We start from the raw sequence: 57,671 nt of genomic DNA on the forward strand, positions 1-57,671 counted from the left end.
CACCGGTGGCGGACCGCTCGACGAGCAGGGTCCGCAGCCCCTCCGAGGCCCCGTACACGGCCGCGCCGAGCCCGGCCGGTCCGCCGCCGATGACGACCAGGTCGTAGAAGTCCTGGTCCGGCGTGGTCGCCAGCCCCACCCGGCGTGCCAGCTCCGGATCCTCCGGCTCGACCAGCGGCGTACCGTCCGGGGTGACGACGAGCGGCAGCCGCTGCCCGTCCGCACCGGCCGCGGCGAGCAGCCGCCGCCCCTCCGGCTCGTCGGACGAGTACCAGCGGTACGGCACCTGGTTACGCGCCAGGAACTCCCGGACGCCCGACGACCGCGCCGACCACCGGTGCCCGACGACCTTCGTGGTGTCCACGCGGGTGCGGTCGGCGGCCCGCCAGGCCTGGAGCAGGTCGTCGAGGACGGGGTACAGCTTCTCCTCGGGCGGGTCCCACGGCTTCAGCAGATAGTGGTCGAGGTCGATGACGTTGATCGCGTCGATCGCCGCGTTCGTGTCCGCGTACGCGGTGAGCAGCACCCGCCGGGCGCCCGGATACACGTCCAGTGCCTGTTCCAGGAACTCGATGCCGTTCATCTGAGGCATCCGGTAGTCGGCCAGGATCACCGCCACCTGGTCCCCGCGCAGCTTCAGCTCCCGCAGCGCCTCCAGCGCCGCCTGCCCCGATTCCGCCCGCACGATCCGGTAGGTCTCGCCGTACCTGCGCCGCAGATCCCGGGCCACCGCACGGGAGACCCCCGGATCGTCATCCACCGTGAGGATCACGTTCCGCGCCGGACCGACAGCCTGAGTCATACGCCTCCACCCCGAGCCAATGGGCCCATCGTATGTTCGACCCTCCTGGTTCGCCCGGTTTCCGTAGATCCGCAGGCCCGGGGCCTCATCGCCGGAAGGCGAGGGTGGTGAAGACTGTGTCCTGTCAGCCGTGACACGACACAGAGAGGTGGCCGATGACGACGGGCCCGATCACCGCCGCAGTGGACGGTACGTCCGAGAGTCTCGCCGCGCTGGCCTGGGCCGGCCGGGAGGCCGTACGCCGGGGACTGGCGCTGCGGGTGGTGCACGCGTGGCAGTGGCAGCCGCACGAGGCGATCACCGTGGACCGGGACGGACAGACGCGGTGGGCCCGGGAGGCGCTCGCCGAGGCGGCCCGGACCGTGACGGAGCGGCACCCTGACCTGGCGGTGACGACGGAGCTGCTGGAGGGCCCGCCGGTCGGCTCGCTGGTCGCCGCCGCGGAGCACGCCGAGACGCTGGTGCTCGGCTCGCGCGGGCACGGCGCGGTGGTCGGCTTTCTGCTCGGCTCCGTCGGGCAGCAGGTGATCGTCGAGTCGCCGCGCCCCGTCGTGCTGGTCCGCGCCGAGGACGGCCCCAGCGGCGAGGCCGCCGGGCGCGAGGTCGTCGTCGGCCAGCAGGGCACGCCGCAGGACAGCGCGGACGCCCTGCGGTTCGCGTTCGAGACCGCCGCGGCCCGGGGCGCCGCCCTGCGCGCGGTCCGGGCCTGGACCCTGCCGCCGCTGTACGCGTACAGCCCGGGCTCGCTGAAGCTCCTCGACGAGGCCGGCGGCCTGGAACCGTACGAGAAGAACGCCCTGGCCGCCGCGCTGGAGCCGTGGCGGGAGCGGTTCCCGGACGTGCGGGTCACCCAGCATGTCGAGATGGGCAGCGCCGGGCAGGTGCTGCTGTCCGTGGCGCGGCGCGCCCAGCTGATGGTGGTCGGGCGCCGCGCCCACCGTACGGCCGTCGGCGCCCGTATCGGCTCGGTGGCCCACGGAGTCCTGCACCACGCGCACTGCCCGGTGGCCGTGGTCCCGCACGAGTGACCCGGCGCCGGAGGCGCTCACATGGCGGTGACGTCGTCCGCCGGCGGCGGCAGCAGGGCCAGTGTCCTCGGCAGGACGTTGTCGATGTAGTCCTTCACCGCCGTGTCCAGGCCGATGTCGTGCTGCGCCCGCTCGGACAGGTACCAGCGGTGTTCGAGGAGCTGGTGGTAGATCTCCGCCGCGTCCACCGAGCCGCGCAGCTCCAGGGGCACGGCCCGCACGGTCGGGCGGAACACCTCCCGCACCCAGCGGTGCGCGAGCACCTCCGGGCGGGCGCCGAGGGGGTCGCCCGGGGCGTAGTCGTCCTGGGTGGCCATCCAGCTCTCCAGGTCGTTCAGGAGCCGCCGGGCCTGGTTCTCCTCGGTGTCGAGGCCGGTCAGCCGCAGCAGCTGCCGCTGGTGGTGACCCGCGTCCACGACCTTGGGCACGAAGGTGACCGTGTCACCGTTGCCGGAGTGCTCGATCTGCATCTCGGCGACGTCGAAGCCCAGTTCGTTGAGACGGCGGATCCGGCGCTCGATGTAGTGGTACTTGCCGGCCGGGTACACCGACGTACGCGTCAGCTCCTGCCACAGGTTCCGGTAGCGCGCGCAGATCTCGTTGCCGAAGTCGATCGGGTCCACCGAGGGGTGCAGCGCCCCGGACGCCTCCAGGTCCAGCAGTTCGCCACTGATGTTGACCCGGGCGAGATCGAGGTCGTACTCGCGCTGCCCGCCGCTCAGCCGAGGGTGCAGATCCCCGGTCTCGGCGTCCACGAGATACGCGGCGTACGCCCCCGCGTCCCGCCGGAACAGCGTGTTGGACAGCGAGCAGTCGCCCCACGCGAACCCCGCGAGGTGCAGCCGCACCAGCAGGACCGCCAGGGCGTCCATCAGGCGGTGCATGGTGGCCGGGCGCATGGTCGTCTCGAACATCGAGCGGTACGGCATCGAGCCGCCCAGGTGCCGGGTGATCAGTACGGACTCCAGCGGATCGCCGGCGTCGTCGGTGCGGCCGGTGACCACGCCGAGGGCGTCCACGGCGGGGATGTCGAGCCGGTCCAGGTCGCGCAGGAGCTCGTACTCGCGCAGGGCGGGCCGCTCGGCGAGTTCCTTGACGGCCACGACCTCGTCGCCCGCGCGGGCGTAGCGCACCACGTGGCGGGAGATACCGCGGGGGAGCGGCACGAGATGGTGCTCGGGCCACTCCTCCAGCGGCAGGTGCCACGGCAGTTCGAGCAGCAGCGCGGGGTGTTCCGGGTTGGTGGCGCTGATCTGCAGTGCCATGGGTCCTCTGCCTTCGTCTCACGGTCGTGCGGTGTGCTCGCGGGCGGGCGGTCTCCGCTTTCGCCTGGAGCATCTCCGCATTCGGAGGACCGTTTCGTCAACAGCGGCCCGACCCGTGGTCAGACGGGCGCCGCCGCCGGTTCCTCCTTCGGCCGGCTGAGGGCGGACCGGACGTTCCACGCGCCCACGCCGAGGCACAGCAGACCGGTCGCGCCCGGGTACAGCCACACGCTCTTGTCCCGCTCGACGGCCGTGGTCGACGACTCGTCGTCCACATAGACGGCCACCGGCCCGGTGGGCTTCGTCGCGAACGTGGTGTCCACCTCCACCTCGGGGAGGTCGAACGAGCGGTCGTCGGCCGTGAAGGAGCCGTCGCACTGCCACTCGTCGTCGCCGCGCGACTCGGACACCTCGCACCGCGTGGCGGTGAACTGCCGTGACACGCCGGTCAGCCGGGTCTCCAGACGGCCCCATACGCGCCATTGACGGTCCCCCTGTTCTTCGGATCTCCGTCAGGGACGGGCCCGGCGGAACACGTCGTCGGCGTCGTCCCAGCCGGAGGTGTCTTCCGGCGCGGACCTGCGGACCGCCCGTGCCGAGGTCGCGTACATGGCCTCGATCTCCGCCTCGTACCGCCGCACGATGGTGTCCCGGCGCAGCTTCATCGACGGTGTCAGCATGCCGTTGGCGAGGTCGAAGGGCTCGGACAGGATGCGGAAGACACGGATCGACTCCGAGCGCGACACCGTGCTGTTGGCCCCGGCGATCGCCCGCAGCACCTCCTGCCGCAGCGCGTTCTCCTCCCGCGCCTCCCGGCCCAGCAACTCACCCGGGGCGGACAACGAACCCCGCCAGTGCGCGAGGAACTCCGGATCCAGAGTGATCAGGGCGCCCACACAGGGCCGGTTGTCGCCCACGACCACCGCCTGGTGGATCAGCGGATGCATCCGCAACTGCTCCTCCAGCGGCGCGGGCGCAACGCCCTTGCCGCCGCTGGTGATGATGATCTCCTTCTTGCGACCGGTGATCGACAGATACCCCTCCGAGTCCAGCCGCCCGAGGTCCCCCGTGGCCAGCCAGCCGTCCTGGAGCGTGGCCCGGGTGCCCGACTCGTCGTTGACGTACCCCTGGAACACCGACGGCCCGCTCACCAGGATCTCCCCGTCCCGCGCCACCCGGATCTCCGTGCCCGGCAGCGGACGGCCCACGGTGCCGAACTTCTCCCGGCCCACCGGCTGGGCGGTGATGCCGCCGGCGGTCTCGGTGAGGCCGTACCCGTCGTGGATGAGGATGCCGATGCCGGCGTAGAAGAGCGTGAGGTCGCGGTTGAGGGGCGAGCCGCCGGAACAGCCGCCGCGCACCCGGCCGCCGAGGGCCGCGCGCAGCTTGCGGTACACCGTCTTCTCGTAGAAGGCGTGTTGGAGCCGCAGGTCCATGGCGGGGCCGGGCCCGGTGTCCAGCCGGTGCCGCTCGACGGCGAGGGCGTAGTCCTGCGCGGTGCGCACCGCCCGCTCGAACAGCGGGCCCCGGCCCGACTGCTGGGCCTTGCGCAGGAAGTTCTTGTAGATCTTCTCGAAGACGTACGGGACGCCGAAGAGGAATGTGGGCCGGAAGGACCGCAGCGCGGCGGAGAGCGCCTTCTCGGTCAGCTCCGGCTCGTGCGCGAGGAGCAGCCCGCCGCGCAGGCACATCCCCTGGATCATGAGGCCGTAGACATGCGAGAACGGCAGGAAGGCGAGGATCGCGGGCTGTTCACCGGGCGCCGCCGCGGTGTGCCGCCACCCGGCGAGCAGGACGTCGCAGGGGCTGGCGAGGCTGCGATGGGAGAGCGCGCAGCCCCTGGGGCGGCCGGTGGTGCCCGATGTGTACGCGATCACCGCGGTGGAGTCCGGCATGACGATGCGGCGCAGCGAGTCCACCGTCGCGTCGGGCACGTCCCGGCCCGCCTCCACGAGCTGCGGCAGGGAGTCCGTGTCCAACTGCCAGACGTGCTGGAGCAACGGCAGCTTGGCGCACACCGAGCCGACCGTCATCACGCCCTGCTCGTCCTCCACCACCACGCCCACACAGGCCGCGTCCCGCAGGATCCACTCGACCTGGTCGCGCGACGACGTCGGATAGATCGGCACGATCTCGGCGCCCACCGACCACAGCGCGACACCGAGCACCGTCCACTCGACACGGGTCCGCGCCATCACCGCCACCCGGTTGCCCGGCCGGATCCCGGACGCGATCAACCCCTTGGCCAGGTCGGCCACTTCGTCGCGCACCTCGGCCGCGCTCACCCGTGTCCAGGTGCCCGGGGCGGCGGGGTCGCGGCGCGCGATCTGCGGCAGCGCGGGATCCCGGAGCGCCGTCTCGAACAGCGCGTCGGCCAGCCCGCCGGTCATGACCGGATCCGTCGGTGGAGCGATGCCGAAGTTGCCCATGCGACGCTCCAGAACCTTCCCTGCACGTGACCTCGCCGATGGTGCGGTAACCGGCGGTGATCGAACGTAGCGCACCGAGCCGGGGCCCGCGCGGGGATTCGGACAAGTCGCCGCCGCACATCCGCCCAGTGGGCGGTGAACGTGATGTGCGGCACGTGGCGGACCCCCTTCGCGGGCCCCTTCCGGGAATCGTCGCTGCACACGGCTTGATCACGTCTGACCGGCGGTAATACCCCGAATCGGGGGGTACGACGGGTGTGGCACTGTGGTCGCGCGAACGCGGGAGGTGTCCCGCCGATGTGGAGAGGTGGACGGTGCGCGAGCCCAACGTGATCGGGGACTGGCAGGAGTACGACGGCGACCTGGCCGGCCTGCGCGTGCGTGTCCACGGCGTGGAGTGCGCGGAGCCCCCACGGGGACGCGACGACGCCGCCGAGGGCCTGACGTACTTCCGCTTCCATGTGACGGTGGAGAACCGCGGCGCCGACCGCGTCGGCCTCCACCTGGAGGACGGCCAGCTCGACATCCGCACCGGCCCCGACGGCGAGAGCGCCTTCCTCGACTGGCGCAACTCCCGGTTCATCGAGGGCTTCGACCTCTACCCCCTGCGCCGCGCCACCGCCGTCCTGTACGCCGCGGCCACCGAGGCCCACCTCGCCCAGTTCGACATCCAGGTCCAACTGCGCGCCGACGAGGAGTGGGCCGAACGGTATCTGTGGTCCGGCGGCATCGGCGTGGACGAGGACCTCCTCGACCCGGCGGGCGGACCCGGCCGCGAGGACATCGCCGGCCAGATCAGCGCGTTCCTGCACGAGGAGGCGGAGCGCGGCACGAGCTGAGCGGCGTGTCACGACTCACCGGCTCCCGGCGGCCGTGCGGTCGCGGATCACCAGCCGCTTCAGCAGCGGCCAGGCCAGCAGCACGGCGATGATCACGTACACGGTCACCGCGAACGGCGTGTTCACCATGCCCCGGACGCTGCCGTCGCTGATCTGCAAAGCCCGCCGCAACTGCTGCTCGGCGTTCGGGCCGAGGATGACGCCGATGACGGCGGGCAGCACCGGCAGACCGTAGCGGCGCATACCGAAGCCGATCAGGCCGATGATCAGCAGGATCACCAGGTCGATCACCTCGCCGCCGACCGCGTACGCGCCGACCGCCGCGAAGAAGAGGATCCCCGCGTAGAGATACGGCCGCGGAATGCGCAGCAGCTTCGCCCACAGCGGGGCCAGCGGCAGGTTGAGCGCGAGCAGCAGCACCATGCCGACGAAGAGCGAGGCGATCAGGCCCCACACCAGGTCGGGTTCGCGTTCGAAGAGCAGGGGGCCCGGCTGGATGCCGTACTGCTGGAAGGCGGCCAGCATGACCGCCGCGACCGCCGTGGTGGGCAGGCCGAGCGTCAGCATGGAGACGAGGGTGCCCGCCGCCGAGGCCGACGCCGCCGACTCGGGGCCCGCCACCCCCTCGATGGCGCCCTTGCCCCACTCGTCCTTGTGCTTCGACAGCCGTTTCTCGGTGACGTACGACAGGAAGGTGGGTATCTCGGCGCCGCCCGCCGGGATCGCGCCGAACGGGAACCCGATGAACGGGCCCCGCACCCATGACTTCCAGGTCCGCCGCACATCGCCCCGGCCCAGCCACGGCCGGCCCACCGGGATCGGCTCGGGCGCACCGCGCCGCAGATGGGCGGCGACCCACAGCGCCTCGCCGATGGCGAAGAGACCGACCGCGACGATCACTACGTCGACACCGTCGGCGAGCTGGAGGGAACCGAAGGTCAGACGCTGCTGGCCGGTCATCTGGTCCAGGCCCACCAGGCCGATCGTCAGACCGATCAACAAGGAGGCGAGCCCCCGGATACGGGACGAGCCCAGCACGGACGTCACCGCGATGAACGCCAGCACCATGATCGCGAAGTAGTCCGGCGCACCGATGTCCACGGCCAGTTCGGCGACCGTCGGCGCGAGCAGCACCAGCAGGATCGTGCCGACCATGCCGCCCGCGAAGTGCCCGATGGCGGCGGCCGCCAGCGCCTGCGCGCCCCGCCCCGCCTTGGCCATCGGATGGCCTTCCATGGCCGCGACCACGGCCGCGCTCTCACCGGGCGTGTTGAGGAGGATCGAGGTGGTGGAACCGCCGAACATCGCTCCGTAGTAGATGCCCGCGAACATGATGAACGCGCCGACGGGGTTCAGCCCGTACGTCACCGGCAGCAGCAGCGCGACCGCCATGGCGGGACCGATGCCCGGCAGCACACCGATGGCCGTGCCCAGCAGGACACCGATCGCGGCCCACAGGATGTTGATCGGGGTCAGGGCCGTACCGAAGCCGTCGAGGAGGGAGCTCAGGGCGTCCATGTCAGAGCACTCCCATCAGCGGGCCGCCGGGGAGCGGCACCCCGAGCAGGTTGTTGAACACGGCGTACGTGGCCAGGGAGAGGACGGCCGCGATGAGCGGGTCGCGGTCGAGGCGCCGGCTGCCGAGCGCGAAGGCGGCGCCCCAGAAGAGCAGCGCCCCCGCGACGGGGAAGCCGAGCGGTTCGATCAGGACGGCCGCGCCGAGGAACACCCCGGCGAGCAGCAGTACCGTGCGCCAGTCGGCGGGCTCGGACAGGTCGATGTCCTCGCCGCCCTCGGCCTGGCCCCGGCCGCCGCGCAGCACGTCCACGGCGAGCAGCGCGGCTATCAGCAGCAGCCCGGCGCCCACCACGATCGGCACGGTCTTCGGGCCGACGGGACCGCGCTGGGCGATGTCGACGTCCATGGTGAGCGCGTCGGTCAGCACCAGGACGCCGAGGGCCATCAGCAGGACACATACGCCGAGTTCGGAGTGGTCGCGCAGCCAGGAGCGGCGCTCGGCCGCGGGCGCCGGGGGAGTGCCGGTGGTTTCCGTCGTCACAGTCCGAGCTCCTTCAGCACCGACACCACGCGCTTGTCCTGGGCGTCCAGGAACGCGCCGAACTCGTCGCCGGTGAGGAAGGCGTCGTCCCAGCCGTTCTGCTTCATCGACTGCCGCCACTCCGGCGAGTCGTGCAGCTCCTCGACCAGCCGGGTGAGCTTGTCCCGCTCGGCCTCGGTGAGGCCGGGCGGGGCGACGATGCCGCGCCAGTTGGTGAAGTTCACGTCGTAACCCGCCTCCTGGAGGGTCGGCGCGTCCAGCCCGTCGACCCGCTCCGGGCCGGTGACCGCGAGCAGCCGCAGCTCACCCGCCTTGATCTGGTCCAGGTACTCGCCGACCCCGGACACCCCGAAGGCGACCTTGTTGCCGAGGATCGAGGCGAGCAGCTCCCCGCCGCCGTCGAAGGGGACGTAGTTGACGTCCTTCGGCGCGATCCCCGCCGCCTGCGCCATCAGCATCGGCGCCAGATGGTCGGGCCCGCCCGGCGCCGATCCGCCGCCCACCGGCAGCTTGCCGGGGTTCTCCTTCCACGCCCCGATGAGATCGTCGATCGTCCGGTACGGGGAGTCCTTGGCGACCACCACGACGTCCTGCTCCTCGGTGAGGCGGGCTATCGGGGTGGTGTCGGCGAGGGTCTTCGGCGCGTCGTTGGAGCGGACGGCACCCACCACGCCGAGCCCCATCGACATGGCCAGCTTGCCGTTGCCGTGCTCGCTCACCAGCCGGCTCAGACCGACCGTTCCGCCGGCGCCGGGCAGGTTGAACACCTCGATGTTGTGGGTGAGCCCGGCGTCCTCTGCGTTCTTCGCGGCGGTGCGGGCCGTGATGTCGTAGCCGCCGCCGGGTGTGTTCGGAACCATGAAGCGCAGCCCCGGGATCTGCGTGCCGGCCTCACTGCCGCCGCCGGTCGTCAGCAGCGGTGGGCCCACGAGCACGAGCACGGCGGCCCCGAGCAGGGCGAGGACGGCCCGCCGTCGGGGAGTGCGCGGATGCACGAATGCCACCACCTGTCGATTGTGTCGAGTCACGCCGAGGGGGAGAAGTGACCTGGGACACATCGTGCCCACGCGGGGCGGGCCTGCCGCACTTGCGGAAGCAACGGTGGTTGTGGTCGTTGTGGTCACGGGCCCTGTCACCTTATGAGCACGTCCCTCACACGTCTCTTTCCCTGACCGCATGTGAGCGCCATGATTGTGCGACCCACCGCACAAGCCGACGTCCGAGCCGCCTGACGTCGGGTCGGTACGAGAGATGAGTCCGTCGTGGTCGCCGAGTTCCGCCGCCATACCCTCGCGGGCGAGATGCTGGTGCTCCAGCTCGCCATCGTCGTGGTGGTGCTGCTGGCGGTCGCCGCGGTCTCGCTCACCCAGTCCGCCGCGACCTTCAACCGGGTCGAGGGCCGCCGTGTCACCGCGCTCGCCGAACAGCTCGCCGCCAACCCCCTCGTACGCGACCGGCTGGCGCGGCCCGTGGCGCACGAGGCGCTTGCACCCCTGGTGAACTCCACCCAGACCCAGTCCGGAGTGACCTCGGTCACCGTCGCCGACGCCGACGGCCGGATCGTCAGCTCCACCGACCCCACCGTGATCGGCGACCTGATGCCGACCGGCGAGGGCGCCGCCCCGGGCCGCGGCTGGTCCGGCTCGCTGACCCTCGACGACAGCCGCGAACTCGTCGCCCAGGTGCCCGTCCTCGGCGAGACGGAGGCGAACCTCGGCCGGCTCCTGGGCACGGTGATGATCGGCGAGGCCTCCCCGACCGTGTGGCAGCGCCTCAGCGGCGCCTCCTCCTACCTCCTCGCCTACCTCGGCGTCGCCAGCGGCCTCGGCCTCGTCGGCTCCTGGCTGCTGGCCCGCCGCGTCAAGCGGCAGACCCTCGGCCTGGAGCCCCACGAGATCGCCGGCCTCGCCGAACACCGCGAGGCCATGCTGTACGGCATCGCCGAGGGCGTCATCGCCCTGGACCCGCAGCACCGGCTCACCCTCGTCAACGAGATGGGCCGCCGCTTGCTCGACCTGCCGGCCGACTGCGTCGGCAAGAGCCTCGCCGACCTGGGCATCGAGGGACGGCTGTGCGACGTCCTGGTCGGCGCACAGGAACCGGCGGGGACGCGGGAGGGGGGCGCGGGCGCGCCTGAGGGCGAGGGGGTGGGCGACTCGCGTGACGGGGAGGGGGCGACCGGCCTCGGTGATCGCGACGGGGCGGCCGGATTCCGTGACGGGGAGGGCGCGGCCGGATTCCGTGACGGGGAGGGCACGGCGGGTTTCCGTGAAGGGGAAAGCACGGCGGGCTTGCGTGGTCGGGTGGGCGAGGCGGGCTCGGGCGGCTGGGAGGGTGCGGTCGGTTCGCGTGGTCGGGTGGGTGCGGCGGGCTCGCGCGACTGGGGAGGCGCGGTCGGCTCGGGCGACTGGGAGGGTGCGGTCGGCTCGGGCGATCGGGACGGCGCGGTCGGCTCGGGTGATCGGGTGGGTGCGGTCGGTTCGCATAATGGGGAGGGCGCGGTCGGCTCGCGTGATGGGGAGGGTGCCGCCCGCTCCCGTGACGCCTCCGCCGACCGGCGCGACGAGGTCGTCATCCGCCGGGGCCGGGTGCTGGTGATGAACCGGATGACCGTCACCAAGGACGGCCGCCACCTCGGCTCGGTCACCACCCTGCGGGACCGCACCGAGCTGGCCCGCCTCGAACGGGAGATCGGCTCCTTCCGCAGCTCCTCCGAGCTGCTGCGCGCCCAGGCCCACGAGTTCGCCAACCAGCTGCACACCATCTCCGGGCTCATCCAGATCGGCGAGCAGGACGAGGTCGTCCACTACATCCACGCGCTGAGCCGCCGCCGCCACTCCCTCGACGTCACCCTCGGCCGCCGTGTCCGTGACACCACCGTCGCCGCCCTGCTCATGGCGAAGACCTCGCTCGCCGCGGAACGCCGGGTCACCCTGCGAATCTCGGACGGCACCGCGCTCGACCGGCTGGCCCCGGCGGACGCGGCCGACGTGGCCACCGTGGTCGGCAACCTCGTCGACAACGCCGTGGACGCGGCCGCCGCCACGGCCGCGCCCGACGACCACGAAGCGTGGGGCGGGACCGAGGGCCGCGCGGCCTGGGTCGAGGTGGAACTGCGGCAGGACGCCTCCGGCGTGGAGATCGTCGTCCGTGACTCGGGCCCCGGCGTGGCCCCCGAACTCGCCCGCGAGGTCTTCTCCCACGGCTTCACCACCAAGGCCGCGCGGGAAGGCGAACGCGGGATCGGCCTGGCCCTCACCCGCCTGGTCTGCGAACGGCACGGCGGTGAGATCTCGGTGACCAACACCCCCGACGGGGCCATGTTCACCGCCCGCATGACCGTCAGCCACCTCACCGACGCGGTGGCGGAAGGAGCGACACCATGACCGGCACGAGCAGGGCGCCCGGCACGATCGACGTGCTCGTGGTCGACGACGACTTCATGGTGGCCCGGGTCCACCGCACCTTCGTCGAACGCGTCGAGCCGTTCCGGGTCGTCGGCGTCGCCAGCACCGGCGAACAGGCCGTCGCGGCCGTCGACGAGCTGCGCCCCGACCTGGTCCTGCTGGACCTCTACCTCCCCGACGGCTTCGGCCTCGACGTCATACCCCGGCTGCGCACCGCGGGCCATGACTGCGACGTCATGGTCATCAGCGCCGCCCGGGAGGCCGACTCCGTGCGCGGCGCGGTCCGCCACGGCGTCGTCGACTACCTCCTCAAGCCGTTCGAGTTCGAGGAACTGCGCTCCCGGCTCCAGAGGTACGCCGCCCAGCGCGGCCGCCTGCTCACCACCGTCGTACGCGGCCAGGCCGACGTCGACCGCGTCCTGGCCGGAGCCGCCGTACCCACGTCGGCGGCCGGCGCCCTGCCCAAGGGCATGAGCGTCGAGACCGCCGAACTGATCGAAGGCACCCTCCGCAGCGCCGCCGGCACCCTCTCCGCCACCGAGTGCGCGACTCTCACCGGCATCTCCCGCGTCAGCGCCCGCCGCTACCTGGAGTACTTCCACGGCATCGGCAGCGCGGACGTCACCCTCCGCTACGGCGTGGCCGGGCGGCCCGAGCGACGGTACAACTGGAGGGTGTGACGGTCCGAGGCGGAAGTGGGCGCCGGGGGGCCGTGTCGCGCCTCCTCGGTCGGTACGCGTTCCAGGACCCCGCCCGCGAAGACGTCGTACAGCGGGAGCGTCTCGAGGTGGACGTACCCGATGTGGCAGTCGCAGACGGCCAGCGGACACGGGCGGGGGGCCAGCGCCGCGCGGAAGGAACCGTCGTAGAGGTTGCCCAGTTCGGCCTTGACGAAGTGGCACCGCCGTACCGTGCCCTCCCCGTCGACCGACACGACCGAGGACCCGGTACGGCAGGCCCGGCCCGCCGAGCGGTGCGGATGGCGGCTGAAGGGGAACAAGGGGTCCAACTCGCTCCACAGCGCCGCCTCTTCGTCGCTGTAGGTGTGCCCGTCCGCGGCGTTCACCCACAGATACACCTGCTCCGGCAGCTCCCCGCGCAGACGGCGGGCGTGCTCCAGATGCTCGGGAAGACCGACGATCCCCACACTGAAGCGGATGCCCGCCCCGGTCAGCCGGCGGGTCTTGTCGAGGAACCGCTCGTACGGCGTCTGCCCGGGGTGGTACGTGCACCACAGGGCCACCGTGTCCGGGTCGGCCTCCGTCAGCCACTCCGTGCGGCAGCTGAGGTTGGTCTGGATCGCCACCCGGTCGATGTGCGGCTCGTGGGAGAGGTCGACCAGCGCACGCCGGTACCAGGAGCGCACCAGCCCCTCGCCCCACGGCGTGAACAGCACCGAGAGCCGGTCGCCGGTCTGCGCCCGCGCCCAGGTGGTGAAGCGGTCCAACGCCGCCCGGTCGGCCCGCAGCCGATCCGTCGAGTCGCGGCGCTTGGCGAACGGGCAGTAGGGGCAGTCGTAGTCGCAGGAGGCGAGCGGGCCCCGGTACAGGATCGTCAGGTCCATGGCCGCGTTCACTTCAGCTCGTAGCCGGCCATCGCGGCCCGTACGGCGGGGGAGAAGAACCCGGGCCCGATGGCGTCCGAGTGGGCCAGCCCCTCGACGGAGAGCCTCAGGATCCCGGCGCCCGCGCTGACGTTTGCGTCGGCCAGCCAGCCGCGCGCCGCCAGCCGCTCCAGCTCCGCGGGGAAGTCCCCGTACGGCTCGGAACCGAACCGCCGCCGGTAGTCCGCCACCGGCATCCCCCGCGACTGAAGCAGGGATTGGAGCAGGTGGCGGCGGCGCGCCTCGTCCTCGTCGACGGTGCGGCCGTGCACGGCCCGTCCGAAGTCCTCGGTGGCCGTGTAGTCGTCGATGATCCGGCGGATCTGCCCCATATCGACCGCGTAGTCGAAGGAGTAGTGCAGCGTCGAGGTGTACGAACGGGCGCCGCAGCCCAGGCCGATCATGCCGTCGGTCTGGCAGGCGTAGTCGTCCGGGCCCTGCGGCGGGGCGTCAGCGCGGCGGAACATCCGCATGGAGACCTGCTCGTAGCCGTGCGCGAGCAGATGGTCGCGGCCCTCGCGGTAGCGCCGCAGCCGTGCCTCGTCCCAGTCGCGGTCCGCGACGGCCGGATCGGCGTGGCGGCCCAGACCCGTCAAAGGCCGTACGTACAGCGGATAGAGATAGATCTCCTCCGGCCGCCAGGCGAGCGCCGCGTCCAGGGAGAGCCGCCAACTGGCCGCCGTCTGCCCGTCGATGCCGTAGATCAGGTCGATGTTGAGGACCGGGATGTCCGTGTCACGGATGCGGGACAGCGCCGCCTCCACAGCGGACCGCCGCTGAGGGCGTACGGCCGCACGCGCCTCCTCCTCGACGAAGCTCTGCACGCCGAGGCTGAGCCGCGTGGTGCCCCGCTCGGCCAGGACAGCCAGCCGGTCGGCCGTCGCCGTGGCGGGGGAGGCCTCGACCGACAGCGGGATCGCCCGCAGGTCCGCGCCCAGGTGCCGCTCCGCGATGTCGCACAGCCGCTCCAGCTCGGCGGCCTCCAGATAGGTCGGCGTGCCACCGCCGAACGCGGCGTTCGCGAACCGCGGCGGCTCCGCGTCCCCCAGTGCCTCCCGCACCGCGATCGCCTGCCGCTCCAGGGCGTCAAGGTAGCGGCCGGTCAGCCCGTCCGGCGCCCCGATCCGGGTGAAGAGATTGCAGAACCCGCAGCGCACCTCGCAGAACGGTATGTGCGCGTACAGCGACAGGGCCTGCCGGGACTCCCCGGCCCACAGGTCCGCGAGCGGCGGGTTGCCGGGCAGCTTCCGGTACGCCGTCTTGTGCGGGTAGGCGTACACGTAGTGCTGATACGGGCGACCCGTTGTCTCGGTCACGGTCATGCGGACGGCTCCAGGAAGAAGTGGCTGTAGGGGACGGTCCACACGGCCTCGTGGCCGAGGCGGTGCCCGGTGTACCCGTCCTCGCCGTACGTGGTCCCGTGGTCGGAGCAGACGACGGCGAAGCAGCGGCGGCGCGAACTCATCGCGGCGAAGAGCCGCCCGACGTACCGGTCGATGTACTCCAGGGCCGCCGCGTGAGTGACCGGGCTGTCGCCCGCCTCACGGGTGGCGCCCGGCAGGTGGAACCAGTTGGGCTGGTGCAGCGCCGAGGCGTTGAGGAAGAGGAACAGCCGCCGCTCGGCGGGCAGTTCGGCCACGATCCGCTCGGCGCGGGCCACCTGGGACTCGAAGGACGTCGGCGACGCCACGGAGAACTCCGGCTCCCAGTGGCTCTCCTGGAACAGCCCCGGCAGGACGCTCCCGAGCGCCCCCCGCTTGTTGAAGAAGCCGACACCGCCGATGCACACCGTGTGATAACCGCGCTCGGCGAGCGCCGACATCAGGTCGGGGCTGTCGAAGACGAAGGTGCGCCCGGCGGTCGTCTCACTCCCGGCGAACCGGCCCGCGAAGAGACGCGGATGCGGCCCCGGGGCCGCCGGGGTCGGCAGGAAGCCCGCGAACATCGCCTGGTGCGAGGCGTAGGTGAAGCTGCCGGGCGCGTGCCGCTTCTCCCAGGCGCCGCCCGGCAGATGGGCCACCAGATTGGGCAGTCGGCCCTCCTCCGCGAGCCGGACGGCCACGTCGTACCGCAGGGTGTCGAGGGTGAGCAGCAGCAGGTCGTCGCGGCCCACCACTTCATTCATGTCGGGTGCCTCGGGTGCCTCCGGCCCGGTGGCGTCCGGCGGTCGGTGGCCCGGGTCAGAAGGGTGCATGGTGGTCTTTCCTTGCCTGGGGGTGGGGCGACGGCGCCGGTAGTGTCGCGCTCCGCACCGCCGCGAGCTGCGCCGCGTAGGTGTCCAGGCCCTCCGCAGGGCCGCCCGGCAGCCCGGTCAGCCGGGGCAGCAGGTCGCCGAAGGCGTTGACCTCGCCGACGGCGAACCGGCGCCAGCCGATCGCCGGCAGCAGGTCCACACCGACGCACAGCGTGCCCGGGAAGCAGGCGGCGGCCCGCTCGCAGATGCCGAGGGCCTGCCGCCAGCGGTCGCCCGCCGTGTCGACGACCGACGCCAGATCGCCCCGCGTCCCGCCGAGATGAAGGTTGGTCATGGGGAAACGGCTGGTGCGCACGACGGCGTGCGTGGCCCGGCCCGCCACGACCAGGACGCGCAGATCGGCGGATCTGCCGTGCGCGGACGCCTTCGGTAGCCAACGCTCGATGTGCAGTCCGTCGGCCGCGAGGGCGTCGACGATGCCGGCGATCTCCCGCTCGTCCGTGTAGCGCCGCACCCGCAGGGAGTTGTGCAGCCGACCGTCTGCCCCGACCTCCACCGAGGTCGTGGCCCTGATCCGCCCGCTCGCCGACGACTCCACGGCCAGCACACCCGACGCGGAGGAGCCGTGGGCCGGCTTCACGAAGACCCGCGGCATGCCGTGCTCCCGCATCGCCGCCCGTACGTCGTCCCAGCCCCGCACCGGGAGCGCGTCGCCCGACGTGGGCGACGGCGGCACCGGAACCCCCGCCGCGGCGAGCCGGGAGTGGCACAGCCGCTTGTCGAAGAGCACCGCCAGCTCCGCCGGATCGTCCAGCCGCACCCCGCCGCGCAACGACCCCACGGCGGCCAGGAAACGGGCGTACCAGGTGGCCGACCCCTCCACCCGCGTCGGATCGTCGACGCCCCGCAGCAGCCGGTCCACCTCGGCGTCCTCACCCGGCGAGTCCAGCCGTACGACCTCGTCGGCGGCGAACTCATGGCCGCCGTCACACAGCACGTCCCGCCACTCGACGACCCGCGGCGTGCCGGCCCCGGCCGCCTCGGCCGCCGCGACGAACAGCCCGACCCGCCGGTTCTCCCCGTTCCCGACGACCACCCACCGGTACGGACCGGACCCCGCACCCACCGCACTCGCTGTACCGGTCCCACCGGACACACCGATCCCCGTCACCTCGAACCCCCCGTTCCCCCGCGCCTACGAACTCACTCGCCGACCGCGACGAACCGCCAGACCGTGCCGTCGTCGTCCTCGTCCGAATCGGCGTCGTCGGCGTCGACGTCGACCTGCACTCCCTCGGCCTCCAGGGAGTCCCGGAGGCGGTCGCGTATCGCCGGGCTGAGGTAGTTGTGGTGCAGGTCCAGTGTGGTGAGGTGGGTGAGCGGCTGGCCGGTGAGCAGCGCGGTCGCCCCGTCGTCGGTGAGGACGCCCATCGACACGTCGAGGACGTCGAGGCGGGCCACCACGGGGGCGGCGGCCAGCGCCGCACAGACGTCGTCCTGCATCTCGCTGTTGCGCAGCGCCAGATGCTTGAGAGCCGGCAGCCGGGTGCCCGCGAGGATCGCCGCCAGGTCGGTGATCTCGGCGTCACCGCCGTACTCCGAGGTGCCCAGCCACAGGTCCAGGTGGACGAGGGCCGGCAGGTCGCTCTCCGCCACACCGCGGACCGCGGCGCCGGGGATGCCGCCGGTCTCCACCGTCAGCTTCCGCAGCCGCTCATGGCGCACCGCCGGGAAGACGAGTCCGTTGCCGCCGCGCACCCCGAACTCCTCCAGCTCGGTGAAGGTGTTCAGCAGCGGGCCCACATCGCCCTGGTTGATCCAGGAGATCTCGCACTCCTCCATCACGATGTCGCCGAGGAACAGGGCGCGCAGCGCGGGCAGCCGGTCCTTCGCCGCGACCAGGGCCTTGATCACCTCCTCGGGGCCGTTGTCGTACGTGTCGCTCCAGGACCCCACGACCAGCGCCCGCACCTCGGCGGTGTCGACGGCGGCGAGGAACCGGGCGAACGCGTCCTCCCACGCCTCCTCGCTGCTGTACGAGTCCACGGTGATGCGCCACGCCACCGACCCGGGAGCGGGCAGGTGCCCGGCGCCCTCCGGGCCCTTCACCGAATCGGGGAACTCGCGGACCGGCAGGTCGTGGAACTCCTGCAGATGGCTCCCGATGGTCATGTGTGCCCCGCCCCTTCGTTCCATGTCCATGAGCGGGAGCCGTGTCCAGACACGGTCCGCCCGTCGCGCACCCGGAGCACACACAGCGCCGCCGGGTAGGGGAGTTCTACCAAGCCCCACTGACATCGCGTGCGGCGGACCCCTGTCCTGTGGACGAACAGCCGTGCGCGGGCCGATTGTCAGTGGCTGCCTCTACGGTTTTTCGTGGCACAGCGAGTGCCCGACGGGAGGGAGACCCATGTACCGGCAAGGAGACGTCCTCATCGCGCCGCTGGCAAAGAGCGCGGTACCCGACACGGCACGTGACGCCGTGTCGGAACCGCGCGACGAGCGCGGAAGGCTCGTCCTCGCCCTCGGCGAGGTCACCGGCCACGCCCACGCCGTGGTCGGCCCCGGCCGCCTCATCCGGGAGGCGAGCGTCTTCGGGCCGATGCTGCTGCACGTGCCCGACGGCGCCCGCGTCGTCCACGAGGAGCACGCGGCCATCTCCCTGCCCAAGGGCTGGTACCGGGTCGTACGGCAGCGGGAGTACGTACCGGGCTCGGTGCGGATCGTCGCCGACTGAGACCGCGGGGGGCCGTGGGACGAGGCGATCGCGTGCCGCCACCGGGGGAGGGCGCGCGGACGCGGGGGAGGGCGGCTGTGGCGTACGGCGGCCGCCGGGACAGGCATCGAGATCCAGGAGGAACGGCGTGACGGAACAGGCGAGTTGGCGGGCGGTGGCGGCGGCCACGGGTGAGGGCGACCGGGCGCGGACCGAAGCGGGCGTACGACTCGCCTACCGGCAGGCGGGACCGCGGGAGCCCGAGCGGATCGTGTGGGCCCGCTCACCCCTGGAGGCGGTACGCCTGCTGTCGGGTGCGCCGGCGCAGGACGGCGAGGCGCTGCCGGCGACCGGGGCGAGCGTTCGCGACGCCGTCCGCAACAGACCCGTCGCGGCCGAACGCGCCCGGCTGCACACCCTGCTGGGCCCCACGGGCTGGAGCGACCACTGGCGTGCGACGGGCGCAGACCTGTGGGAGACCACCCGCCCGCTCGTCGACCGCGTCCGCACCGGCATCGTCGAGGCCCTGGCCCCCGCAGACCGCCAGGAGGAGACCCGAATCCGGCTCCTCCTCCTGGACGCGGTCCTCGGCCAGCACGACGCGGCCTGGCTGTGCCCCTTCGACGACACCACCGGCCTCGAAGGACTGACCGAGGTGGTCCGCACGGCCGGCTGGTGGTGGCCGTACGAGAACATCGCGGTCGTCGCCGAGCGGCCCACCGAGCTCCACCGGGACGAGGCCGGCCGCCTGGACCGCGGCGACGGCCCCGCGCTCGCCCACTCCGACGGCTTCGCCCTGCACGCCTGGCGCGGCCTCCCCGTCCCCGGCGAATTCCTCGACCGGCTGGGCACGCTGACACCCGAGGACATCCGCACGGAGGAGAACGCGGAGCTGCGCCGCGTGATGCTGGAGTACTACGGCTACGACCGCTACCTGGAGGAGTCCGGGGCGAAGCCGGTGCACCGCGACAAGACGGGCGTGCTGTGGCGGACAGCCCTGCCCGGCGACGAGGACGTGGTGATGGTGGAGGTCGTCAACTCCACCCCGGAGCCGGACGGCACGAGCCGTACGTACTGGCTGCGGGTGCCGCCCACGACGGTGACCGCCCGCGAGGGAGTGGCCTGGACGTTCGGCCTGAGCGCCGAGGCGTACGAGCCGCTGCGGCAGACCTGAGCGTCACCGCCCTCGCGGGTCATTCGAACCGTGAGGTGTCGCCCGCGCCCTTGCGGATGATCTCGGCCTCACCGCTGGAGAAGTCGATGACGGTCGTCGGTTCCGTGCCGCAGTCCCCGGAGTCCACCACCGCGTCGACCAGGTAGTCCAGGCGCTCCTTGATCTCCCAGCCCTGGGTCAGCGGCTCCTCCTCGTCGGGCAGCAGCAGGGTGCTGGAGACGAGGGGCTCGCCGAGCTCCGCGAGCAGGGCCTGCGCCACCCGGTGGTCGGGGATGCGCACCCCGACGGTCTTCTTCTTGGGGTGCAGGAGCTTGCGGGGCACCTCCCTCGTCGCGGGGAGGATGAAGGTGTAACTGCCGGGCGTCGACGCCTTCACGGCGCGGAACACGTCGTTGTCGACATGCACGAACTGGCCCAGCTGCGCGAAGTTCTCGCACACCAGGGTGAAGTGGTGACGGTCGTCGAGCTGCCGGATCGAACGGATCCGCTCGATGCCGTCACGACTGCCCAGCTGGCACCCCAGCGCGAAGCAGGAGTCCGTCGGATACGCGATGAGCCCGCCCTGCCGGACACTGTCGGCCACCTGACCGATGGCACGCGGCTGGGGATTCTCGGGATGCACGTCGAAGTACTTGGCCATTGACCGAGCTTATGCCTTCAAGAGTCCCACGCCTCGTCATGGGGCCGCAGGCCCCTGAAAGGGGCGCGGGGAACTGCGCGACCAGCCACGACCAACCCGCGGCCGGACAACGGTCGCACAGTCCCCCACCCCTCAGCGGAGCGTTACGCGCCACTCTCCCGCAGCATGTCCTCGCGCTCGACGAGCTTCACCCGCGCGCGGCCCTGCGACTCGCCCAGCGCCTTCTCGGCCGCGTCGAGCTTGTACCAGCCCTCCCACGTGGTGAAGCGGACGTTCCGCTCAGTGAAGAAGGCGTCGACGGCCTCCGGCGCGGGCGCGGAGGGCTCGTGCAGCCGGCCGTTCGCGAAGTCGGCCAGCAGGTTGGAGACGGTCTCGTTGGCGTCGCCCTTGGTGTGGCCGATGAGACCCACCGGGCCACGCCGGATCCAGCCGGTGACGTACGTCGACTGCAGGTGCGCGCCGGTCTCCTCGATGACCCGGCCGCCCTCGTCGGGGACGGTGCCCGAGTCGACGTCCCAGGGCAGCTTGGGCAGCCTGTCCGACAGGTAGCCGACCGCGCGGTAGATCCCGGTGATGTCCCAGTCCTTGAACTCACCGGTGCCCTTGACGTTGCCGGTGCCGTCGAGGGCCGTGCGCTCGGTGCGCAGGCCGACGACCTTGCCGTCCTCGCCGAGGATCTCGGTGGGCGACTCGAAGAAGTGCAGGAACAGCTTGTGCGGGCGGTCGCCGGTGTCGCGGATCGCCCAGTTCTCCAGGGTCTTGGCGACCATGTCGGCCTGCTTGTTGCCGCGCCGGGTCGCGATCGAGCCCTCGTCGTAGTCGATGTCCTCGGGGTCGACGATGACCTCGATGTCGGGGGAGTGGTCCAGCTCCCGCAGCTCCATCGGCGAGAACTTCGCCTGCGCCGGGCCGCGGCGGCCGAAGACGTGGACCTCCAGCGCCTTGTTGGCCTTCAGACCGTCGTAGACGTTCGCCGGGATCTCGGTCGGCAGCAGCTCGTCGGCCGTCTTGGCGAGGATGCGGGCCACGTCGAGCGCGACGTTGCCCACCCCGAGCACGGCGACCTTCTCGGCCTCCAGGGGCCAGGTGCGCGGGACGTCCGGGTGACCGTCGTACCAGGAGACGAAGTCGGCGGCGCCGTACGAGCCGTCGAGGTCGACGCCCGGGATGTCGAGCGCCCGGTCGGCCGTCGCGCCCGTGGAGAAGACCACGGCGTCGTAGAACGCCCGCAGGTCGTCCAGGTTGATGTCCGTCGGGTAGTCGACGTTGCCGAAGAGACGGATCTGTGGCTTGTCGAGAACCTGGTGCAGGGCCGTGATGATGCCCTTGATGCGGGGGTGGTCGGGGGCCACGCCGTAACGGATCAGTCCGAACGGCGCGGGCATCCGCTCGAAGAGGTCGATGGACACACCGGGCTCGGTGGCCACGTCGGACTTCAGCAGCGCGTCGGCGGCGTAGATCCCGGCGGGTCCGGCTCCGACAATGGCTACCCGCAGAGGGCGGGGCATGTTCAGGTTCCCTTCGAGTGGAGACAAGCGACTCGTCGGCAACCCTAAACTAAGGCAACCCTTACCAGGTACGCGGGTCGGGTCTATGACCTCATAAGGCGATCTTATGCCATGCGGGCGCATGGGCGGACGGTGGGGAAGGGGCCCTGATCCGTCGTGGACACCGGCGTCGGCGCGATGGGTTTGCCCGGGCGGCGAACGGCAACGCGGTTCCCATGAGCCGAACGAACAAGGACCCCCGAGAGAACACCGCGCCCGCCGAGACGGCCGCGGCCAAGGCCCGCCGGACCACCGACCGGGCGACGGCCCCGGCCACCGAGTCCGCGAAGACGGCCGCCATCAAGATGGACGACACGGCGACGGTCACCAAGGCCGGCGCCGGACGCGCGGCCGACACGACGAAGCGCGCGGTCGACAGTACGAGCAGTGCCGTGCACAGCGCGGTCAAGGGCGTCGAGGCGGGTCGCCAGGCGGTCGTCCAGGCCTCCGGCCAGGTCGCCGCCACCGCGAAGACGGCTGTGACCGTCCTCGCCCACCGCAAGTTCGTCGCCGCCGGCGTGGGCGCGGGCCTGACCGCGCTGACCGCAGCCTCCTACGTGGCCGGCCGCCGCGCCGAACGCCATGTGCACGGCCCGCTCACCCGCCTCACGGGCGGACGCATCTGACCCGCCCACCGCGTCCTCGGAGCTGACCCGCCCACCGTGCCGTCGGAGCAGTCGCGCGGGAAGCGCCACGACCGGCCGCTTCCCGCGCGACTTCAGGGGCGGCGCCGCCGGACCTACCAGCGGCTCTCCACCTGCTCCTTGATGCGCCGGTCGTACAGCTCCCGGATCGCCGTGAGCGTCTCCTCGGACAGTGCGGGCAGCGCGGCGGCGGCCGCGTTGGCGCGGGCCTGCTCGGGGTTGCGGGCCCCGGGGATCACGGTCGTGACACCCGCCAGCTGGATGATCCAGCGCAACGCCAGCTGGGCCGGGGTGAAGCCCTCGGGCGCGAGCGCGGCGAACTCGACGGCCGCCTCGACGCCCGTCCCGTAGTCGACACCGGAGAACGTCTCGCCCTGGTCGAAGGACTCACCGTGCCGGTTGTAGGTGCGGTGGTCGTTCTCCGCGAAGACCGTGTCCTTGGTGTACCTGCCCGACAGCAGGCCCGAGGCCAGCGGCACGCGGGCGATGATCGCGACGCCCGCCTGCTCGGCGGCCGGGAGGACGTCGAGAAGCGGCTTCATACGGAACGGGTTGAGGATGATCTGCACGCTCGCCACGTTCGGCCGGGCGATCGCCGTCAGCGCCTCGGCGCAGGTCTCCACGCTGACGCCGTACGCGGCGACGCGCTCCTCCTCGACGAGGGTGTCGAGGGCGTCGAACACCTCGTCCGAGGAGTAGACGGGCGTGGGCGGGCAGTGCAGCTGGACCAGGTCGAGGCGGTCGACGCCCAGGTTGCGGCGGGACCGGTCGTTCCAGTCCCGGAAGTTGTCGAGGACGTAGTTCTCGGGGATCTGGTCCACGCGACGGCCCATCTTCGTCGCGACGAACACATCGAGTTCGGGCCTGCCGCGCAGGAACGTGGCGATGGTCTGTTCGCTGCGGCCGTCCCCGTACACGTCGGCCGTGTCGAAGAAGGTCACCCCCGACTCGACCGCCGCCTCCAGCACCGCCAGGGCTTCCTTCTCGTCGACGTCTCCCCAGTCGGCACCCAGCTGCCACGTGCCGAGACCGACCACGGACGCCTGCTGACCCGACCTACCGAATGCGCGTTCTTCCATGCCGTCAGTCTGTCATCCGCCCCGTACGGACACGGCAGCGACGGGAAGCCACTGCTCCGGCCCGCCGTGCCCGGCGGTGGCCGAGGTCAGTGCGGGAAGGCGCGGGGCTGGCGCTGCCGGGGCAGTTCGTCCCGGAACTCCTCGATGACCGAGCTGATCTGCCGGGTGAGTTCGGTCTTCTCCAGCCGGTCGAGGTAGAGATTGCGGGCGGCGAGACCGACCGCGTCCACACAGAAGTACAGGGCCATCAGCGGGTTGATGAACAGTTCGCCGTTCCGGGTCCGCTCGGTGAACCGGACATCGCCGAACTCGCCGCGCACGGCGGCCGCGACCGAGCCGTTGACGATGCTCGGGTGGCTCGGAGTGCACCGCTGGGCGTGGGCAACCGCGTCCAGGTAGAGCGCCCCCTCGCGGCTGTCGCGCGGCAGTGAGAAGGCACCGAGGTAGGCGCCGTCACGCTCCAGCGCGGCCAGGTTCTCCAGGACCAGCGAGTGGTTGACCCGTGGTAGGCGTCCACACCGAAGCCGAGGCAGGCCACCAGCCGGTGCGGGACCTCGTCGAGGCCCGCGACGGCGCCCAGACTCGCCATGTCCTCCTCCGGCGTGCCCAGCCCGTGCTCGTCCCCGCGCATCAGGATGTCGGTGCCGCCGTCCACCAGGACCACGGCGTCCACCCCGCCGAGATGGTCCAGGAGCGCGCGGTAGGCGGCCCGTAGGGGCGTCACCCCCGTACGGGAGAGCGCGTACACCGTGTCGGGCAGCCCGTGCAGGGCCAGCCACCGGGCGAGGGTCTGCTCGGGGAAGTAGTCGCCCCGGAACACGGTGTCCGGGCCGATGGCCGCCACGTCCGGCTCCAGCCACACGTCCGAGTCCAGGCCGTACAGATCGGCGAAGGAGAGGTTCGCGAGATGGACCTCCTTGCCCGCCGCCCGCAGGGCGAGGGCCAGCGGAAGACCGGCGTAGATGTCGAAGCCGCCACCGGCGCCGGCGACGAGTATCCGCCGCGCGTCGCTCAGTCGCGTGAAGAACGCGGGTTGCTGGAGGGAGAACACCGGCGAAAGCTAGCAGGGCGGTGGGCGGGGCGCGCGTGATTGACCGATGCCGCCGATGTCGCGCAACGGCTGCCCCAGGTGTGCCACGACCTCGAATTCCCCGGCGTACGACGGTGACGCGGGGCCGGGGAGCCGGTTACCGTACCGGGCAGTAACCGGACCGCACGCAGGAGGCCCTCATGCCGCAGCTCGAAGTCGCCGGCGCCGCACTGACGTACGACGACGAGGGCCCCCGTGACGGCGGCGGGGTGCCCCTGGTGTTCGTCCACGGCTGGACCGCGAACCGGCACCGCTGGGACCACCAGGTGGCGCACTTCGCCGAGCGGCGGCGGGTGATCCGGCTCGACCTGCGCGGGCACGGCGAGAGCGGCGGCGCCGGCGTGCGGACGATAGCGGAGCTGGCCGAGGACATCCTCGCCCTGGTCGACCATCTGGAGATCGAGCGGTTCGTCCTCGTCGGTCACTCCATGGGCGGCATGATCTCCCAGACCATCACCCTCGCCCACCCCGAGCGGGTGGAGCGCCTGGTGCTCGTCAACTCGATCGGCCGCATGACCTACAGCCGCGGCCGGGGCTTGCTCATGGCCGCCTCCACCCGCGTCCCCTTCAAGCTGTTCGTCGCCGCCAACATCCAGCGCGCCTTCGCCCCCGGCTACCCCCGCGAGCAGATCCGCGAGTACGTCCGCGCCTCCGCGGCCATCCCGCGCGAGGTCGTCATGCCCCTCTACGGGGCCATGCGCGACTTCGACGTCCTCGACCGCCTGGGCGAGATCCGCACCCCCACCCTCCTCGTCCACGGCTACCACGACATCCAGTTGCCCGTCTCCCAGATGCTCCGCATGGCCAAGGCCTGTCCGGACGCCGAGGTCCGCATCCTCGACGCCGGACACGAACTCCCGGTGGAGAAGCCGGCCGAACTGACCGCCACACTCGACCGCTTCCTCAGCGGCGCCCGCGCCTGACGCCCGGACCGGATGCGGTCAGGTCGCCTCGCGTGAGCGCGGCCTGTCCCGGTCGAGCGGACCGCCGAGGGACCGGAGCCGGCCGAGCACGGCGCCGACCACCGCCCGGGTCCTCGACAGCCGGCCGATGTCCGCGGCGAGCGACAGGGCCGCACCCGTCCAGGCGAAGCCGAAGGCCCAGACGGACAGCCACTCGCACAGATACAAGGGGGTGATCAGCCAGTCGTCGCCCACCTCGGTCGCCGCCGCGGCCACGGCGAGCGCCATGAAGACGAGGATCAGCACACCGGCCGCCTTGTAGGGACGCCGTACGTACGACCGTTCCTCGAAGCCCGGGGCCCAGGACATGAGGAGACAGAAGAAGGCCATCGCGGTCAGCAGGGCGATGGCGAAGATCTGATGGAACACGGAGATCGTCTGCTGGCCCGCGTCGCCGCCGGAGCCCGGCGCGGTCGGGAAGAGGGCGACGCCCAGCGCGCAGCACCCGGCGATCGTGCCCATGACGTCGTTGACCGTGTCGAAGCGGTAGACGATCAGGAAGATCCCGAGCGCGCACAGGGCGCCGACGAAGATGTCGCGGGTGCTGGTGTAGTACGCGCCGCTCATGGAACCGGGCCAGGCGTCCTCCCCGGTCCGGCCGCCGAGCCGCGCCGCGATCCAGTTGCCGGCCGGCAGCGCCAGGGGCAGCAGGACACCGATGATCCCGACGCCCAGGCGCAGCCGCATGACCGTCCGCGCGTCCTGGTCCCGCTGTCCGGCCGCCACCCTGTCCCGCAGGGGCATACGGGGGACGGCCCCGTCCGTTGCGCTCACGAGCGCCTCCTCACCGAAACGCGCGAGGCGAAGGCGTGCCCGCCACCGGTCGATGTCCGCAAAAGGTCGAACGCAAACTCGAACAGCGGCCGGTGAGTTGGACGTGTCAGCCCGTCAACTGCTCTTCAGCCGCCGCGAGTACCTCCGTGACCCGCAGACCGAACGCGGCGTCGCACGGATGCGGTCGGCCAGTACGCGCGGCGGCCAACAGGGCGTCCCCCGCCCGGATGAGAGCCGGTACGGCGCCTTCGTCGGACGCCGGCAGTACGGTCGTCCCGGTCCGGCCGCGCAGCTCCGCCGTGGCGCCGGAGGCCGCGGGCGGGGCGGTGAGGCTGAGCGTGAGCGTGCTGGACGCGCCACCGGTGTGCAGGAGCACCAGATGGACCGTGTCCTTGGGCCCGCGCACGGCGGCGGCCACCTTCTCGACATCCCCGAGGACCGGCAGCAGCACGGACAGGGCGTGCGGGCCGACATCCCAGAGGGCGCCCTTCTCCCGCCGCCACGGCGACGCCGCGAACGGGCTGTCGCCGGCCTCGTCGAACAGGGAACCGAGCCACTCCGCACGCCCGGTGAACCATCCCCCGGCAGCGGCCTGTTCGGTGACCCACGCCTCGATCGCGGTTTGGAAACGGGCCGTGAAGAAGACCACGGAGGCGACACCGGCCTCCTCGACCGCCGCCACCACGGCCCGCCCGTCCTCGACGGTCATCGACAGGGGCTTGTCGAGCAGCAGATGGCAGCCCGCCCGGGCGGCACGCGCAGCGAGCGGTGCCTGAACGGCCGGCGGCAGGGCCACGGCGACCGCGTCCACATCGGCGAACAGGGCGTCGACGTCCTCGTACACGGGCAGCCCGCCGTGCCGGTCGGCCAGCTCCTTGGCCGCCTCCGGCCGCCTGCCCCACACCCCGACGAGGTCCAGCTCTTCGTGCGCGCTGAGCGCGGGGGCGTAGGCCATCTCGGCCCACGGTCCTGTTCCGAGCAGTCCGATACGCATGTTCCGGTCTCTCCTAGTGCGTTGTGGGCCGTGCCCTCGAGGCAGGCCCGCGCTGACCTTCAGGGCAGCGCCTGTTCGGTCCAGATGGTCTTGCCGGTGGGGGAGTAGCGGGTGCCCCAGCGCTGGGTGAGCTGGGCGATGAGGTAAAGGCCGCGACCGCCCTCGTCGGTCGTGGCGGCGTACCGCAGATGGGGGGAGGTGTGACTGCTGTCCGTGACCTCGCAGATCAGATGGCGGTCGTGGATGAGGCGGACACAGATGGGCCCGGTGCCGTACCGGATCGCGTTGGTGACCAGTTCGCTGAGGATCAGTTCCGTGGTGAACTCCAGCTCCTCCAGGCCCCATTCGCCCAGCTTCCTGGTGGCGTCGGCGCGGGCCCGGCCGACGGCGGCCGGGTCGGCGGGCACCTCCCACTCGACGACACGGCCGGCGTCCAGCGCACGGGTGCGGGCGACGATCAGCGCGATGTCGTCGCTCGCCCGGGTCGGCGGCAGGGCGTCGAGAACGGCCCGGCAGGTGCCCTGCGGTGAGCTGTCCGCACCGGCCAGGGCGGCGCGCAGCAGCTCCAGCCCGTCGTCGATGTCCCGCTCCCGGTCCTCGACCAGCCCGTCGGTGTACAGCACCAGCCGGCTGCCCTCGTCCAGTTCGAGCTCGGCCGTCTCGAACGGCAGACCGCCGAGCCCCAGCGGCGGACCGGCCGGCACCTCGGGGAACTCGACGCTGCCGTCGGGCCGGGCCACCGCTAGCGGCGGATGCCCGGCCCGGGCGACGGTGCAGCGCCGCGAGACCGGGTCGTAGATCGCGTACAGACAGGTCGCCCCGGTGATCGGGGCCGTGCCGTCCAGCACCGCCTCGTCCTGGTCGATACGGCTGACCATCTCGTCGAGCAGCCCGAGGATCTCGTCCGGCGGCAGATCCAGCGCGGTGAAGTTGTGGACCGCGGTGCGCAGCCGCCCCATCGTGGCCGCGGCGTGCAGCCCGTGGCCCACCACATCACCCACGACGACCGCGACCCGGGTGCCGGACAGGGGCAGCACGTCGAACCAGTCCCCGCCGACGCCCGCCTGCGCGGGCAGATACCGGTAGGCGACCTCCAGGGCGCTCTGGTCGGGAAGGTTGCGCGGGAGCAGGCTGCGCTGCAGGGTCACGGCCATCGTGTGCTCGCGCGTGAAGCGGCGCGCGTTGTCGATGGCGACCGCCGCGCGGGCCACGAGCTCCTCGGCGAGGGCGAGTTCCTCCTGGTCGAACGGCTCGGGCTTCTCCGAGCGCCAGAAGTTGGCGACGCCCATCACCAGCGGGCCCACCCGCAGTGGCACCGTGATCAGCGAGTGGATGCCGTACTCGACGACCTGCGCGGACCGTTCGAGGTCCTGTGCCTGCCAGTCGGGCGCCCGGCTGAGGTCGTCCACGAGGATCGAGCTGCCGCTGTCGATGCTGAGGGCCGGCGGCGAGGAGGGGACGAGGTCGATCTTGTCGCCCACCGAGTACAGAGGCGCGTCCTCGCGGATCCCGCTGAACGCCGTACGGCGCAGGACGGTGACCGTCTCCGGCTCGTCGCCGCTGAGCGCGGCCGGGGCCAGGTCCACGGTGACGAAGTCCGCGAACCGGGGGACCGCCACCTCCGCCAGCTCCTCGGCGGTGCGCGTCACGTCCAGGCCGGTGCCGACGCCCATCCCGGCGTCGTAGAGCAGCTTCAGGCGCTCCCGCGCGGACTCCGCCCGGCCGGAGAGGGCGCGCAGTTCGGTGGAGTCACGGAGCGTGGCGACGCTGCCGGTGGGCTCGCCCTGGAGATCGGTGGGCCGCTGGTTGACCGCGAGCAGCCGGTCGCCCACCAGATGCACCTCGTCGTTGGCGACGCGCCCCGAGGCCAGCAGGTCGGCCATGTGCGCTTCGAGGCCCAGGGCGAGGACATCCTGTCCCTGCGCGTCCGCGGGCAGATCGAGCAGACGGTGTGCCTCGTCGTTGGCGAGCAGCAGCCGGCCTCCGCCGCCGACGATGATCACGCCCTCGCGTACGGCGTGCAGTACGGCGTCGTGGTGCTCGTACATGCGGGTCATCTCGGACGGGCCGAGGCCATGGGTCTGGCGCATGAGCCGCTTGCTGACGAGCGCCGTGCCAGCGAGGGCGAGGGCGAGGGCCGCCGCAGCGGCGGCCAGCAGCAGGGGCATCTGCTCGTCCGCCACCCCGCCCACGTTCTCGGTGGTGATTCCGGCCGAGACCAGGCCCACGACCGTGCCGTCGGGCGCCTTGATCGGCACCACGGCCTGGACCAGCGGCCCGAGTGTGCCGTTGATCTCCTCGGTGAAGGACTCACCCTCCAGCGCCGGTTCGAGGCTGCCCACGAACTTCTTGCCGATGCGGTCCTCTTTGGGATGGGTGTAGCGGATCCCGTCGGTGCTCATCACGACGATGAAGTCCATCTTGGACTGGACCCGTGCCGCCTCGGCCCTCGGCTGGAGCACCGCCGTCGGATCGGGGCTGCTCAGCGCCTCCCGGGTGCCCGGCGCGTTGGCGAACGTCTCGGCCACGGCGAGCGAACGGTTGTGTGCTTCCTGGGAGCTGTCGTGCCGTACCTGCAGCACCAGCGCCACCACGGCCGACACGACCAGGACCAGCACGATCAACACTTGCAGCAGGAACACCTGCCCGGCGACACTGCGTCCGCTCACCGCCGGTCGCAGGCCCGAGAGCGGGAGCCACCGGCTTGCCCGCCCCTGTCTCGCGCCGTTGTCGGAACCATGGGCCGACCGCCGGGCGCGGTCGTCCCGGCCCTGCCCGCGCTGATCTTGGGGACGGGGGGTCGATTGAGAGCGAGATCGACCCAGGAGACGGACCATGTGCCCATGTCTACACTGCCCTGCGCCCGGAGGCGAGAGGGGGTCACGCACTGTGACAGCCGGTGCCACCGGCCGTACGGCCGAGAAAGTGTCCGACCGTGCTGTGACCGCCCACGACGTGACGCTTCCTATGAGGTTCCTATGAATTCCCGAGGCGATTGAACACGGCGGCCTCCAGCTCCGTATAAGGCCGGGGTTTTCCATGCCCGGACCGACCGCGACGTCGTAGGAGTATCCGTGGGACGCACCATCAGACGCAGGCGCCCGACCGGAGCACGCCGCGCGACCTCTGCCGCGATCGCCCTGATCCTGGGCGGAGGCGGGCTCGTGGCCGTCAACGTCTACGCGTCGGCCACCGAGGACGGCTCGGCCGGCGAGGCTCCTCAGCAGGTCAACTCCGGCGCCGCGACGATCGACTGCCCGGACGTCGGCAACGAACTCACGGAAGTACCCGACGAGGCCCGGGCGGAGGTCGACGGGGAACTCGCCGCCCTGGACCAGCAGACAGCCGAGGCCTACCGGCGCCTGCAGAACTCCGCGCGGGCCCAGCAGCAGACAGCGGCTTCGCCGACAACGCGATCATGAACCCGCTGAAGGAGAAGCGGGCCGCGACGATCGAGCGGATCGCGATCGCCATCGACCGCGTGGGGGACCGTCCCGAGGGGCTCGACTCCCTCGCCGCCTGTACGTCGCGTCCCGCCGAGGGCGCCGGAGACGAGAACGCCGACCAGAACGGCGGGGACCAGAACGACGGCGGCGATGGTCAGGACCCGGGCGATCAGGGTCAGCAGGGCAACGGCGGTCAGGCCGGCAACGGCCCGGTGGCCGCGGACTTCGCCGACATCACCTCCGTCCAGCCCGACGCGCGCAACGGCGGCCGGAAGCAGAGCGGCTCCGGCGGCAGTTTCACCACCGCCTGCGGAGTGAACGCGAACGGCCTGTTCAACTCCGACAACGTCATCGTCGCGCCCGGCGTCAGCAACGGCGCCCACTACTTCCACGACTACGTCGGCAACCAGTCCAACGACGCGTTCGCGAGCGACGAGGACCTCGCGGGCGCCGACACGAGTTGCGAGAACCCGGGCGACAAGTCCTCGTACTTCTGGCCCGTGATCCGCCTCCAGAACGGCGCCGCCGAGCAGGACGCCAACTCGCCCGGCGACGGCATCGAGGGCAACGCCGGTGAGATCGTGACGCCGAAGGAGGTCACCATGACCTTCGTGGGCAGCCCGAAGAGCGACGTCGTGGAGATGCCGAAGCTGCTGCGCGTCATCACCGGCGACGCGAAGGCCTTCATCAACGGCAATGCCAACGCCAACGCCTCCTGGAGCTGCACGGGCTTCGAGGACCGGCAGCTGAAGGACAAGTACCCGCTCTGCCCCGCCGGCAGCGACGTCGTACGCACCTTCGAGTTCCAGAGCTGCTGGGACGGCCGCAACATCGACAGCGCCAACCACCGCACCCACGTGGCCTTCGCCGCCGCCGACGGCAGCTGCGGCAACGGCTTCAAGGCCATCCCCCAGCTGGTCCAGCGCATCGTCTACGACATCGACGCGCCGAGCCTTCAGGACGGCGGCCGCACCACCCCGCTCTTCGCGGTGGACTCCTTCCCCGAGCAGCTGCACAAGCCCGTCACCGACCACGGCGACTTCATCAACGTCTTCGACGAGGACCTGATGGGGGAGATGGTCGACTGCATCAACGGCGACCGCGAGTGCGACGCGGCGGACGCCGGTGGCGAGGCCGATCAGGGTGACGACCAGAACCAGAACCAGAAGCAGGATCAGAACCAGAACCAGGATCAGAACCCGGACGAGAACGGGGCCAAGCCCACCGAGACCGCCCAGGAACCCGGCGGCGCGGACGGCACGGCGAACGAGGGCGGCGACAAGGCGCCCGAGGTCCTCGCCTCACCGAAGGCGACCCAACGGGACAACCCCGCCGCGGAGAACCAGAACGGCGACAACGGCGGAGACAAGGGCAGCGACCAGAACGGTGACAACGGTGCCGCCGTCGTCACCCCCGCACAGACACCCGCCGCGAACGTCCCGTCGGCCGCCGGTCAGCCAGGAGCGCAGGGGTCCGGGTCGGGGACGGGCAACCTCGCCGAGACCGGGGCCGAGTTGTGGCCGGCCGTGATCGGCGGTGCGGCCGTGCTCGCCGGCATCGTGCTCCTGCGCCGGGTCAGGCGCGACGCCGTGTGACCTTTCCGGTGAGGGTCGGCGACTTTGGCGACTGTTGTGCGTCCACAGGCTACGACCGGTGCTTCGGCTCCTCCGTCCCGGCGATGGTCCCAGCGGTGGTCACGAATGGAAGTCGATCTCTCCGAGCGCCCTGGAATCGCCTGTCGCGGCAGCTACTTTCGGCCGTACACTGCCAATTTCGTAAGCATGCGGGTGGAGTTGACGGGGGGATCCGTGATGTCCGGGGATCAGTACGGAGTAAGAGACCAGGACGGCTGGAGCCATGGCTTCGTCGCGCCACCGATGCCGTCGGCACCGCCGCCCGCTCCGGCGGACGTCTGGCGGGCCGTCGGGGTGGGCCTGCTGAACCTCAGCGGCCTCGGACTCGGCTACGCCCTGGTGCGCCGCCCGCTGCTGACCGTGGTGTGCTGGGTGGCCACCGGCATCCTGCTCTTCACCGTCCTGCCGGCCGACCCTGACGGCGTGTCGGGCACCACCCTCACCGTCTACGGCCTGTTCCTCGTCCTCGTGGGCCTGCACGGCGCCCTGCTGGGCCTGCGCCGCCGCCTGGTCTGGCCCGGGCAGTCGCCGCTGGCGATCGTGCTCGGCGTCGTACTCCTCGGCGTACCGGTCGTGGGCGGCCTGCTGTACGAGAGCGCGCGGAAGGAAGCGGTCCAGGAGATGCTCCTCGACCGGCTGCAGAAGGCCGACGACCTCGTCGAGAAGGCCTCCGGGGAGTCCTTCTCCACCACCCAGTCCGAGTACCGCAGGGCGCTGACGGCCTACGACGACCTCAGCACCGACCACCCCGACTCCCGGGCGGCCGAGCAGGTCCCGGACCGGCTGAAGACCTTCTACGCGACGGTCGGCGCCTCCTACGAGGAGCAGAAGTACTGCGACGCGGTCGCGCCCCTCGAATACCTGCGTACCGTCCCGCAGACCGTGAGCAAGCAGGACCTCGGCTCGCTGGCCACCTGGCCCGACGACCGGCTCGCCACCTCCCTGTACGAGTGCGCCTCCGACAGCCTGACGGCCAACACGGCCGGCTGGCAGGACCAGTTCAGCGACCTCCTCACCACGTTCCCCGAGTCGGACCCGGCGGCCAAGGTCGAGCCCGACGTCAAGGCGGCCGTCGACAAGGCGGTCAAGGCCGTCGGCGGCGACGACCCGTGCACCGCCGTGGACCAGCTGGAGACGCTCGGCTCCCAGGTCAAGGCACTGCCGGGGGAGAAGGCCGGCGTGGCCGACGCCCTCGCCGCCGACGCCGGACGGGCCGAGGACTCCGCTTCCTCGGGCGTCTACACCTGCGGCGTGGACCAGTACAACGACGGCGACTTCGCCGAGTCGGTGACCTCGATGAACGACTTCGTCAAGGCCAACAAGAACCACAAGAACGCGCCGCGCGCGAAGAAGATAGCGATCGCCGCCGAGATCGCCCAGGAGGTTCCGGCGGCGGGCAAGAAGCTGCCCACCACCCGGTCCGGTGGCAGCATCTCCGTCACGGTCAAGAACGACAGCCCGGACGAGATCCAGGTCATGTACACCGGCCCCGTCACCGGCACCTTCACCCTGAAGGGCTGTGGCACCTGCACCAGCTACGACTGGAGCAGCACGCTGGTCACCGGTTTCAAGCCGTGCAGCGGCAACGACAACTACCCGCAGCGCACGATCAGTCTGCCCGTCGGCACCACGTACTTCCTGCACAAGCCGAAGGGCGGCAGCGCGTCCAGCGCCGCCTCGGACACCGCCAAGCTGGAGTCGGGCTACATCTACACAGAGTGCGCCTACGTGACCTCGGGCTACGGACTGGACTCCTGACGCCCGCATGACGGTGAGCGGTCGGCCGGCGGGGGCGGCTTCAGCCCCTGCGGCCCTCCACCCACGCGGCGACGTCGTCGAGGTCCTTGGCGATGGCCCTGCGCACGGCGCGGGCGCCGACCGGGCCGAGGACCCTGGCGAGCAGACCGGCGACACCGCCGGTCGGCTCGGCCGAGAACGTCATCAGGATCGTGGTGGTCGTGGGCCCGTCGGCCCGCAGCACCCACTCCGAGACATAGCGGGAGCCGTGCGACTCGGCCTGCACCACATAGCGTTCGGGCGGCCGGCTCGCGGTCACCCACATCTCCTCGGTGGCGTCCTTGCCGAACATCCGCCGGGTCTCCCGCCATCGGGTGCCGACCCCGAAGCCGCCGTCCGTGAGGACCTCCGCCTTCGTCACACCGCTGAGCATCCGTTCCATACCGCCGAGGTCCGTCAGGGCCTCCCACACCCGCCCCTGAGAGGCGGTCACCCGCCGCTCGACGACGACACTTCTGCTGGTCATGGCACCCATGAAACCACCGGGCACCGACAGCCGCCCCACGACGGCCGCCGCCCGGGCCTGGCGCCAGGTTGCGTAGACAGGGTGCGTAGTTCTACGGACGACCACGCGGGAGGCGTTCTGAGAGGGTCGGATCATCAGGTGCCGGCGCCCCCGCCGGGCAGGTTCCCTTCTCACCGCCGCACCCCACCCACCACGACCTGAGGAGAAGCCGATGACCGAAAGCCCCGAGGGTGCCCCGGCCCAGCCGCAGCCGCAGCCGCAGCCGCAGCCGCAGCCGCAGCCGCAGAACCAGCCACAGCCGCAGGACCAGCCGTCCGCGTCCCCGGCCTGGCAGCCACCGAGACAGCCCGGCCCCGAGAGCGCGCCGCAGCCGTCGGCGGCCCCGCATCCGCAACTGGCACTGCCCCCGGCGCCGCCCCACTCGCAGACCCCCACCCAGGCGGCCCCGACCGCCTACCCGTACCCCAACCCGCAGTCCCCGGGCGTCCCGGCCGGCTACGGCCCTCCGGTCGCCCCGATACCCACCCAGGCCAATCCGTACGGGCAGCCGCCCGGCGGCTGGCCACCCGCCGCGGCCCCGCCCTCGACGGGCGCCGGCGGCCGCGCGGTGCTGTGGCTCCTGGTGGGCGCGGCGGTCGCCTCCGCGGCGTGGGCCGGCGGCGTGTTCCTCCTCGGCAAGGACGACACGGAGGCGGACCTGCGCGGCTACCGGGCCAAGTCCAACCTCTGCTCCTCGGTGGACTACTCGTCCTTCGAGAACGAGTACCCGGAGGAGGACTCCTCGCCCGTGAACCAGTCCCTGGAGCACGAGGCCCTCGACCAGAGCTACTGCAGCATCTCCCTCAAGAAATCCTCGTCCTCGACCCTCTCCGACGCGTACTTCTCGGTCGAGGTGGGCCTCCACAAGAAGACCGACCCCGGACCCGAGTTCACCGCCCTGTGGTCCGAGTACGACCAGCGGTACGAGGACTACGACGTGGAGAAGGTCTCCGGCTTCGGCGACGAGGCGTATCTCGTCACCGAGGACACCACGTCCGGCTCCGACTCCAGCGGCAGCCGGGCCGCGACCCTGGCGGTGCGCGACGGCTGGATGACGTACGAGATGAGCTGGAGCGGCTACGCCTCCACCTACGACGACGTGACGCTGCCGGAGGTGGACGACGTGGCGGAGTGGCTGAAGAGCGACTCCAACGCGACGCTCGACAACCTGAGGACGTCGGACGGGATCTAGTCGGACGGGATCCAGGCGCCGTTTCGGACGGACGGACGGAGGCGGGGCGCGAGCGCCCGCCTCCACCCCTCCCGCACCCGGCGAATCACTTGTCCGATGCCTTGGCGTACTCCGTCGCCATCGCACCGGCGAAGTCGTACACCACGCACTGCTCGTCGCCCAGGACCCACGCGTCGTGCCCCGGCGGGCACATGAAGACGTCGCCCGGTCCGACCTCGCCCTCACCGCCGTCGTCCATGCGGATGTGCATACGTCCCTGCACGACGTAGCCGTTGTGGTGGATCTCGCAGCTCTCCGTGCCCGCGATGGGGGCGACGGACTCCGACCAGCGCCAGCCCGGTTCGAAGGTGGCCACGGCGAAGTCCAGGCCTGTGAGGTGAACGGCTTCGAGATGACCCCGGGGGAAATCCCGCCGCTCGTCCGGCTTGTCGACCGTCTTGATCTCCAGCATGACGGCTCCTTCCGTTCTGACGCGCTCTGATCCGTTCCGGCCCGTTGTGACCCACCTTCCATCGTCCGCCTGTCAAGCCGGGGTCGCCAACCGGGGGACATGTGTCGCCGGAGGTGCCGGGGTGACGGGTGGGACGTGTAATGAGGATGCGGGAGATCGCTCCCGCTGGAGAGGCGATGCGATCGAGCCGTTCCCGTGGGGAAGACGCGGCCGAGCCCGCAGCAGGCAGGCTGCGGCGACTCGGCGAGTGGTGCGCCCGGCACTTCGTGGTCGTCATCGTCGCCTGGCTGGTGGCCCTCGCGGCGCTCCAAGTGCTCAACCGGTCCTTCGGCGGCGACTACTCGGACGACTTCTCCCTCCCCGGCGTGCAGTCGCAGCAGGGCCTCGAGGTGCTGCAGAAGCACGATCCGGCGGCCGGCGGCTACAGCAGCCAGATCGTCCTGCACGACAAGGACAAGGCCCTGACCTCGCTCGGCTCCCAGATGTCCGACACGGTCGACGACCTGCAGAAACTGCCACACGTGCTGTCGGTCCAGAACCCGCTCACCGCGCCGCCCACGCAGTTGTCGCAGCCGTCGGACCAGGCGCAGCAGCCGAACGTCGGCCCCCTGTCGTCCGACCAGAAGACCGCCTACATCACCGTCCGCTTCGACGTGCAGCCCTCGACCCTCGAAGACAGCTATCTCGACGGCGTGGACGACTCCGTCCAGTCGCTGCGGTCGGCCGGCGCCGACGTCGAGTACGGCGGCCCGCTCGGCGAACTGGCCCGCCCCGCGGCGGACGACCGGGTGAGCGAACTGATCGGGTTCGCGGTGGCGATCGTCGTCCTCCTCGTCGGCTTCGGCAGTGTGATCGCGGCCGGACTGCCCCTGGTGACCGCGCTGCTCGGCGTGGTGGGCGGCCTCGCCTGCCTCGGACTGCTGGCCTCCGCGTTCACCTTCGCCACCGTCTCGCCGACCCTGGCGACGATGATCGGCCTCGGCGTGGGCATCGACTACGCCCTGTTCCTGATCACCCGTCACCGGCAGAAGCTCATGAACGGCGCCGATCCGGTGCACGCCGCCGGACACGCCACGGCGACCAGCGGCCGCGCCGTACTCGTCTCCGGCTGCACGGTGATCATCGCCCTGGCCGGGCTGTACGCGTCCGGGGTGAGCTTCATCGGCAAACTCGGACTGGCGGCCGCCGTCACCGTCGTCTCGGCCGTGATCGGCGCTCTGACGCTGGTCCCCGCCCTGCTGGGGCTCATCGGCAGACGCATCGACCGTTACCACGTGCGCCGGCCGGTCGCCGAGACCGGCACCGCGGAGGGGGCCGAGGCCCAGGGCACCTGGCACCGCTACGCCCAGCGTGTGGAGCACCGGCCCTGGCACTTCCTGGCGGCGGGAGTCACCACCATCGCCATCCTCGCGATTCCCGTCCTCTCCCTCCAGCTCGGCCACATCGGCGACGGCGCCGACCCCACCTCCTTCACCGACCGCCGCGCCTACGACCTGATGACCGACGCCTTCGGGCCCGGCTCCAACGGTCCGCTCACCGTCGTCATCGACCAGACCTCCGTCCCGTCCTCCGACCGCCCGCCGCTCCAGAGCACCGCGCAGAAGAACCTCGACGCGGTGGCGGGGGCCCACGCGGTCACCTCGCTGTCCGCCACCAGCGACGGGGACGTCCTGGTCGGCACGGTCTACTCCAAGGAGTCCCCGCAGAACGCCGACACCACCGACCTGGTGAACCGCTTGGTCGACGACACGCTGCCCGCCTCGGTATCCGGCACGAAGGCGGAGGGGTACGTCACCGGCACCACGGCCTCCCAGGTCGACTTCCGCGACATCGTGGCGAGCAGGCTGCCCCTCATCATCGCCGTCGTCGTCGCCCTGGCCTTCCTGATCATCCTCATCGTCTTCCGGGGCCTGCTCGTCGCGTTGAAGGCGGCGGCCCTCAACGTCCTGTCCATCACCGCCTCGTACGGTGTGGTCGTCGCCGTCTTCCAATGGGGCTGGGGCGGCCCGGCCCTGGGCGTCTCAGGCAAGGTGCCCATCGAGAGCTACGTCCCGATGATGATGTTCGCCATCATCTTCGGCCTGAGCATGGACTACGAGATCTTCCTGCTCTCCCGTGTCCACGAGGCCTGGCTCAGCACCGGGGACGCCCGTGCCGCCGTCGCCCACGCTTTGGAGATCACCGCCCGCGTCATCAGCTGCGCCGCCCTGATCATGGTGAGCGTCTTCGCCGCGTTCATCGTCAGCGACAACATCGTCGTGAAGATGCTGGGCCTGGGCCTGGCCGTGAGCGTCCTGATCGACGCGACGGTCGTACGCCTGCTCCTGGTCCCGGCGGTGATGACCCTCCTCGGCCGCCACGCCTGGTGGACCCCGCACTGGCTGGACCGCGTGCTGCCGCACATCGACGCGGAGGGGAACACGACCGAGCGGCCGGTCCCGCGGGGGCAGGACCGACCGCTCAGCAACTGACGGTCAGAACGTCAGCTTCCAGCTGTTGATGTAGCCGGTGTCGAGGCTGGCCACGTCCTGGACCCGCAGTTTCCAGGTGCCCGCGGCGGTCTCTGAGGAGGCGTCCACCGTGTACGTCGCGACCACGTTGTCGGCCGAGTCGGACGAGGCGGAGTTCTTCAGCCGGTAGGCCGTGCCGTCCGGGGCCACGAGGTCGACGACCAGGTCACCGCGCCAGGTGTGGACGATGTCCACGTCCACGGTGAGCGCGCTGGACGCCGCTCCGGCCCGGTTGACGTTGATCGGGGACTCCACGGTGGAGTTGTCGGGGATCTGGTAGTCGGCGGTGTTCTCGAACACCGACTGGTTCCCCTCCTCGTCCACCCGCCAGGCGAAGCTCGCCGTACCGGTCTCGCCGGCCGCGTCCGTCACGGTGACCGTCGGCGTCCAGCTCCCCGCGGTGGTCGGCGTACCCGAGACACGGCCCGTGGCGGTGTCGATGGACAGCCCGTCCGGCAGCCCGGTGGCCGCGTACGACAGGGCCCCGGCGTTGGTGGAGGACGCCTGGACGTCCAGCGTGACGGCCTGGCCGATCAGGGAGTACTGGGCGGCCGGCGGGACGACCGTCACACCGTCGAGGATCCTGGACCCGACGTTGATCGCGGCCCAGGCGTTGGCGGTGTTGTTGTAGGTCACCGTGCCGAGCCCGTACAGGTCGGCGGCGGCCTGCAGGGTGGCCGTGCGGGCGCCCGCGTAGTTGGTGGTGGACGTCATGTACGTGGTGAGCGCCCGGAACCAGATCTTCTCGGCCGCCTCCCGGCCGATCGGCGTCACCGGAAGCCCGTCGTACGTGGGGGAGTCGTAGTCGACCCCGTTGACGGTCTTCGCACCGTTGCCCTCGGAGGCCAGGTAGTACCAGTGGTTGGCCGGGCCCGAGGAGTAGTGGACGTCTATGTTGCCGAGCGTGGAGGACCAGTAGTCGCGCGAGGAACCGTCCCTGCTGGGCTTGTCCATGTACCGCAGCGGTGTACCGTCGCCGTTGATGTCGATCTTCTCGCCGACCAGGTAGTCCCCGACGTCGCCCGTGTTGCCGGCGGCGAACTCGACGGCGGCGGCGAAGATGTCGGAGGTCGCCTCGTTCAACCCGCCCGACTCACCGCTGTAGTTGAGGCCCGCGGTGACCGAGGTGAGCCCGTGCGTCATCTCGTGCGCGGCCACGTCGATCGAGGTGAGCGGGTTGGCGTTGCCCGACCCGTCGCCGTACGTCATGCAGAAGCAGGAGTCCTGCCAGAACGCGTTGACGTAGGCATTGCCGTAGTGGACCCGGCTGTACGGCGCGACCCCGTCGTTGCGCAGCCCGTTGCGCCCGTGCACGTTCTTGTAGTAGTCCCAGGTCAGCGCCGCACCGTAGTGGGCGTCCGCCCCCGCGGTCTCCAGGTCGGCGGTGGTGCCGTCACCCCAGACGTCGTCGGTCCCGCTGAACAGCGTGCCTGTCCCGGACGTGCCGCGATTGAGGTTGTACGTACGGTGGCTGCCCCGGTCCGCGTCGGTCAGCGTGTACGACGACCCGGACTGACTCGTGCCGAGCGTGACCGTGCCGCTGTAGCGGGTGTTGCCGGTGCCGGTGTGCACGGCCTCGTACTCGAACAGCTTGTCGCCGGTCTGCGCGTCGGTGATGACGTGCAGCTCACTGGGCGTGTCGTCGTGCTGGAACCCGCTCACGACGGTCTCGTAGGCGAGCGTCGGAGCGCCCTTCGTGGCCCAGACGACCTTGCGGCTGCTGTCCGCCTCGGTCTTCGCGGACCCCTCTTCCTTCGCCGCCGCGAGCGCCTGCTTCTCGGCGGTGGCCCTGCTGACCTCGGCGCTGAGGTCCGACACCTTCAGCTCGGCCTTGTAGGCCCGGGTGACACTCTCGACCGCGCCGCTCTTGGCGGCGTGGACGACCAGGTCGCCGCCGAGCACGGGCAGGCCGGCGTAGGTGCGCTCGTAGCGCGTGTGCACGGTGCCGTCGACGTCCTTGACGACGTCACGGACCCGCAACTCCTCCTGGCCGCCCAGGCCGAGGCGGTCAGCGGTCTTGTCCGTGGCCTTCTCGGCCCCCTGGATGAGGGTGTCGCGCTGAGCGGGAGTGAGCTTCGCGGGCAGCGCCCCGCGATCCGGCTTCGCGGCAGCGGTACGGGCGGTGCCTTCGCCGCCGTCACCGCGTGCGATCGCCGGAGCGCCCGGGACGGCGACGGCGAGCACGGCCGCCGTGACGACGAGGGCGGCCGTGGCCGTGGTGCGTCTGTGGGGGGTGGATCTCACGCGAACTCCTTTGCTGCGGCCGACGTTGGACGAGCGGCCGTACGAAGGACCCGGTGCACGGGTCGAGGCACCGGGTGGGGCAGGGAGAACTGCGATGCGGGTGCGCGTGCGCCGTCGTGAGACGGAGTGCGCACAGAGTGACAGACGGGAGGTGGCTATGTCAGGGACATATCAAGTCTTTGGCCGGAAAGTGTTCGATTATTGAGTGGCTTGCCGGGCGCGTGCCCCGCTGAGCGACCGCCTGCGGAACGGTCCTGCGGGGCCCACGCCGGTCTCCCCGCTCTCCGGCGTGCTCACGAGCCGACAGCCAGACGATTTCCGGCGGCGACCCGCACCTCGGCCTCCTCCATCGGATCGTCACGCAGCCACGCCAGCCGCTCCCGGACGTGCGGCGAATCGGGCGCGTGCGCGATCCCCAGCAGCCGGGCGTTCGATTCGCTCAGTCCCACAGTGACTCGGTGAACGCCAGGTCGAGTCCGGCCGGTGCGACAGCTGCCAGCGCCTTGAGGAAGGCGGGCCGCTCGTACGAGTGCGGTGTGCGCGACCAGAGCCGGCGGAGCACCGGCGCCGCCTCCGCGGCCGCCGACCCGAAACGGGCGATCCCGTCGGCCAGTCGCGCGGGACCACACCACTGGCGTGCCTTTTCGTGCGCCGAGAGTTCCGCCATCAGCACGGGCAGATCCCGGGCCCCACCGTGTTCCGCCAGCACCTGTGTCCCGATCCAGGACAACCACTGCCCGCCGTCCGCCGCCCATGCCCGCGCCTGGGGCAGGGCCCGCGCACCGAGCCGCCGGACCGCGGCCCCGAGCCCCGGCAGCGGCGGTTCACCGTTCACCTCCGCAAGGCCCGGCACCAACGGGATCAGCGCCGGCTCCGGCGGACGCCCGGCCAGCGCCCGCAACGCCTGGACCTTCGCACCGTAGGCCGACCCGCCATCGGCGAGGACGGCAAGCAGCCGCCGGCTACTCGGCCCGACGTCGATCGTGTGCGTCCGCGGCGGCCGGACGGGGCCGCTCCGCCCGGCTCCCACCCGCCAGCGCACCCAGGGCTCGGAGCGCCACAGCCGAGGCTCGTCCCCGCCCAGGCGATCGTGCGCGACACCGGCCAGGTCGTCCCACCACTCGACGGGCCAGACACCCGCGACCGACTCCAGCACATCGCCCCAGTGCTCGCCCTCGCGGACGTACTCCCGCAGCCCTTCACGCGCTTCGGCCGACCCGGACAGGGCCAGCAGCTCCAGCATCCCGGTGGCCCGCTCGCAGTCGTCACCGTCGCCCGCGAGCAGGGCGAACACCGGGTCCGGCGCGAGCCCCGACTCCCGGATCAGGCGTGCCAGATACAGCTGACGGTCATCCACCTGCGAGTCCCACCGCCAGTCCTGCCGCACGACCTCGTACACCGGCGCGGCCGACGTCTCCGGCGGTTCCCGGGACGCTCGCAGCGCGCCCAGTCCCCGCCCCCGTTGCAGCAGCCCCCTCAGCGAGTGCGGCGAGGCGTACACCTGGTCATCCGCGGATCCGTCGTCGCTCATCGCCGCGAAGCCTGCCCGAGACACCCCACCGGCACCAGCCATTTTCGACAGCCCCCTACGGACCGCCGGCCGGCCTCTTGCAGACTGGGGCCATGCACCGTCACTCCCGCCGACTCGCGACCGCCCTGGTCTGCCTCGTCGCGACCACTGCGCTGTTCACGGCCTGCTCGGGCGGAACCGGAGAGGGCGAGGAGTCGGCACAGCCGTCTCCTTCCGTCCCGAAGTCCTCGTCGTCCCCGTCCAAGCGGGCCGCCGGCGAGGTCAACCGGGACGATGTCAACGGCGACGGGCACGCGGACGTCGTCGTCAACGGCTGGTACCGGGCGAAGCCCGGCCTGGAGTGGAGCCGCAACCGCTTCGTCGCCCTGGCCGCAGCGACAGCAGCAGCTGACGGCCCGGACCCGGGCGAGGCATTCCGCCTCAAGGAGAGCCTGCCCGAACTCGGCCCCCCGATCAGCACCGGGCCGATCGGGCAGGACCAGTCGACACAGTTCACCGGAGACCTGGACGACGACGGCTACGCCGATGTCGTCGCCGGTGACATGGTCTACGACGCCGACGGCGACTTCGTGCCCGAGCAGCACATCCACTGGGGTGGCCCCGACAGCCTCGCCGCCGTCACCGAACTGGCCGACGACGTCCTGCCCGCCATCGCCACCGGGGACTTCGACGGAGACGGAGCCCTCGACCTCCTGACCCTCGCACGGCCTTCGTTCAGCCAATCCGCGACCGAGCCGCAGCCCGCCACCGTCCTCTACGGCCCGCTCGGCCGCGACGGGAAACCCCGAGCCACCTCGACGACCGACGTCGGCTACGGGGGCTGGGTGTCGGTCGCCCACACCGTCGTCGGCGACTTCGACGGCGACGGCCGGGACGACCTCGTCACCAAGGGCGTGTACGACGAGGAGGACGCGCGACTGGAGGACGGCCCGCCGGAAGGGGTCACCGACGCCACGTTCTACCGGGGGACGGCCGGTACGACCGGAAGGGCCGGAAGCCTGAAGGCCGCCGGTTCCGTACCCGGCGTCACCGGCGCGGGCTCCCTGCCCCTCGACACCGGCGACTTCGACGGCGACGGCCACCAGGACATCATCGGCAGGGGCCAGGTCGGAGATCGGGCCGTCGTCGTCTACGGCAGCGCCGAGGGCCCCGGCCGCGGTGAGGCCCGCCCCGGCGACCTGGGGAAGCTGAAGCCCGGCCTCGCCGTCGCGGTCGGCGATGTCAACGGCGACGGCTACGACGACCTCGCCACCAACCCCCGTGGCGAGGACCGCCGCATCGGTCAGGTCGTCGTCGTACTCGGCGGCGAGGACGGCCTCGACACCACCCGCACCCTCACGATCGACCGCTACACCATCGGCCTCAAGGGCTCTCCCCGAACCGCCGGGGACCGCGACCGCTTCGGCTGGGACCTGTACATGGCCGACCTCGACAGCGACGGCCAGGACGAACTCCTCATCGGAACCTTCGGCTTCACCGAGCCCCGCAAGGACTCCGGCTACTGGATCCTGCGCGGAACGCCGAACGGCCCGTCCACGTCGGACCGCCACTTCGTCAGGACGAAGGACTTCGGCAGCAGTTGAGGCCGCCCGGCGCCACCTCGGATCACGTCACGGCATATCGCCTCACGTCACGGCTTGCGCGCGAGGCCCCCGTGTTCACCGATGACCTCCGGCGTCGGGTCGGCGGGGTCCGGGCGCCAGAAGGGGACCGGGACGACGCCGGGGTCCAGCAGTTCCAGGCCGTCGAAGTACGCGGTGATCTCGTCGACGGTGCGCAGGTTGTACGGCACCGCGCCGCTCTCGTTGTACGCGTCCTGGGCCTGCTCGAAGACCGGGTCGATCCCTCGTGAGCCGTCGTTGACGGAGAGATAACTGCCGGACGGCAGCGCGCCCAGCAGGCTGGTGACGATGGACCGCGCCCGGTCGTGGTCGGCGACGTGTCCCAGGATGTTGCTGAGGATGAGAGCCGTGGGCCGGCCGAGGTCCAGCGTCTCGGCGGCGGCCGTGAGGATGCGGTCCGGGTCCAGCACATTGGAGTCGACGTACGCCGTCGCGCCCTCCGGTGTGGAGTAGAGCAGGGCGCGGGCGTGCGCCAGCACCATCGGGTCGTTGTCGACGTACACGATCCGGGTCTCGGGGGCGATCCGCTGGGCGACCTGGTGGGTGTTCTCGGCGGTCGGCAGGCCCGTGCCGACGTCCAGGAACTGACGTATGCCCGCCTCGGAGACCAGATACGTGATGTTGCGGCGCAGAAACGCGCGGCTGCTGCGGGCGATGGTCACGATCCCGGGAAACACGGCGGTGTACGCGTCGCCGGCCTGCTCGTCGACGGGGTAGTTGTCCTTCCCGCCCAGCCAGTAGTTCCAGATACGGGCCGAGTGCGGCACCGACGTGTCGATCTTCTGGTGCGACGCCGGTCCCGGCGTGGTCGCTTGGTCGGTCATGTGTACCGTCCGTCTTTCAGCCGAAGCAAGGATTTCCGGTCACAACTTACGTCCCGACACCCTTGCTCCGTACGTCAGTTCACATTTCCGGGGGCGTGGAGCGTACGGATCGAGGGATACGACATACGCGTTGCCGCACCACCTGGAACTTCCTGGCCCGCGTCGGCGTCCTTCCTGTTGAGGCTCGACATGGTGTGCGACGGAAGTGAGTTGCCATGGAGATGAACGACCCGGACAAGCTGGAGACCACTCTCGCCGACGGTCGGCGCATGACCCTGTCGCTGCCCCCGACGGACGCGTGGTGGGCCGCCGACGGCATCAACGCGCTGCGTGCCGTCCCGCCCACGCACACAGGCCACGGCGAGGCGCCGCCCGCACTCCCCGAGCTGCCCGCGCTCCCCCCTGAGGTGGCCTATCTCGGCCTGGGTGCCTGACAGGACTTGAGCAGCACTCGGCGGGTGGACGCTGTGGCGCGTCCACCCACCGGTGGCTGTCGCCCGCTGTCGGCCGCCCCTAGCCGGCGCTGTCGTAGACCGAGATCTCGGTCAGTGTCGGCGTGTACTGCTCCGTCGCGATCTGCCCGGTGAGGGAGACGCGTAGCCGGGCGGTGGTGACGTCGCCGAAGCCGGTGACGGTGAGGTCGTGGCCGATGCCGGTGTCACGGCTCGCGAAGGTCACCCAGCGGCTGGTTCCGGCGTCCCACCGCTGGAGTTCGAAGGACCGCACCCGCGGGTTGGTGCCCGAGTCGGTGTACTCGTCCAGATAGACCTCGTCGAAGGTGGTGTCCGCGCCGAGGCCGATGTCGAGGGTGATGGGGTAGGCCGCCTCGTCGGCGGCGGCCCAGCGGCTCGTGAGGTCGCCGTCGGTCAGCTTCTCGGCGCCGAGGGTGCCGTTGGCCCCTGAGTGGGTCGAACTGGCGGTGACCGGTTTGCCGAGGGCGAGGTCGACCCGGTTGTCCACCTCCTCCTCGATGGGATCGTCGTCGACCGGGTCGGGGACCTTCGGGCCGATCCGCCGCTCGGCCATACCGATGTCCGGTGCTTCGCCGTAGTAGAGGTGCGTGCCGAGGAAGTCCTCGGTGCCCAGACGCGGGTTGTACCGGCCGGCGTCGATGAGCGGTGAGTCGTCGCGGAGCGCGAAGTGCGCCGCGGCCTCCCGGATCCGGTTCACGCCCACCCCGGTGACGTACTCCGCCGGGTCGCCGACAAATCGTGGATCGGCCCGCGGCCCGTCCGGGTCGGCCGGTTCCTGGTCGGAGTGGGTGCCACCGGCCTCGTAGTAGTCGTTGTTGGCGAACACGGCCTGCCGCAGGGCGCCGGTGCGGCGGTACCACGGCGTCGCAGTTGTCTTCGAGGTGTTGTAGAAGATGTTGTTGAGGAAGTAGACGCGACTCAGGAACGTCTCGTCGTGGACGTAGTCGAGATCCGCGCCGTCGTAGACGAAGGTGTTGTTCGTGAAATACGTCGGAGAGTAGTTCGTCGACAGCATGTTTTTCACGAGTACGCCGTTGTCGTTGACGCTCAGGTTGTAGCGGGCGATGGAGTTGGAACTGTTGCCCATATAGGCCATCCAGCCCGCCGCGTTGTCGTGCGAGTAGTTGAACTGGTAGGTGACGTCGAAGTTCGTGTATTCGAGGTCCCAGGGGGTGCCGTCGTACTCGTTGTCCGGACCGCCGTACACCTCGTTGACTGCATGACCGAATCGGCGCCGGCCCACAGGTACAGGGCGCAGGACACCGCGTCATAGCGCTTCAGATACCCGTTGACCTCGTTGTACTCGACCTTCATGTTCTTGGTGTCGGCGAGCTGGATCGCGCCCTGGCCGATGCTCTCGGCGTAGTTGTGACCGATGTACACGTCACGGCTGTACAGGTCGCGGGTGCGCACCCACAGCTGTTCCCAGCCCTCGTGCCACTTGCCGCTCTCGTCGTACTGGCCGGCGTCCGCACCGTCGGCCGCGAACCAGTTGAACGCGAACTGGACGGCGTGCAGTTCGACGTTCTCGAAGGTGTTGTTCTCGATCCGGACGTCCTTGAAGTAATAGCCGCCCGTGCCGTAGTCCTTGTAGCTGCGGCTGCCGAACACCTGGAAATCGACAGCCCCGTAGTGGATTCGCTGCCAGCTGCTCGGGCCGTCGAGATCGTGAACGAACACATCAGAGATACGGAAGTGGTCCATGATGCTGTCCGCGCCGTCCTTCAGGAGGTCGGCGTTGATCGAGACCATGATGCCGTCGCGGACGTACGACCCCGTGGTGATGTCGGTCGCGAAATCGTTGTCATTGGACAGTTCGACATTGTTGATGTCCCAGTACTGCTGGTTGCGCAGCACGATGGCACCGGTCAGGCCGACGGTCGCGGGATTCTTCGAACCGTCCGCCTTGAACGGGCTGGGCACCTCGCCGTTCGTCGCGATGTACGGCCGGCCCGCACCCGAATCGCCGTACGCCGAAATGGTGATCGGCCGGCCCGCGCTGCCCGACCCCTTCGGCCACAGCTGCTCGTCCTGCCACTGCTCGCCCGCCTTGAGCAGGACGCGGTCGCCCGGCGCGAACGTCGTCGCGCTCACCTTGGCCAGGCTGCGCCACGCGGTCGCCGCCGAAGTCCCGGCCGCGCTGTCGCGACCGAGCGTCGCGTCGACGAAGTAGTCCTTGCCGCCGGTCGTGTTCGGCGCGTTGCCCGGCCAGGAGGGCTTGATCTTGGTGGTGGGGTGGGCCGGCGCGTGGTGCGGGGCGGTGGTGGCGTGGGCGGCGGGCACGAGCGCTCCGACGAGCAGCGCGGCGAGCAGGGCGACGAAGCCCGCGTACAGCGTCCGTATGAGGGGTGGTCCGGTGTCGACAGGTCTCATCGCTGGATGTCCTTCGCGTTGATGGCGTCCACCGCCGCGGCGTCGACATCGATGTCGCTGTCGTCGACCCGGCGCTGGAGGTACTGGTCGAACTTCTCCTCGACGAGCGACTGCCGGATCCGCTGGGAGTACGTGGCGAACGCCTTGTCCTCGTCGACGCTCTTGCCGTCGAGCTCGTAGTAGGTGATCTGGCCGGTGCCCGTGACAGGGGCGGAGATCCCGCCCGGTCCGAGCTTGCCGAGCACCGCCATGAGGTCCTGGTCATGGGCGTTCAACCCGGTGCCGCCACCGCCGTCGTACGTGCCCCTCGTCAGCTCGGCACCGGGTTCCCCGGCGGTGACGTCCGCGAGGCGCTCGGCCGCGGCCACCCGCCGTCGCAGGCCGGCGGCGTAGTCGGCGGACGCGCCGGAGGGCACGGGCACGACGAGCTTCGCGTACCTGTACGTGGTCGCGTTGGCGCTCCAGGCGTCCCGGTCGGCGTCGAACGCCCGCCGGACGTCGGCGTCGGTGACCCGGAGAGGGCCGCCGGAGTCCGCGCCGAGCCTCTTCTTCAGGCTCGTGGTGAGCTCGGTGAGCCGGTGGGTGTAGTACTCGTCGGGGGAGAACTCGGTGACGCCGTAGACCGTCCGGCCCGCGGCGACGGCCTCGGCACGGGACTCGTTCTCGTCGGCCAGCTCGGCGAGGAAGTCCGCGTGGTCCACGGAGCCGACGAGGCCCTGCTCCTTCGCGAGGACGAGCGTGCTCTTGTCCCGCCGGATCTCGTCGAGCGCACGGGTTTCCAGCCGCTGGAGCGCCGTCTTGTCGCCGGCCTTCGCGTTCCAGTCGATCGTGCCCCGCAGGTCGTACTTGTTGCGCAGCTCGTTCCGCACGGTCGGCGCGAGCCGTCGCATGTGGAAGAGCAGTTCGTCACGGGTCACCGGGTGGCCGTCTAGGGAGGCGACGGCGTTCTCGTCGGTGCCGTGACTGCCGAGCGTCATCGCCGTGGTGACGACCAGTGCGATGAGGGCCACGCACGCGCCGGCGATCAGGACGAGGGCCCGGCGCGAGGGCCTGCGGGGCGGGCTCGTGCCCGGCGCGACGGACGTACTCGGCCGATGGGAAGCTCCCGGCCCGCGCGAGGTGCTCGCCGCGCGGGCGCTGCCCGGCTTGCGGGAGCCACTCGGCCGGGACGCGGTGCCTTTCACGAGACCACCTCAGCCACTTCGATCGCCCCACTGACCCCACTGGTCCTGTTGGCCCCACTCGCCCCGATCGCGGCCACCCAGGCCACGACAGGTGTGTCCCGGGCTCCGTTCACCTCGACCCGTACGGCGTCGATCCGGGTCGGCGGAAACGTCAGGATGCGCTGGTATCCCACCGAGTTCGCCTCGGCGAGCGTCGTCCACCGGCCGTCCCGGTGGCCCCGGACGACGACGTGCTCGATGCGCTGCCCCCGCGTGATGTCCTCACCCAGGACGACCGCCTCGACCGGGCGGGCCCGCGCCAACGTGAGCGTGACGGCGGGCAGCGGGTCCGTGTCGTCCGGCCGCCACGGGGTGCGGACGCCGCCGGGCCAGGCGGTCGCGACGTCGCCCGGCACACCGGACGAGACCGCCACCGTCGCCTCGATCCGCCGCGCCCGGAAGTCCTCGACGCGCCGCCCGAGCCCCTCGAGGACCGCCACGTCGGCCTCGTGCAGACGCCCGTCCCTGGCCGGCGGGACATTGAGCAGGAAGCAGGAGTTGCCGCCGACCGAGCGAAGGTAGACGGCGAACAGCTCGTCCACGGAGCGGACCGAGGTGTCCTCCGCCGGGTGATGGAACCAGCCGGGACGGATCGAGGTGTTGACCTCGGCCGGATACCAGACCGGGTCGGCCTCATGGCCGGCCAGCGCGGCGCGGCTGCCGAGGTCACGGTCGTCGCTGCGCACCAGCCGGGCGAAGGCGCCGTCGTCGGCCCGCTGCGAACGGTCCGCGGTCCGCTCCGCGTCCAGCAGCGCCCGAGGCACCACGCTCCACTCGTCGGGCCGGGTCTCCCCGGCCTCGTTGCCGCACCAGCGGACATCGGGCCCGCACACACTGATGACCGCCCCCGGCTGCGACTCCCGTACGGCCGCGTAGTACCGCTCCCAGTCGTAGACCTGGCGCCTGCCGTTCGGACCCTCGCCGTTCGCGCCGTCCAGCCAGACGGAGAACACCGGCCCGTACCGGGTGAGCAGTTCGGTGAGCTGGGCGACGTAGAAGTCGTCGTACGCGGTCCCGGAGCCGTACGACGCCTCGGTGCGGTCCCATGGGGAGAGGTAGATCCCGAACCGCAGGCCGTTCCGGCGGGCCGCGTCGGCGACCTCCGCGACCACGTCGCCCCGGCCGCCCCGCCACGGAGACGAGGCGACCGAGTGGTCCGTGACATCGCTCGGCCAGAGGCAGAAGCCGTCGTGGTGCTTGCAGGTGAGGATCACGCCCGTCATCCCGGCGCTCTTGAGCGTCGCGACCCACTGGTCGGCGTCGAGCCCGGTCGGGTCGAAGAGCGCGGGGTCGTCGTGCCCCTCGCCCCACTCCCGGTCCGTCATCGTGTTCATGCCGAAGTGGAGGAAGCCGTAGAACTCCATTCCCTGCCAGGCGAGTTGGCGCTCGCTCGGCCGGACGGTGGCCAGATCCCGGCCGAGGGCGGCGGGCGCGGTCACCGGAACCGCCGGTTGTAGGCGGCGAGCAGGGCCAGCAGGCCGGCCAGCCCGGCGAGCATCACCAGGAGGTGACCCCACCCGACCGTCGTGCGGGCCGTGACGACGAGCGCGACGCAGGCCGCCGCGACGAGCGTACGTGCGGCGGCCAGCACCGCCGTACGCGTCGATTCCTTCATGTCGGTGTTCCTTCCGAGGTCAGCCCTTCACTCCGCCGGAGGCGATGCCCTCGATGAGCCGGCGCTGGACGATCGCGTAGAGGATGAGGACGGGCACGATGACGATGACCATGCCGGCGTAGAGGCGCCCGTAGTCCGCCGCGGCCTTCTGCGCGGTGAACAGATTGAGCAGGCCGACCTGCAACGTCTTGTTGTCGCCCGGGAGCAGGGTGAGCGAGATGATGAAGTCGTTCCAGTAGGCGAGGAAGTTGAAGAGGATGACGGTGGTCACCGCCGGGCGCGCCATCGGAAGCATGATCCTCGTCATGATCCGGAAGCGGGACGCGCCGTCGAGGGCGGCGGCCTCCTCGTACTCGACCGGGATCGACCGGAAGTACGCGGTGAGCAGATAGATGGTGAACGGGATCGACGTCGCCGCGTAGACGAGCGACAGGACCGCCGGATTGTCGATGAAGAAGCCGCCGGGGAAGACGTCGATGAGTGAGCGGTCCCAGTCGACGAGCATGAGGAAGATCGGTACGACGATGTAGTTGACGTTGACGAAGAGACCGGCCAGGAGCGCGAGTTCCACGGCGCGGCGGCCCCGGAACTCGTACCGGGCGATGACGTACGCCGCCGGCACGGAGACCGCGAGGACGAACACCAGGCCGAGGACCGTGACGAACGCGGACGTCAGGAAGTACTGACCCATGCGGGCGGTGACGAACGCGTCGAGGTAGTTCTGGAGGTGCGGGCCCTCCGGCAGCGTCCACGGGCTGCCGAAGAACTCGCTCTTCCGCTTGACCGAGGCGAACAGCACCCAGGCGACCGGCACGGCGATGACGAGGGCGAGGGCCGCGACGAGGGTGTGGGTGAGCAGCCGGGCCGCGCGGAGCCGGGAGACGGGAGGCGTGGTCATGGTGTCCGTCCTCAGAACTGGAGAGGCTCGCGCCGTGTCGCCCGGCTCACCAGGAGCGACACCAGGAACGAGAACGCGAAGATGACGACACCGATGGCCATGCCGTAGCCGTACGACGAATTCGTGTACGCCTGCTTGTACATATAGCTCAGCAGGACCTCGGAGGAGCCGTCGGGCCCGCCGCCCGTCATCGCGCGGACGAGGACGAAGCTGAGATTGACGGCGCTCATGATGAAGAACGTCAGCGTGGTGCTCAGGCTCTGCCAGATGAGCGGCAGCGTGATGGCGAAGAACTGCCGGGCGGCGGAGGCGCCGTCGAGCGCGCTCGCCTCGTACAGCTCCTCCGGGACGCTCGACATGCTCGCCATGTAGAGGACCATGTAGTAGCCGAGGGACTGCCAGAGCATCGCGATCGCGACGGAGTACAGCACGACCTTCTGGTTACCGAGCCAGACCTGTTGCAGGCCGTCCAGCGACAGCAGCCGGAGCGCGCCGTTGAGCAGACCGTTCTCCTGGTCGTACACGGCGGAGAAGGTCGCCGCGATCACGACCACCGAGAGCACGTTCGGTATGTAGAGGACGAACCGGTACAGGTTCCGCCCGCGCAGCCGCTGCCGCGTCATGATCGCGGCGAGGAACAGGCCCATGCCCATCGTCACGACGGTCACCACGACCAGCAGCGCGACCGTGTTCTGGAAGGCGCGCACGAACTGGTCGTCGTCGAAAAGACGGCGGAAGTTGTCGAGCCCCACGAACCGCATGTCCGGGGAGAACCCGCTCCACGTGTACAGCGACATCCGGAACACGTTCACGGTCGGAACGGCCATGAACACCGCGAAGAGCACCAGCGCGGGCAGCAGACAGGCGAGCACGAAGCGGGTGTCGCCGCGTCGGCGCACCGGGACCCGCGCGACGCCGCGTCGCGAACTCGCGGCGGACGGCGCCTGTTTGGAGGCCTCGAAGACATCGGAGGCATCGGAGGAGGCGGAGGTGCGGTTCGTCGAACCGGGGGGTGGGGTGGAGAGGGTCGTCACCGTGCCTGTCCTTGGGTCGTACGAAGCGGTCCTGGGGACCGAAAGACGGGTCCTTCGGGATCGGGAGACGGATCGCAGGCCGGGTCAGCCGCCCGCCTGCCGCAGCTTCTCGCTGGCCTCGTTCAGCGCGGCCCGCCACCTGTCCTCGGTGGTGTCGCCGCTGATGATGCTGTTGGCGGTGTCGAAGAGTGTGGCCTTGATGTCGACGCCCTCGACGGGCGCGGTGCTCGCGAACCCGCCCACCAGCGCGGCGACCGACGGGTCCTCGTACACCTTGTAGAACTCGACGTTCTCGGCGGACAGACTGCCCGCGATGCCCTCGACCGGCTGGATCGCGTTCGACTTTGCGAAGATCTTCGCCGCCTCGTCGGAGTACAGATAGGCGATGAACTCCTTCGCCGCGTCCTTGTTCTGCGCCGCGGTGGGCACCCAGACCGACTCGACCGACGTCGTGATGTACCGCTTCCCGCCCGTGGTGACGGCAGGCAGCGGCGTCAGACCCCACTGGAAACCGTCCGCGCGCGGCGCCTCAGCCATCTCGCCGACGATCCAGGTGCCGTTCGGCATGAACAGCGCCTTGTCGTCGAGGACCAGCTGCTGGTTCTTGGTGAAGTCCTGCTCGTTGGCGTATCCGACGGTGGCCGGCGCGGCGTGGCCCAGCAGCTCGGTCGTGATGTCGAGCGCCTTCCGGGCGTTCGCCGTCTTCCAGACATCCTTCTTGTACGTCATCACGTCGGTGTAGAACCGCTCCCCGCCGACATCGGCGAGGAGCGCGAAGAAGTACGAGTCGAGGTACCCGGCGGTCGGGTAGGTGAACAGCGGTATGCCCTGCTTCTTCGCCGTGTCGCCGAGCGCGAACATCTCGTCCCAGGTACCCGGGACCTTCCAGCCCTTCTCCTCGAACAGGCCCTTGTTGTAGAAGAGCCCCGTCGGCGCGTAGTACATCGGCATCAGATACGTCTGGTCCGTGCCGTACGGGTTGGTGTTGAGGTTGCCGACGATGCCCTCGGTGAGCTTGTCCCCGACGGTCGTGTCCTCGCCGGGAATCCTCTCCTTGAGGACCGGGGTGAGGTCCTCCAGGGCCTTGTCCTTGACGAGGGTCTCGGTGAGGGCGGCCTTGCGGCCCTGGCCGAGCACCACGACGTCCGGGTAGCGCCCGGCCTTCATGTTCGGGGTGATCTCGTCCTCGATGCTCTTCGAGATCTGCAGCTGGACATCGATGTCGGGGTGCGAGGCCTCGTACGCCTTGATGACCTGTGTGTACATGTCCCGGCCGTAGCCGCCTTCGAGGGCGGCGACCTTGAGGGTCGTCCTGCCGGAGTCCGAGCCGCTCCCGCCGGCCGAGCAGCCGGCGAGCAGTCCGAGCACGGTGACCGCGGTGCCCGTGAGGACGAGCGATCTCCTCATACGGTGTCCTTCCCGTGGACGGTTGCCCACCTGACTGCGAGCGGCGGAGCAGGTCCGGGGCCGGCCCTGTCCGAGGCCACGCCGCCGGGACGCCGCGCCACCGCGCCCGAGATCTGGATCACATGGCGATCCGGTGTTGTTACGGTGGCATCGATAACATGACGGCGCAAGGGGCCCACGGGACGCAATTGAACGAGCGTCGGCCCTGACGTCCCTGAGGGGACGTGGGGTGGCGCCGGGTGTCAGTGCGTGCGCGGCGGTGCGGTGGAGGCGCGGACGGTCAGCGACGCGGCGACGGAGTCGCCCTGGGTACCTGCGGCGCCTTCGGTGTCCGCGTCCTCGCCCAGGAGCAAGGCGACGGCGGCCGCGCCGTAGTGGTAGAAGTCCTGTCGTACGGTCGTCAGCGGGGGAGCGGAGTAGGCGGCGAGTGCGATGTCGTCGACGCTCACGATGGACACGTCGTCGGGCACCGACCGGCCGCGCTCGTGCAGGGCGCGGATCACGCCGAAGGCCATCTCGTCGCTGGCCACGAAGACCGCCGTCACCTCCGGGATCATCGCGATGATCTGCCCCTGCCGGTAGCCCGAGTCGGGCGACCAGTCGCCCTCCAGGAGGGGCGGCGCCTCGATCCCGGCCGAGCTCAGGCACTCCTGCCAGCCCTGCCGCCGCCGGCGTGCCTCGATCCACTCGTCCGGCCCCGAGATGTGCCAGACCTGACGATGTCCCAGGTCGAGCAGGTGCTGGGTGGCGACCCGGCCCGCCTCCCGCTGGTCTATGCCGAGCACCCGCGCGCCCGCCGTCCGCGAGCCGTCGAGGGTGACCGTGGGGATGTCGCGGGTGATGTCCTCCATCTTCCGGGTCACGGAGATGAGCGGTACGGCGATGACGAAGCCGTCGACGCCCTGGTCGGCGAGCTTGGACAGGGACTGCTCCATCAGGCCGGTGTCGAGCGCGGCGATGGTCGCGATGCTCACCGCGTACCCCGCCGCACCGGCGGCCGCCTCGACACCAGCGGTCACCGCCGAGCGCGAGTAGTACCCGCCGGACGCCAGCAGCACGAGCCCGATGGTGTGGCTGCGTCCCGAGGACAGGGCCCGCGCGGCGCTGTTGAAGCGGTAGCCGAGCTGTTCCACCGCGGCGAGCACGCGCCGCCTGGTCTCGGGGTTGACGTTCGGTGAGCCGCGCAGCGCACGCGACACGGTCTGCGCCGACACCCCGGCGGTCCGGGCCACATCGGCCATGCTCGGCTGCCTGAGCCGCGCGGTGTCCTCGGTCATGGTGTTCCCCTCCCGCGGCCGACCCGCGATGTCGTCCACGGCGTTCATGTGGTCCACGGCGTTCATGTGGTCCATGCCGCCTACGCCGTTCATGCCGTCCACGTCGTCACCGGATTCTATCGGTCTTGTTACGTATGGCACCGATAACATAGGCTCGGGTCGTGACTGAGCCGTCCACGACACACATCTCTCCGGCCCACACCACAACCGACGCGGCGGTCACCCCCGCCACCAGCGCGCTCACCTGGGGCGGAGGCCGCCTGTACCGGCACGGCGCCCACCACCGCATCCTGTCGGGCGCGTTGCACTACTTCCGAGTCCACCCGGACCTCTGGCGGGACCGGATCCGCCGGCTGGCCGACCTCGGGCTCAACACCGTCGACACCTATGTGCCCTGGAATTTCCACCAGCCCCGCGCGGACGAGCCGCCACGCTTCGACGGCTGGCGGGATGTCGAGCGTTTCGTCCGCACGGCGGGGGAGGAGGGCCTCGATGTCATCGTCCGGCCCGGCCCGTACATCTGCGCGGAGTGGTCCAACGGCGGTCTGCCGAGCTGGCTCACCGGCCGCGACCTCGCCGTCCGCAGCTCCGACCCGGCGTTCACCTCCGCCGTCGGCCACTGGTTCGACGACCTGGTCCCGCGCCTCGCCGCGCTCCAGACGTCCGAGGGCGGGCCGATCGTCGCGGTGCAGGTGGAGAACGAGTTCGGCAGCTACGGCGACGACCACGCCTACCTCCGCTGGAACCGCCGTGCGCTGGCCGGCCGGGGCATCCGGGAACTGCTCTTCACCGCTGACGGCCCCACCGCACTCATGCTGGACGCAGGCACTCTGCCCGGCACCCTCACCGCCGTCACCCTGGGCTCCAAGCCGGACGCCGCCCGTGGGCTCCTCGCGGCCCGGCGCCCGGACGAACCGTTCCTGGTCGCCGAGTTCTGGAACGGCTGGTTCGACCACTGGGGCAAACGGCACCACGTGCGCGAGGTGGACAGCGCGGTCCGTACCCTCCGCGACATCGTCGCCGACGGCGGCAGCGTGAGCATCTACATGGCACACGGCGGCACCAACTTCGGCCTCTGGTCGGGCGCCAACGACCACGAGGGCCGCCTGCAACCCGTCGTGACCAGCTACGACTCCGACGCACCCATCGCCGAGGACGGCAGACTCACCGCCAAGTTCTTCGCCATGCGCGAGGCCCTCGGCGCACCGGGCCCCCTCCGCTCGACCGCACGGCTGCCGACCCTCCCGCCGGCCCACTTTCCCCTCGTCCACCGAGCCGACCTGCTCGCCGGCCTCCGCGCCGTACCGGCGGCCAGGACCACGACCGCTCCACGCCCCGCCTCATTCGAACAACTCGGGCTCGACGCGGGCATGGTCCTGCACGCCGCCCACCCACGCGTCCCGCCCGGCGACCACCGACTCGTCCTCACGGACGTACGCGACCGCGCACTCGTCTTCGCCGACGGCACCCTGCTCGGCATCGCCGATCCCGACTCCCCGGAACTCCCGCTGGACGGCACCGGCGCCCTCGTACGCCTGGAGATCCTGGTGGAGAGCCTCGGCCGGGTGAACTACGGCCCCGGCATCGGCCGGCACAAGGGTCTTCTCGGTCCTGTCCTCATCGACCGCCGCATGGTGCAGGGCTGGTCGAGCACCCCGCTCGCCCTCCAGGACTGGTCCACCACGGAACTGGCCACCGCGGTCGCCGCCGGTCCCACGACGACCCGTACCGGGTTCGCCGTCGCGAGTTTCCACGTCGACACGCCCGCGGACACCTTCCTCGCACTGCCGGGTTCGAGCCGCGGCCTCGTCTGGGTCAACGGCTTTCTGCTGGGCCGCCATTGGGAGATCGGCCCCCAACTCACCCTCTACTGCCCCGCACCGCTCCTGCGCCCCGGCGAGAACACCGTCACAGTCCTCGAACTGGTACGGCTCGGCGGGGCACTGGAGTTGCGCGATCGGCCCGAGCTGGGGCCGCCGGAGGAGTATGTCGAGGAATTCGACTGAGACGTGCGCGTGGAGGCCCTCCCCGCCGGAGTGAGGACGAGAGTGAGGGAGGGGCAGGGTGGAGGAAGCGAAGAAGGCGGTCTCCGTCGCCAAGAAGACCGCCCTGGCGGCGACCGTCATCGGCGGAATGGCCATCTGCCTGGCCATCGGCAGAAGATCACGCAGCTCAGCCCGTACCACGGCAGTGCCGGCCAGGGGAAAATGTCGGCTGGAGCATCTCCTGCATGGCTGCAGCCGCAGCCGCAACCGCAACCTCACCTCGATCGTCCGCCCTGACCTGCTCGCCTACTTGAGCGGGGGTCAGTTCTGCGCTGTGGGCCGGACAACGCTGGTGATCTATTCCGACGACCGAGAACCGACGGA

At 71.0% G+C, this 57,671-nt stretch carries 47 protein-coding genes and 2 pseudogenes (1 of these 49 running past the window's edge); 15 read left to right on the plus strand and 34 right to left on the minus strand.

Annotation, left to right across the window (positions count from 1 at the left end; genetic code table 11):
- On the minus strand, positions 1-802 hold the start of the coding sequence (locus I8N67_RS06000) for an NAD(P)/FAD-dependent oxidoreductase (RefSeq protein WP_200301527.1). It extends 875 nt beyond the left edge of the window; 802 of the gene's 1,677 nt are visible here — the first part of the coding sequence; its start codon is at positions 800-802; its stop codon lies off the left edge, out of view.
- Positions 803-957: 155 nt separating this feature from the next.
- Here I8N67_RS06000 and I8N67_RS06005 point away from each other — a divergent pair, with 155 nt between their 5' ends.
- Positions 958-1,830 (plus strand): universal stress protein, encoded by an 873-nt coding sequence (locus tag I8N67_RS06005; protein ID WP_200301528.1) that lies wholly within the window; start codon positions 958-960, stop codon positions 1,828-1,830.
- A gap of 17 nt (positions 1,831-1,847) precedes the next feature.
- Here I8N67_RS06005 and I8N67_RS06010 read toward each other — a convergent pair whose 3' ends face one another.
- From I8N67_RS06010 to I8N67_RS06020, 3 genes are all read right to left on the minus strand, one after another.
- Positions 1,848-3,095 (minus strand): DUF4032 domain-containing protein, encoded by a 1,248-nt coding sequence (locus I8N67_RS06010; protein ID WP_200301529.1) that lies wholly within the window; start codon positions 3,093-3,095, stop codon positions 1,848-1,850.
- Between the two features lie 119 nt (positions 3,096-3,214).
- The gene (locus I8N67_RS06015; RefSeq protein WP_234045163.1) at positions 3,215-3,538 is read right to left on the minus strand and encodes a hypothetical protein; all 324 of its coding nucleotides are present in this window, start codon (positions 3,536-3,538) and stop codon (positions 3,215-3,217) included.
- Positions 3,539-3,607: 69 nt separating this feature from the next.
- Complete coding sequence (locus I8N67_RS06020; RefSeq protein ID WP_200301530.1) at positions 3,608-5,524, minus strand: AMP-dependent synthetase/ligase; 1,917 nt, start codon at positions 5,522-5,524, stop codon at positions 3,608-3,610.
- Positions 5,525-5,838: 314 nt separating this feature from the next.
- Between I8N67_RS06020 and I8N67_RS06025 the strand changes: the two genes are divergently transcribed.
- Positions 5,839-6,363 (plus strand): hypothetical protein, encoded by a 525-nt coding sequence (locus I8N67_RS06025; protein ID WP_200301531.1) that lies wholly within the window; start codon positions 5,839-5,841, stop codon positions 6,361-6,363.
- A 15-nt stretch (positions 6,364-6,378) separates the two neighbouring features.
- Here the strand turns inward: I8N67_RS06025 and I8N67_RS06030 are convergent, their stop codons facing one another.
- The 3 genes from I8N67_RS06030 to I8N67_RS06040 are packed head-to-tail and all read right to left on the minus strand — an operon-like array spanning position 6,379 to position 9,429.
- A complete protein-coding gene (locus tag I8N67_RS06030; RefSeq protein ID WP_200301532.1) occupies positions 6,379-7,881 on the minus strand; it encodes a tripartite tricarboxylate transporter permease in 1,503 nt (500 codons plus the stop codon).
- A 1-nt stretch (position 7,882) separates the two neighbouring features.
- Positions 7,883-8,422 (minus strand): tripartite tricarboxylate transporter TctB family protein, encoded by a 540-nt coding sequence (locus I8N67_RS06035; protein ID WP_200301533.1) that lies wholly within the window; start codon positions 8,420-8,422, stop codon positions 7,883-7,885.
- The gene (locus I8N67_RS06040) at positions 8,419-9,429 is read right to left on the minus strand and encodes a Bug family tripartite tricarboxylate transporter substrate binding protein (protein ID WP_200301534.1); all 1,011 of its coding nucleotides are present in this window, start codon (positions 9,427-9,429) and stop codon (positions 8,419-8,421) included. Before I8N67_RS06040 ends, I8N67_RS06035 begins: the two co-directional genes overlap by 4 nt.
- Before the next feature lie 255 nt (positions 9,430-9,684).
- Here I8N67_RS06040 and I8N67_RS42315 point away from each other — a divergent pair, with 255 nt between their 5' ends.
- Together I8N67_RS42315 and I8N67_RS06055 are read left to right on the plus strand one after the other, a co-directional pair.
- Positions 9,685-11,808, plus strand: a complete 2,124-nt coding sequence (locus I8N67_RS42315) for an ATP-binding protein (protein ID WP_307835159.1) — start codon at positions 9,685-9,687, stop codon at positions 11,806-11,808.
- Positions 11,805-12,509: a response regulator gene (locus I8N67_RS06055; protein ID WP_200301535.1), complete on the plus strand. Its 705-nt coding sequence runs from the start codon at positions 11,805-11,807 to the stop codon at positions 12,507-12,509. The genes I8N67_RS42315 and I8N67_RS06055 overlap by 4 nt, the downstream gene beginning before the upstream one ends.
- On the opposite strand, the gene I8N67_RS06060 is transcribed toward I8N67_RS06055, so the two are convergent.
- From I8N67_RS06060 to I8N67_RS06080, 5 genes are read right to left on the minus strand one after another with little or no spacing between them, the layout of a single operon-like run.
- Entirely contained in the window at positions 12,461-13,393 is a 933-nt protein-coding gene (locus tag I8N67_RS06060; RefSeq protein WP_234045164.1) for an STM4011 family radical SAM protein, read from the minus strand. The two genes, I8N67_RS06055 and I8N67_RS06060, sit on opposite strands and share 49 nt — an antisense overlap.
- Before the next feature lie 8 nt (positions 13,394-13,401).
- The gene (locus tag I8N67_RS06065; RefSeq protein WP_200301536.1) at positions 13,402-14,754 is read right to left on the minus strand and encodes an STM4012 family radical SAM protein; all 1,353 of its coding nucleotides are present in this window, start codon (positions 14,752-14,754) and stop codon (positions 13,402-13,404) included.
- Positions 14,751-15,557: an STM4013/SEN3800 family hydrolase gene (locus tag I8N67_RS06070; RefSeq protein WP_200301585.1), complete on the minus strand. Its 807-nt coding sequence runs from the start codon at positions 15,555-15,557 to the stop codon at positions 14,751-14,753. Before I8N67_RS06070 ends, I8N67_RS06065 begins: the two co-directional genes overlap by 4 nt.
- A gap of 55 nt (positions 15,558-15,612) precedes the next feature.
- Positions 15,613-16,782, minus strand: a complete 1,170-nt coding sequence (locus I8N67_RS06075) for an STM4014 family protein (protein WP_200301537.1) — start codon at positions 16,780-16,782, stop codon at positions 15,613-15,615.
- Between the two features lie 47 nt (positions 16,783-16,829).
- Entirely contained in the window at positions 16,830-17,798 is a 969-nt protein-coding gene (locus I8N67_RS06080; protein ID WP_200301538.1) for an STM4015 family protein, read from the minus strand.
- 238 nt (positions 17,799-18,036) lie between these two features.
- On the opposite strand from I8N67_RS06080, the gene I8N67_RS06085 reads away from it, so the two are divergent.
- Both I8N67_RS06085 and I8N67_RS06090 read left to right on the plus strand, forming a co-directional pair.
- Positions 18,037-18,363 carry a DUF8820 family protein gene (locus I8N67_RS06085; protein WP_200301539.1) on the plus strand — a complete coding sequence of 109 codons (327 nt, stop codon included), beginning with the start codon at positions 18,037-18,039 and terminating at the stop codon, positions 18,361-18,363.
- Positions 18,364-18,490: 127 nt separating this feature from the next.
- Positions 18,491-19,516, plus strand: a complete 1,026-nt coding sequence (locus I8N67_RS06090) for a DUF6745 domain-containing protein (RefSeq protein WP_200301540.1) — start codon at positions 18,491-18,493, stop codon at positions 19,514-19,516.
- A gap of 19 nt (positions 19,517-19,535) precedes the next feature.
- On the opposite strand, the gene I8N67_RS06095 is transcribed toward I8N67_RS06090, so the two are convergent.
- Entirely contained in the window at positions 19,536-20,156 is a 621-nt protein-coding gene (locus tag I8N67_RS06095; RefSeq protein ID WP_200301541.1) for an L-threonylcarbamoyladenylate synthase, read from the minus strand.
- Between the two features lie 143 nt (positions 20,157-20,299).
- Positions 20,300-21,664, minus strand: a complete 1,365-nt coding sequence (locus I8N67_RS06100) for an FAD-dependent oxidoreductase (protein WP_200301542.1) — start codon at positions 21,662-21,664, stop codon at positions 20,300-20,302.
- Positions 21,665-21,879: 215 nt separating this feature from the next.
- Here I8N67_RS06100 and I8N67_RS06105 point away from each other — a divergent pair, with 215 nt between their 5' ends.
- Entirely contained in the window at positions 21,880-22,329 is a 450-nt protein-coding gene (locus tag I8N67_RS06105; protein ID WP_200301543.1) for a hypothetical protein, read from the plus strand.
- Between the two features lie 113 nt (positions 22,330-22,442).
- On the opposite strand, the gene I8N67_RS06110 is transcribed toward I8N67_RS06105, so the two are convergent.
- The gene (locus I8N67_RS06110) at positions 22,443-23,426 is read right to left on the minus strand and encodes an aldo/keto reductase (RefSeq protein WP_200301544.1); all 984 of its coding nucleotides are present in this window, start codon (positions 23,424-23,426) and stop codon (positions 22,443-22,445) included.
- Between the two features lie 86 nt (positions 23,427-23,512).
- A pseudogene (locus tag I8N67_RS06115) lies at positions 23,513-24,477 on the minus strand (DUF1152 domain-containing protein).
- A 179-nt stretch (positions 24,478-24,656) separates the two neighbouring features.
- Here I8N67_RS06115 and I8N67_RS06120 point away from each other — a divergent pair.
- On the plus strand, positions 24,657-25,439 hold the full coding sequence (locus I8N67_RS06120) for an alpha/beta fold hydrolase (RefSeq protein WP_200301545.1): 783 nt from the start codon (positions 24,657-24,659) through the stop codon (positions 25,437-25,439).
- An 18-nt stretch (positions 25,440-25,457) separates the two neighbouring features.
- Here the strand turns inward: I8N67_RS06120 and I8N67_RS06125 are convergent, their stop codons facing one another.
- From I8N67_RS06125 to I8N67_RS06135, 3 genes are all read right to left on the minus strand, one after another.
- Positions 25,458-26,252, minus strand: a complete 795-nt coding sequence (locus I8N67_RS06125) for a hypothetical protein (protein ID WP_200301546.1) — start codon at positions 26,250-26,252, stop codon at positions 25,458-25,460.
- A 106-nt stretch (positions 26,253-26,358) separates the two neighbouring features.
- Positions 26,359-27,246, minus strand: a complete 888-nt coding sequence (locus I8N67_RS06130; protein WP_200301547.1) for a Gfo/Idh/MocA family protein — start codon at positions 27,244-27,246, stop codon at positions 26,359-26,361.
- A gap of 59 nt (positions 27,247-27,305) precedes the next feature.
- Positions 27,306-30,083, minus strand: a complete 2,778-nt coding sequence (locus I8N67_RS06135) for a SpoIIE family protein phosphatase (RefSeq protein WP_234045165.1) — start codon at positions 30,081-30,083, stop codon at positions 27,306-27,308.
- Positions 30,084-30,410: 327 nt separating this feature from the next.
- Here I8N67_RS06135 and I8N67_RS06140 point away from each other — a divergent pair.
- Together I8N67_RS06140 and I8N67_RS06145 are read left to right on the plus strand one after the other, a co-directional pair.
- A pseudogene (locus tag I8N67_RS06140) lies at positions 30,411-32,287 on the plus strand (DUF1996 domain-containing protein).
- A 216-nt stretch (positions 32,288-32,503) separates the two neighbouring features.
- A complete protein-coding gene (locus I8N67_RS06145; RefSeq protein ID WP_234045166.1) occupies positions 32,504-34,084 on the plus strand; it encodes a hypothetical protein in 1,581 nt (526 codons plus the stop codon).
- Positions 34,085-34,124: 40 nt separating this feature from the next.
- Here the strand turns inward: I8N67_RS06145 and I8N67_RS06150 are convergent, their stop codons facing one another.
- Positions 34,125-34,589: an SRPBCC family protein gene (locus I8N67_RS06150; protein WP_200301549.1), complete on the minus strand. Its 465-nt coding sequence runs from the start codon at positions 34,587-34,589 to the stop codon at positions 34,125-34,127.
- Positions 34,590-34,800: 211 nt separating this feature from the next.
- Here I8N67_RS06150 and I8N67_RS42320 point away from each other — a divergent pair, with 211 nt between their 5' ends.
- Complete coding sequence (locus I8N67_RS42320) at positions 34,801-35,820, plus strand: hypothetical protein (protein ID WP_234045167.1); 1,020 nt, start codon at positions 34,801-34,803, stop codon at positions 35,818-35,820.
- An 85-nt stretch (positions 35,821-35,905) separates the two neighbouring features.
- On the opposite strand, the gene I8N67_RS06160 is transcribed toward I8N67_RS42320, so the two are convergent.
- Positions 35,906-36,271 (minus strand): cupin domain-containing protein, encoded by a 366-nt coding sequence (locus tag I8N67_RS06160; protein WP_200301550.1) that lies wholly within the window; start codon positions 36,269-36,271, stop codon positions 35,906-35,908.
- 176 nt (positions 36,272-36,447) lie between these two features.
- Here I8N67_RS06160 and I8N67_RS06165 point away from each other — a divergent pair, with 176 nt between their 5' ends.
- On the plus strand, positions 36,448-38,742 hold the full coding sequence (locus I8N67_RS06165; RefSeq protein ID WP_200301551.1) for an MMPL family transporter: 2,295 nt from the start codon (positions 36,448-36,450) through the stop codon (positions 38,740-38,742).
- A 3-nt stretch (positions 38,743-38,745) separates the two neighbouring features.
- On the opposite strand, the gene I8N67_RS06170 is transcribed toward I8N67_RS06165, so the two are convergent.
- The 3 genes from I8N67_RS06170 to I8N67_RS06180 all read right to left on the minus strand — a co-directional run bounded on the left by I8N67_RS06170 (position 38,746) and on the right by I8N67_RS06180 (position 42,556).
- Positions 38,746-41,025 (minus strand): M4 family metallopeptidase, encoded by a 2,280-nt coding sequence (locus I8N67_RS06170; protein ID WP_200301552.1) that lies wholly within the window; start codon positions 41,023-41,025, stop codon positions 38,746-38,748.
- A 293-nt stretch (positions 41,026-41,318) separates the two neighbouring features.
- Positions 41,319-41,474, minus strand: coding sequence for a hypothetical protein (locus tag I8N67_RS06175; protein ID WP_200301553.1), 156 nt, complete (start codon positions 41,472-41,474; stop codon positions 41,319-41,321).
- The gene (locus I8N67_RS06180) at positions 41,465-42,556 is read right to left on the minus strand and encodes a hypothetical protein (RefSeq protein WP_200301554.1); all 1,092 of its coding nucleotides are present in this window, start codon (positions 42,554-42,556) and stop codon (positions 41,465-41,467) included. The genes I8N67_RS06175 and I8N67_RS06180 overlap by 10 nt, the downstream gene beginning before the upstream one ends.
- Before the next feature lie 92 nt (positions 42,557-42,648).
- Here I8N67_RS06180 and I8N67_RS06185 point away from each other — a divergent pair, with 92 nt between their 5' ends.
- A complete protein-coding gene (locus tag I8N67_RS06185) occupies positions 42,649-44,139 on the plus strand; it encodes a VCBS repeat-containing protein (RefSeq protein WP_200301555.1) in 1,491 nt (496 codons plus the stop codon).
- Positions 44,140-44,186: 47 nt separating this feature from the next.
- On the opposite strand, the gene I8N67_RS06190 is transcribed toward I8N67_RS06185, so the two are convergent.
- Positions 44,187-45,002: an SAM-dependent methyltransferase gene (locus tag I8N67_RS06190; RefSeq protein ID WP_200301556.1), complete on the minus strand. Its 816-nt coding sequence runs from the start codon at positions 45,000-45,002 to the stop codon at positions 44,187-44,189.
- A gap of 215 nt (positions 45,003-45,217) precedes the next feature.
- On the opposite strand from I8N67_RS06190, the gene I8N67_RS06195 reads away from it, so the two are divergent.
- Positions 45,218-45,436 carry a hypothetical protein gene (locus tag I8N67_RS06195; RefSeq protein WP_200301557.1) on the plus strand — a complete coding sequence of 73 codons (219 nt, stop codon included), beginning with the start codon at positions 45,218-45,220 and terminating at the stop codon, positions 45,434-45,436.
- A gap of 79 nt (positions 45,437-45,515) precedes the next feature.
- Here the strand turns inward: I8N67_RS06195 and I8N67_RS44135 are convergent, their stop codons facing one another.
- The 9 genes from I8N67_RS44135 to I8N67_RS06235 all read right to left on the minus strand — a co-directional run bounded on the left by I8N67_RS44135 (position 45,516) and on the right by I8N67_RS06235 (position 55,302).
- Positions 45,516-46,571 (minus strand): discoidin domain-containing protein, encoded by a 1,056-nt coding sequence (locus I8N67_RS44135; RefSeq protein ID WP_307835164.1) that lies wholly within the window; start codon positions 46,569-46,571, stop codon positions 45,516-45,518.
- Positions 46,523-47,848 carry a hypothetical protein gene (locus I8N67_RS42330; protein WP_234045169.1) on the minus strand — a complete coding sequence of 442 codons (1,326 nt, stop codon included), beginning with the start codon at positions 47,846-47,848 and terminating at the stop codon, positions 46,523-46,525. The genes I8N67_RS44135 and I8N67_RS42330 overlap by 49 nt, the downstream gene beginning before the upstream one ends.
- Complete coding sequence (locus I8N67_RS06205; protein ID WP_200301559.1) at positions 47,845-49,032, minus strand: hypothetical protein; 1,188 nt, start codon at positions 49,030-49,032, stop codon at positions 47,845-47,847. The genes I8N67_RS42330 and I8N67_RS06205 overlap by 4 nt, the downstream gene beginning before the upstream one ends.
- Entirely contained in the window at positions 49,029-50,510 is a 1,482-nt protein-coding gene (locus tag I8N67_RS06210; protein ID WP_200301560.1) for an alpha-L-fucosidase, read from the minus strand. Before I8N67_RS06210 ends, I8N67_RS06205 begins: the two co-directional genes overlap by 4 nt.
- Complete coding sequence (locus I8N67_RS06215) at positions 50,507-50,686, minus strand: DUF6903 family protein (protein ID WP_200301561.1); 180 nt, start codon at positions 50,684-50,686, stop codon at positions 50,507-50,509. Before I8N67_RS06215 ends, I8N67_RS06210 begins: the two co-directional genes overlap by 4 nt.
- Positions 50,687-50,705: 19 nt before the next feature.
- Positions 50,706-51,584, minus strand: coding sequence for a carbohydrate ABC transporter permease (locus I8N67_RS06220; RefSeq protein ID WP_200301562.1), 879 nt, complete (start codon positions 51,582-51,584; stop codon positions 50,706-50,708).
- A gap of 11 nt (positions 51,585-51,595) precedes the next feature.
- Positions 51,596-52,618, minus strand: a complete 1,023-nt coding sequence (locus tag I8N67_RS06225) for a carbohydrate ABC transporter permease (protein WP_200301563.1) — start codon at positions 52,616-52,618, stop codon at positions 51,596-51,598.
- 84 nt (positions 52,619-52,702) lie between these two features.
- Entirely contained in the window at positions 52,703-54,025 is a 1,323-nt protein-coding gene (locus tag I8N67_RS06230; protein ID WP_200301564.1) for a carbohydrate ABC transporter substrate-binding protein, read from the minus strand.
- A gap of 242 nt (positions 54,026-54,267) precedes the next feature.
- Positions 54,268-55,302: a LacI family DNA-binding transcriptional regulator gene (locus I8N67_RS06235; RefSeq protein ID WP_200301588.1), complete on the minus strand. Its 1,035-nt coding sequence runs from the start codon at positions 55,300-55,302 to the stop codon at positions 54,268-54,270.
- Positions 55,303-55,463: 161 nt separating this feature from the next.
- Between I8N67_RS06235 and I8N67_RS06240 the strand changes: the two genes are divergently transcribed.
- Entirely contained in the window at positions 55,464-57,308 is a 1,845-nt protein-coding gene (locus I8N67_RS06240) for a glycoside hydrolase family 35 protein (protein WP_200301565.1), read from the plus strand.
- The last annotated feature ends 363 nt before the right edge of the window (positions 57,309-57,671 follow it).

The sequence above is a fragment of the Streptomyces adelaidensis genome (assembly GCF_016598475.1).
GTDB lineage: Bacteria > Actinomycetota > Actinomycetes > Streptomycetales > Streptomycetaceae > Streptomyces > Streptomyces adelaidensis.

What these genes read in the sequence shown, in the direction of transcription:
- I8N67_RS06005 (WP_200301528.1), top strand. Translation starts at nt 958, where the DNA reads ATGACGACGGGCCCGATCACCGCCGCAGTGGACGGTACGTCCGAGAGT.
- I8N67_RS06010 (WP_200301529.1), bottom strand. Translation starts at nt 3,095, where the DNA reads ATGGCACTGCAGATCAGCGCCACCAACCCGGAACACCCCGCGCTGCTG.
- I8N67_RS06020 (WP_200301530.1), bottom strand. Translation starts at nt 5,524, where the DNA reads ATGGGCAACTTCGGCATCGCTCCACCGACGGATCCGGTCATGACCGGC.
- I8N67_RS06030 (WP_200301532.1), bottom strand. Translation starts at nt 7,881, where the DNA reads ATGGACGCCCTGAGCTCCCTCCTCGACGGCTTCGGTACGGCCCTGACC.
- I8N67_RS06055 (WP_200301535.1), top strand. Translation starts at nt 11,805, where the DNA reads ATGACCGGCACGAGCAGGGCGCCCGGCACGATCGACGTGCTCGTGGTC.
- I8N67_RS06060 (WP_234045164.1), bottom strand. Translation starts at nt 13,393, where the DNA reads ATGGACCTGACGATCCTGTACCGGGGCCCGCTCGCCTCCTGCGACTAC.
- I8N67_RS06065 (WP_200301536.1), bottom strand. Translation starts at nt 14,754, where the DNA reads ATGACCGTGACCGAGACAACGGGTCGCCCGTATCAGCACTACGTGTAC.
- I8N67_RS06070 (WP_200301585.1), bottom strand. Translation starts at nt 15,557, where the DNA reads ATGAATGAAGTGGTGGGCCGCGACGACCTGCTGCTGCTCACCCTCGAC.
- I8N67_RS06080 (WP_200301538.1), bottom strand. Translation starts at nt 17,798, where the DNA reads ATGACCATCGGGAGCCATCTGCAGGAGTTCCACGACCTGCCGGTCCGC.
- I8N67_RS06085 (WP_200301539.1), top strand. Translation starts at nt 18,037, where the DNA reads ATGTACCGGCAAGGAGACGTCCTCATCGCGCCGCTGGCAAAGAGCGCG.
- I8N67_RS06095 (WP_200301541.1), bottom strand. Translation starts at nt 20,156, where the DNA reads ATGGCCAAGTACTTCGACGTGCATCCCGAGAATCCCCAGCCGCGTGCC.
- I8N67_RS06100 (WP_200301542.1), bottom strand. Translation starts at nt 21,664, where the DNA reads ATGCCCCGCCCTCTGCGGGTAGCCATTGTCGGAGCCGGACCCGCCGGG.
- I8N67_RS06105 (WP_200301543.1), top strand. Translation starts at nt 21,880, where the DNA reads ATGAGCCGAACGAACAAGGACCCCCGAGAGAACACCGCGCCCGCCGAG.
- I8N67_RS06110 (WP_200301544.1), bottom strand. Translation starts at nt 23,426, where the DNA reads ATGGAAGAACGCGCATTCGGTAGGTCGGGTCAGCAGGCGTCCGTGGTC.
- I8N67_RS06120 (WP_200301545.1), top strand. Translation starts at nt 24,657, where the DNA reads ATGCCGCAGCTCGAAGTCGCCGGCGCCGCACTGACGTACGACGACGAG.
- I8N67_RS06130 (WP_200301547.1), bottom strand. Translation starts at nt 27,246, where the DNA reads ATGCGTATCGGACTGCTCGGAACAGGACCGTGGGCCGAGATGGCCTAC.
- I8N67_RS06135 (WP_234045165.1), bottom strand. Translation starts at nt 30,083, where the DNA reads ATGGTCCGTCTCCTGGGTCGATCTCGCTCTCAATCGACCCCCCGTCCC.
- I8N67_RS06145 (WP_234045166.1), top strand. Translation starts at nt 32,504, where the DNA reads ATGTCCGGGGATCAGTACGGAGTAAGAGACCAGGACGGCTGGAGCCAT.
- I8N67_RS06150 (WP_200301549.1), bottom strand. Translation starts at nt 34,589, where the DNA reads ATGACCAGCAGAAGTGTCGTCGTCGAGCGGCGGGTGACCGCCTCTCAG.
- I8N67_RS42320 (WP_234045167.1), top strand. Translation starts at nt 34,801, where the DNA reads ATGACCGAAAGCCCCGAGGGTGCCCCGGCCCAGCCGCAGCCGCAGCCG.
- I8N67_RS06160 (WP_200301550.1), bottom strand. Translation starts at nt 36,271, where the DNA reads ATGCTGGAGATCAAGACGGTCGACAAGCCGGACGAGCGGCGGGATTTC.
- I8N67_RS06165 (WP_200301551.1), top strand. Translation starts at nt 36,448, where the DNA reads ATGCGATCGAGCCGTTCCCGTGGGGAAGACGCGGCCGAGCCCGCAGCA.
- I8N67_RS06180 (WP_200301554.1), bottom strand. Translation starts at nt 42,556, where the DNA reads ATGAGCGACGACGGATCCGCGGATGACCAGGTGTACGCCTCGCCGCAC.
- I8N67_RS06185 (WP_200301555.1), top strand. Translation starts at nt 42,649, where the DNA reads ATGCACCGTCACTCCCGCCGACTCGCGACCGCCCTGGTCTGCCTCGTC.
- I8N67_RS06190 (WP_200301556.1), bottom strand. Translation starts at nt 45,002, where the DNA reads ATGACCGACCAAGCGACCACGCCGGGACCGGCGTCGCACCAGAAGATC.
- I8N67_RS06195 (WP_200301557.1), top strand. Translation starts at nt 45,218, where the DNA reads ATGGAGATGAACGACCCGGACAAGCTGGAGACCACTCTCGCCGACGGT.
- I8N67_RS44135 (WP_307835164.1), bottom strand. Translation starts at nt 46,571, where the DNA reads ATGGCCTATATGGGCAACAGTTCCAACTCCATCGCCCGCTACAACCTG.
- I8N67_RS42330 (WP_234045169.1), bottom strand. Translation starts at nt 47,848, where the DNA reads ATGAGACCTGTCGACACCGGACCACCCCTCATACGGACGCTGTACGCG.
- I8N67_RS06215 (WP_200301561.1), bottom strand. Translation starts at nt 50,686, where the DNA reads ATGAAGGAATCGACGCGTACGGCGGTGCTGGCCGCCGCACGTACGCTC.
- I8N67_RS06220 (WP_200301562.1), bottom strand. Translation starts at nt 51,584, where the DNA reads ATGACCACGCCTCCCGTCTCCCGGCTCCGCGCGGCCCGGCTGCTCACC.
- I8N67_RS06230 (WP_200301564.1), bottom strand. Translation starts at nt 54,025, where the DNA reads ATGAGGAGATCGCTCGTCCTCACGGGCACCGCGGTCACCGTGCTCGGA.
- I8N67_RS06235 (WP_200301588.1), bottom strand. Translation starts at nt 55,302, where the DNA reads ATGACCGAGGACACCGCGCGGCTCAGGCAGCCGAGCATGGCCGATGTG.